Raw genomic sequence first — 57,355 nt, forward strand, 5'->3', positions numbered from 1 at the left:
CCACGGGCAGGTAGGACACGAGCACGTCGACCTGCTTGTCCTTGAGGACCTGGACGACGTCCACGGGCTCGGCGTCGGACTCCTCGATGGTCAGGCGGTAGTACTTGCCCAGGCCGTCGTTGGTGACCCCGCGCTGGACGGTGACCCCGGTCGGGGGGACGTCGGCGATCTTGATGGTGTTGTTCTCCGAGGCGTTGATGGCCTCGGACAGGTCGAAGCCGACCTTCTTGGCGTCCACGTCGAACGCGGCGACGAACTCGACGTCCTTGACGTGGTAGTCACCGAACTGCACGTGCATCAGGCCGGGGACGGTGCCCGAGGNAACTCCTCTCGTGGTCACCGCCGGTCAGGTCCAGCGGCGTTGAGGTCAAGGGTCCGGGCGCCTCGTGCGGCGCGGAAGACACCCATGGTGTGGCGGTTCCACCCTTGCCAGCGGGGCGACCGCGTGCCGCACCGGCTCGTGCGTTTGGGTGAGGTCCGGCCGGAAGCCGTGCGTCCTTTCGCCGAGCCTGCCCCGCTCCGCCCGGCGATATCATCGTCAGTCAGCCAGTGACGCGGCTGGCTGGAGGCGGCGCGCATGCGTTACGGCGAACCAGGTCCTGCTCGAGGGTCACCGCAGGTCGCGATCGAGGACCACGGGGTCATCGGGGACCTGCAGACGGCAGCCCTGGTGTCGACCGAGGGTGAGATCGACTGGCTGTGCCTGCCACGCTTCGACTCCCCGTCGGTGTTCGGCTCGATCCTCGACCACGACCGGGGCGGGTCCTTCCTCGTCCGGTGCGGCGGAGCCGGTCGCACGAAGCAGATGTACCTGCCCGACTCCAACGTCCTCGTCACGCGGTTCCTCGGTGAGAGCTCGGTCGGCGAGGTCGTCGACTTCATGGTGCCCCGCGAGGTCAGGCACACCGAAGGAGGGGCGCTGCGCCTCGTCCGGATCGTGCGCGCGGTGAAGGGTCAGGTCGAGGTCGACATCCGGTGCGCACCGGCATTCGACTACGGGCGGACCAGGACCGAGGTCGACATCGTCGAGGGTGCGGGGGCGTTCTTCTCCTCTGCCGCAGGGCAGCTCGTCCTGCGCTCGACCGTGCCACTGGTCGCGGAGGGACGGGCTGCCGTCGGGAGACCTGTCCTCACCGAGGGCCAGGCGCTGGCGCTCGAGCTGTCCCGGCACGGTTCGACCCACCCCTTGGAGGTGGTCCAGGCCGAGGCGCTGCTCTCCGCGACCCTGGGGTACTGGCAGAGCTGGGTGCGCAGGTCCCGGTACCGGGGGCGGTACCGGGAGATGGTCGAGCGATCGGCGCTCACCCTCAAGCTGCTGGTGCACCAGCCCACCGGCGCCCTGGTGGCCGCAGCCACCACGTCGCTGCCCGAGTCCATCGGGGGGACCCGCAACTGGGACTACCGCTACACGTGGGTCAGGGACGCCGCCTTCAGCATCTACGCGCTGATGCGGCTCGGCTACATGGAGGAGGCCGCCGCGTTCATGTCCTGGCTCGAGGACAGGTGCACCGAGGCTCCCTCGGGGCAGGGTCTGCAGATCCTCTACGGCATCGACGGGGCACCGGCGCCGGTCGAGGAGCCCCTGGAGCACCTGTGCGGCTACCGGGGTTCGCGACCGGTGCGGATCGGGAACGGCGCCGCCCACCAGCTCCAGCTCGACATCTACGGGGAGCTGATGGACTCGGTCTACCTCTACGACAGGTACGGCGACCCCATCAGCTACGAGCTCTGGCTGGCCCTGTGCCACCAGCTGGACTGGCTCGAGAAGCACTGGGAGGAGCCCGACCACGGGGTGTGGGAGGTCCGTGGTCCACGACAGCGGTTCACCTACTCCTCGGTCATGACGTGGGTCGCCTTCGAACGCGGGACCCGGATCGCCCGCCAACGCGGCCTCCCGGCGCCCCTGGAGCGGTGGCGCAGTGCCGCGGACGGCGCCTACCTGCACGTCCAGCAGAGCGCCTGGAGCCAGGACCGCCGCGCCTACGTCCAGTACCCGGGGAGCCACACCCTGGACGCCGGGGCGCTGGTCATGCCGCTGGTCAAGTTCACCGGGCCCCGGGACCCGAGGTTCCTCGCGACCCTCGAGCGGATCGAGGGCGAGCTGGTGACGGACAGCCTGGTCCACCGCTACCGCAACGACGGCACGGACGGCTTCACCGAGGCCGAGGGCACGTTCAACCTCTGCTCCTTCTGGTACGTGGAGGCCCTCAGCCGTGCGGGCAGGGTGGACCAGGCGCGGCACACGTTCGAGAAGATGCTCACGTACGCCAACCACCTCGGCCTGTACGCGGAGGAGATCGGTCCGTCCGGGGAGGCCCTCGGGAACTTCCCCCAGGCATTCACCCACCTGGCCCTCATCAGCGCGGCGGTCAACCTCGACCGCGCCCTGGACGGGCACGGGAGGAACCCGTGACGGCCGGCGCCCCGGGACCCGGCGCGGAGCTGTCCGGGGCACCACCGGACCCGCTCGGTCGCGTGGAGGTGCACCCGGGGCCGGGTCTCGTCCTGCGCCGGCACGACGTGGTGCTCGTCGTGCCGGCCGTCGAGGCATCCCGACGCGACCTCGCGGCCGAGGTCGCGCGCGCCTGCACCGGGCAGGGCGGGGAGGGCGGCCGTGACCGGCTCCGCCGCCTGACGGGTCTGCTCGCGCGGGACACCGCCCATCGTCTGCCGGCGTTCGCCTGCGTGACCGGGGACGGCGACGAGGTCCTGCTGCTGGTGCACGGGGCGGTCCCGGTGCGGGTCGACGGTCGGGAGCAGATGTTCACCATGGGAGCGGACTCCACCGGCTGGGTGGAACGATCGCTGCCTGCCACGTTCACCCACCTGCGGGTGGGTGCGGCCGACACCGGCCCGGACGACGACGCCGACCGCTTTCCCTTCGAGCTCCTGGACGGCAGCGTCCCGGGCAGCGCAGCGACGCTGCACCGGATCGGCCCCCCTGCCCGGGTGGGTGGCGTCGCCCCTGCCGCCGAGGAGGTGTACGCGGGCGGGGACCCTGTAGCTCGCGAGACCGCGATGACCGTCCTGCGGCAGGCGCCGCACCTGCGCGTCGTCGACCTGGCACCGCGTCCGCGGGACCCCTCGCGCACACCGTCGCCCCTGCCCATCGGCTCCCCCGCCCCGACAGGCTCTCGCACCCTCACACCGCCGGGTGGGGTCGCTGCTCCCGGCGTCACCGCGCCCGTCCTCGTCCACGGGATCGTGTGTGGGTGCGGGGAGCTCAACAACCCTGTCGCCGACGAGTGCCGGGTGTGTGGCGCTGATCTCGACCCGTCCCAGCCGCAGGTCACCGGGGTGCGTCCGCCCCTGGGCATCCTGATCACCGACGACGGCCGGGTCTTCACCCTGACCGACGACGTGGTGGTCGGGCGCGAGCCGGGCCAGGCACCGGAGGTCAGGGACGGTCGGGCCCGGCCCCTGGTGCTGCGGGACGGCGAGCAGAGCACCTCCCGGGTCCACGCCCTGATCCGGCTCTCGGGCTGGGAGGTCGAGGTGGTCGACCGCGGGTCGGCCAACGGCACGTTCATCAGCCGGTCGGGGTCGGCGGGCCCCTGGGCCCAGGTCCCACCGGGGCCCGGGACCGCCCTCGCCCCGGGCGACCGGCTACGGGTCGGCAAGCGGCAGCTGCTCTTCGACCGCTACCGCACCGCCTAGGCAGTGCGGCGAACAAGGTTGGGAGGGAAGGGATCTGGTGGATGGCATCGGTGGTTACGCCTTCGTCCGGGAGATCGGCCGCGGTGTCCACGGGCGCGTCTTCCTGGCGACGCCGCCACCGCGCGTGGAGGCCCCTGAGGGTCACGTGGCCGTCAAGGTCTTCTCGGCGGACGCGACGGACGAGGGCTTCGAGCTCATGGCCCGACGCCTCCACGCCTACGCCGACCTCGCCTCCTCCCGCCTGGTGCACCTCCACGAGACCGGGCTCGACGGCCACACCGCCTTCCTCTCGATGCGGTTCGAACCGTCAGGCTCCCTCGGCGGCCCCACCCTGGCGGTGGACCGCGCGGAGCGCGTACGCGCCGTGGCCCGCGCCGCCCGGGCCGCGCACGAGCTGCACGAGGCGGGGGTCGTGCACCGCGGCATACGCCCGGCGAACATCCTCCTGGCGCCGCGGGGGGCCCTGTTGTCCGAGCCGGCCGTCGCCCAGGTGCTCTCGCGTGCCGAGCACCTGACCGGGCTGGGCACCCGCGGAGACGCCCGCGACCTCGAGTTCGTCGACCCCTCACTGATGCGCGGGGCGGCGGCCGGGCGCACGAGCGACATCTGGGCCCTCGGGGTGACGCTGCACATCGCCCTCACCGGGTTCGGCCTGTATCCCGCGCTGTCCTCCGCGGACCCGATGGTCGCGGCGCGCATGTTCCTGCGCAGCAGGCCAGAGCCCGACGCGGAGCTCTCCCCGCGTGAGCGCGCCGTGGTGGTCCGGACCATCGACCCCGAAGTGGGCAAGCGCTACCGAACGGCCGCCGCGCTGGCCGACGACATCGAGGAGCTGGTCCGATGACGGCGGCGGGCACCGGGGGCGCGAGCACTAGGAGCGACTCGCGGCGCGCACTCGCCATCTTCCGCCGGTTCGCGCAGGGCGAGGGGCGCAGGTTCGTCGGTGCGCTCCTCCTCATGGTGCTCGAGGCCGTCACGGTCATCGCCGTCCCCAAGCTGATCGGGTCAGTGGTCACCCTGCTCAAGGACGACCACGCGCCGATCCTCTTCGGGCTCCGCGCGCCCCGCGGCGTGGGCATCCCCGTGCTCGCCGGGGCGATCGTGGTCGTGACCGCGGTCAGCAGCCTGGCCGAGTCCCTGTCCGAGGTGTCCCTCGCCAAGACCGGGCGGGCGCTGGGCTACAACGTCCGGGCCGCGCTGTACGCGCACCTGCAGCGGCTCTCCCTCGCCTACCACGTCCGGCGCAGCACCGGCGACGTCCTCACCCGCATCACCAACGACGTCCAGGTCCTCGAGGAGTTCGTCGTCGAGTCCGTCATGGACCTCATCGGGAGCGCGATGCTGCTCGTCGGCAGCATCGCGTTCCTGTTCTCCCAGTCCTGGCGCATCGCCCTGCTGTCGGTGGTCATCGTGCCGCTGCTGGCGCTCGTGTCGAGCTACTTCGCCCGTCGCATCAAGGCAGCCACCAGGGAGCTCCGGGCCAGGGAGGGCGACCTCGCCTCGACCGCGCAGGAGATGCTCACCACGATCAGCCTGGTCCAGATCTACGGCAGGGCGGGGCGCGAGCAGGAGAAGTTCGCCCGGGAGAGCCGGTCGGCGAGGGACGCCATCCTGCGGACCGCCCGGCTCGAGGCCGTGTTCGGCTTCACGGTCGCGTTCCTCGAGTCCGCGATCATCGCCCTCGTCATCGTGTTCGGAGCCCGGCTCGTGCGGGGCGGGTCGATCGGCGCCGGCGACCTCGTGACCTTCGTGCTGCTCATCCAGGGGATGTTCAAGCCCACCCGGCGGATCATCAAGGAGTGGAACACCGTCGCCAAGGTCTACGCCAGCGTCGACCGGGTCGGCGAGGTCCTCGACCGGGAGCCCGCGGTCCAGGACCTGCCGGGGGCGAAGGAAGCCCCCCTGCTGACGGGAGCGGTGGAGTTCCGGGACGTCAGCTTCGCCTACCAGCAGCAGGTCGAGGGCAGCGCCGACGACGACGAGGAGGGGGCCTCGCCGCGGCTGTCCCTGCACGCCGTCAGCTTCAGCCTGGCCCCCGGCGAGGCGGTCGCGCTCGTGGGGCACAGCGGAGCCGGCAAGAGCACCATCGCGCAGCTGCTGCCCAGGCTCTACGACCCCCAGGCCGGGGCGGTCCTCCTCGATGACCAGGACATCCGCACGTTCACCCTCGACTCGCTGAGGGCGCAGATCAGCATGGTCCTGCAGGAGACGATCCTGTTGCGTGGCACCGTGGCCGAGAACATCGCCTACGGCAGGGAGGGCGCCACCCGCCGGGACGTCGTCCGTGCCGCCGTCCGGGCGCAGGCCGACGAGTTCATCCGCGGTCTCCCCCAGGGCTACGACACCGTCCTCGGCGAACGGGCGGCGACGCTGTCCGGTGGTCAGCGCCAACGGCTGGCGATCGCCCGTGCCTTCATCAGGGACACACCGATCCTGGTCCTCGACGAACCGACGACCGGACTCGACGCGAAGGCCTCCGCCGGTGTCGCCGAGGCACTCAGCACCCTGCTCGAGGGTCGGTCGGCACTGATCGTCTCCCACGACCTCAACCTGATCCGCGGCGTGGACCGCATCATCGTGCTCTCCGGTGGTCGCGTGCTCGAGGAGGGCACGCCCGCGGACCTGCTGGCCAGCGGCGGCCTCTACGCGGAGCTCTACGCGAGCCAGTTCGGCGTCGCCATGGCCGAGGCCACATCCGAGCGGGAGGAACCCCCGGTCCGGGAGGAGCTGCCGTTCGAGGCCGTTCTGCTCGACGCCGTACCGCTCCCGGCGTCGGACCGCGAGTACCAGGAGCTCGCCGGCTGGGGCAGGCCCGTCCCGGCCCCGGTCCGCGCGGCGGACCCGGAGACCGACCCGCTGGGGACCCCCGCGCTCCTCGGGCACTTCCCCGGCCTCGAGGAGGCCGTCGACCCCACGGCCGTGGCCCACCACCTGCGGCCGATGCTGCGCGAGGGCCGTGTCCTCCACTCGTGCGTGGTCGACAAGGTCGTGGTGGACCCGCTGGGCAGCGTCACGGTGCGGTACCGGGCGCACGTGCGGGCAGCCGGCTCCACGACCGGGGAGGACGTCCTGGTCGGCGGACGCCTGCACCGGTCCGAGGAGGAGGCGCTGGAGTATGCCGCCCGCGCGTCGGCTCTGGCGGAGTCCGCGTCGCGGGCCGGGCACCTGGCACCGTTCGGGCAGCTGGTCCGCGTCGTGCCACGGGTCCACCTGGTCCTGCACGCCTTTCCCGTCGACCCGGCCCTGCGGGGCCTCGTGACCGCGGCGGACGACGCGCAGGTGGCTCCGGCCCTCGCGTCGGTGCTGCCGAGGTCGTTGTCCGGGCTCGAGCTCTCGGGTCTGCGCACCGAGGTGGTCAAGTACGTGGTCGGTGAGCGCGCCGTCCTCAGGTACGAGCTGTGGTGGCGTGTGCAGCCCAGTGGCCGAACCGTGCGGCAGGTGGTGTTCGGCAAGGTGTTCGCGGACGACCGGGGTGCGGAGGTCGCGGCGACGGTGACCGCCCTGCAGGGCGCCCTGCGTGACGGCCCCGGCGTGCGCAAGCAGCCGTTCCTGCTCCCCCGCGTGCTGGGGTACCTGCCCGAGAGCAGGCTCCTGCTGTCGGAGGCACTCCCAGGCAGCCCCCGGATCCCCGGGCTCGTCCGCGCCGACGTGGCCCACGGGAGAGGCCCGTACGCCGACGCCGCGACCACCGCCCTCCATGGCCTCGCCCGGGTGGTCGCCGCGCTCCACCGCCCTACCGACGGCCTCGTCGTGCCGGGCACCGCCGTCGACGGCCGGCAGCGGACGCCGGCACGGGAGATCGACCGGCTCCTGGCCGGCGCCGAAGGGCTGGCCACCCTGGCACCCGGCCTCGGCGGGGCGCTGGCATCGCACCTCCGGGCGCTGCGGCCGCTCGCGGAGTCGTCGGCCCTGCCGATGGCCCTGGCCCACGGCGACCTCACCTTGTCGGAGGTGCTCGTGGACGGTCCGATCCACAGCGTGTTCGACCTCGACTCGGCGTGCGTCGCCGAACCCGCCCTCGACCTGGGCCACCTCACCGCCCACCTCGGCCTCACGGGTCGACGAGCCGCGGAGGCAGCCGGGCTCGAGGGCCGTCGACGCGTGAGGGGGCTGGAGCGGGGACTGCTCGCCGACTACGCCGAGGCGCGACCGGACCTCGACGGCGAGGCCCTGGCGAGGCGGACCGAGCTCTACCGCATCGCCTCGCTGGCTGACCTCGCCGTGCGCAGCTGGCTGCAGCTCAAACCCGACCGCGTCGCGCTCTGCCTCACCCTGCTGGACGAGGCGGTGCGGGGGTCGGCGCGCGGGAACGCCCAGACCGGACAAAAGGATTCGCACCTCGCGGACCCGCGCTCACAGGCGATTGACAGGCATTGACCGGGAGGTCTTCCATGGTTGGAAACGGGGTTCTCGCGCACTACGACTGCCCGTCGTCTCGGTCGTGCGGAGCACACATGTCTGCAAACCAGCGTCACCACCTGCTGCCAGTGGCCCTTGCCGCGTCGCTGGGCCTGATGACCCTCGGCGTCCCTGCGGCCCAGGCACACACCCACCCGACCCCGATCGAGCGCGCCGCGCCGGCAGTGGTGTTCATCGAGGCCAGGGCGCACGTCGAGGTCACCCTCATCGAGCACGACCTCTTCCCGGACAAGCACGGGATCCATGTCCACGTCTTCTCGTACACGGCTGACCCGCTGCTCGACACGGCCAGTGGCTTCTTCGTCAACCCCACGGGGAACGTGGTGACGACAGGGGCGCTGCTGCGGCAGAACCTCGACAAGGGCGAGGTCTGGGCCGTCAACCAAGCCTTCGCCGCGCGGTACCGGCAGGCACGGCTCCGGGTCGACCCCTTCGTCCGCAAGCACATCGGGCCGAGGACCGACCGCATCGAGCAGCGGCTGCAGGCCTGCTACCCACCGCACCTGAGCCTGCAGGACGCCGGTGGGTGCGTGGTGAGGCGATCGGCCACCTACGTGGTGCACCCGGACGTGACCGACCAGCGGGTGTACGGGAACCTGCTCGCAGAGGCCGACATGCAGCACTCGACCACCGACGTCGGGCTCCTACGGGTCCGCTCCAACGGGGTGCCCTCGGTGATCATCGCGCCACCGCTCCCCACCGACCGCCCCATGGACGCCCTGGGCTTCGTGGGCATACCCGGTCCGGTCTCCTCGGTCCCCGACCCCAACAACACCAACCCGCACGGCCTGCACGACATCGCCCAGCACTTCATCAAGGGCCACGTGCCGCTCCTGCAGTACACGGGCCTGACGGCGGATGAGGCGGCAGGCTCGGCGATGCTCAAGCAGCAGCTCGGGAAGGGCATCGAGGGCGGGCCCGTGGTCGACGGTGGCAAGGACGCCAACTCCGGTGGCCAGGTCATCGGCATCTTCCCGGCACCGGCTCCCCCAGGCCAACCAGTCCCGAAGCTGGTCGGCGCCACCGCGATCCTCGACGTCCTCAAGAGCGCCGGCGTACCGAACCAGACCAGCCTGACCGACACGCAGTTCGAGGAGGCCATGCACCACTTCAAGAACAAGGAGTATGCGGCCTCCATCCCGTTCCTGGAGGCAACGCTCAAGCAGTTCCGCGGGCACGCCCTGGCGGCTGCGGACCTGGCCACCGCCAAGGCGCAGGTCGCCAAGGGCCTCGGCAGCCCCGCGATGACGGCCGCCCCGGTCAGCACCCAGACCACGTCGAAGGGCTCGTCCGGCAAGGGACTCCTCATCGGCGGACTCGTCGTCGTGGTGCTGGCTGCGCTCGCGGCGCTCGGCCTCGCGCTTCGCCGGCGAGGACGCCATGACGCGGGCAGGGTCGCGCCCACACCGGCAGGCGCCGCCACCGCCGCGTCGGGCCGGCAGGCGACGGGGCCCGCCGCGGGCGACCGAGCGGCACCATCCCACGCCCACGGCTCGGCGCCAGCGGCCGGCGCGCCCCGGGCGTCCTCGTCCCCGGGAGGCGCACACGGAGCGGCCCCCTCCCGGGTCCGGGAGCGCCCGGACCTGGTGCGCAAGGCCCCCTCCTCGGCGTCCGCGCCGGGCCCGCAGCCGTCGACGGTCCAGCGCACGGCCAACAACACCCCCTCTGCCGGCCACCAGCTCGCCTCCGGGGCCCGGTCGGCCGCGCCGGCACCGGCGCCCACCGCGACGAGGTTCTGCACGTCCTGTGGAGGAAGGCTCGCCGCCGGGCACCGCTTCTGCGGCCGGTGCGGCGCACCCGTGGGCGACTAGGGGGGACCGATGATGGAGTTCAGTCCAGGAGCCGAGATCGCCGGCTACCGGATCGAGTCGGTGATCGGTCGCGGTGGGATGGCCGTCGTCTACCGCGCCGAGGACAGCCGGCTGGGTCGGAAGGTGGCGCTCAAGCTGCTCGCCCCGGTGCTGGCGCAGAACTCCCACTTCCAGCAGCGGTTCATCCGTGAGTCGAGGCTGGCGGCCTCCCTCGACCACCCCAACATCGTCCCCATCTACGAGGCCGGCGAGTCGGACGGTCACCTCTTCATCGCGATGCGCTACGTACCGGGCAGTGACCTCAAGGCGGTGCTGGCCCAGGAGCAGCGCCTCTCCCCTGCCCGCCTGTTGCGGCTGTTCGTGCAGATCGGGGACGCCCTCGACGCAGCCCACCTCCTCGGGCTGGTGCACCGCGACGTGAAGCCCGGCAACATCCTGGTGAGCTCCGTGGGCGAGCACTCCGGGCACGCGCACCCCGACCACGTCTACCTGACCGACTTCGGCCTGACGAAGCGGACCTCGTCGCTGTCGGGGTCGCTCACGGACACCGGCCACTTCCTGGGCACCGTCGACTACGTCTCACCCGAGCAGATCCAGGGCGGACCACTCAGTCCCGCCACCGACACCTACGCCTTCGGCTGCGTCCTGTACGAGAGCCTCACCGGGCAGCTCCCCTTCAACCGCGACGACGACGCAGCAGTGCTGTGGGCCCACCTCGTGGAGATGCCACCTCCCGTCACCGCGGCCCGCCCGGACCTCTCCCCGGCTGTCGACGACGTGGTCAGCAGGGCCATGGCGAAGGCGCCGGAGGACCGGTACGACACCTGCAGCGACCTGATGCGGGACCTCGAGCAGGCCCTGGACGTCCCTGCTGAGGTGTCGAGCCTGCACAGCGCCTCCTCGCGCCCCGCAGCCCGCCACCGACGGACGTCCGGCGCCGACTCGGCAGCGCTGCCCGAGGAGGCTGCCGGCTCCCTCAGCCCGCTCGAGGCCGCACCGCCGCCGCCCGAGGACCCCGAGGCCACACGCGCCTGGGTGTCCCACCCCTCCCTGCCACCGGGGGCGATGGACCCGCCGCGGTGGTCCGGCCCCGTTCTCGACCCCACCTCAGCAGGGTCGGAGGACGAGCTCGCCGAGGACGAGCTCGCCTACGACGAGGCCGGACCGGAGGACGACCCGGACTACGGAGCCCCGGCTCCCGAGGAGTACGACGAGGAGCAGCCCCGCCCCGGGGACGACCAACCGGCAGCGCCTCGCCGCGGCCGGCGTGCCTGGCTCCTGCCGGCGGCCGCCGTGGCCCTGCTGGTCGTGGCGGCGGCGGTGGCGTGGTTTCTCGTGCAGTCCAAGAGGTCCAGCGAGCCCTTGGCCACCTACTCGTCCTCCAGCCAGCAGTCGGTCGTCGCGGTGTCGGTCGGCTACCCCCAGAGCTGGCGGGCGGCGTCGGGCAGCAACGCGTTCGTCCTGGCTCGACGACCCGACCTCGCTGCGGTGTTCACGGGGCAGGGCGGCTGGGGACCGGCCCGGACCATCGTGAGGTCGACACCCGATGACGCCGTCGGGATGTACTTCACCTCGTTGGCGGCCCAGGTGAACCCCACCCAGGAGCAGCTCCAGGGCTGGGTCTCGATGAACCTGACCAACTCCACGGTGACCGGTCTCGGCGCGCCGACGCCTCTGACGATCGGGGCTCATCGCGGCTACGAGCTGGAAGGCACGCTGGTGGACCCGGGATCCCCCGGCAGCAGCCTCCGGGCGCTGTTCGACGTCGTGGTCCTCCCCCAGGGGACGGCGCTCATGACGTTCTTCGGGCCGCCCAGCCGCTTCGACGCCCAGCGACCCCTCTTCGACCGGATGCGTTCGAGCGTCAGGTTCACGCCGTGAGGCAGGCGGCGACCTCGTCCAGCAGGACGCGCACCTCGCCCGGGCGGGCGCTGTGCATCCGGTTGGGTCGCCGAGCCGCGATCTTGAGCAGGAGCGCCGCCTCGTAGACGTGGCACCGGCGGGTGACCTCGGTCAGCTCGTCGGCGGACATCCCCCGTGCCTGCGCCGCCTCCCCGTACGCCGCGAGGAAGCTCGCGGCCGCCTGCTCGAACCACGCGCGGGTGCCGGCACGGTGGTACCAGAGACCGGGCGGGCGCAGGTAGGCCAGGAAGTACCCGAGGTCGAGCGCGGGGTCGGCCAGGCAGAACTGGTCGAAGTCGACGAGGAGGACCGATCCCTCGCGGTAGAGCAGCTGGCTGGCCTTGTACGACCCGTGGGCCGGGCGGAACACGGCGGGCGTCGACGCCTCGAGGGCCTCGCCCACGGCGACGGCCAACGGAGCCACATCCCCTGCGAGCTCGGGCACGTACCTGGCGATGGTGGCAGCCCGGTTGGCGCTCTTGAGCGCCTCCTGGGCCCCGGTCCGCCTCGACGTGCCGGGGGCCGCCACCATCCGCAGGTGCAGGTCGGCGAGGGCCGTCGCTGCCGCTCGGAGTGCCTCGGACGGCGGCTGGCTCCCCATCCGGAGGACGTCCGTGCCCATCACCGTCGCCGGGGTGTCGGAGGGACTTCCCAGGTCCTCGGTCAGGGCCAGCGACAGGGACTCGACGACCCCGAGCGGCCGGGGAGCCCAGGGCTGGGCGCCCTGCAGATCCCAGAGCCGCTCGGCGAGCGCCGTGGCGTCCTGGGCCTGTTCCGCGTCGCGGTAGAGCTTGCCGATCACCGAGCTCGACACGTCCGCTCCCGAAGGCGTCCGCGCCACGAGCCGGTAGCGGACGACGCAGCGGTCGCCGGGCTTGTAGCGCAGCGGCACGGCCGACACCGAGACGAGGCTGTCGCCGTCGTGACCCGGCTGCGCGGCGGCCACGGCGGCGAGGGCCGTCCACAGGGCGCTGCCCTCGGTCGGGTGGATGGCTGCCGCGAGGCCGGGCAGGCGCTCGTCGTCGGGGAAGCGCTCGATGGTCACCCCGAGGGGGTCGATGTGCACCGTCCCGTGGAGGGTGTCGGGGGCAGCAGCGGCGGGGGACGCAGGGACGCCCTCGCCGGACACCGCGGTCTCGTCCACCTTGACCGTGTACATCTCGTCGCCGGCGCTGCCGTAGACGGCCACGAGCCCTCGGCCGGGCTTGCGCCGCAGGTAGCGCAGCGGCGGCCGGGGGTGGCTCCGGTCGACGTGGAGCACGTCGTCCAGGAGGGCGGCCACGCCGTCAGGGGTGGGCCAGGGCTTGGTGGTGGTGGTGGTGGAGCTGCTCATGACCGGACCGTCCTTGTGGTGGCGAGGGATGTGGTGGCGAAGGACTCGAGGTAGGTGACGAGGCTCTCCACGGGGTTGCGCGCCCCCTGGAAGCCCGGGAAGGCGTTGACGTCGATGACCCACGGCCGCCCGTCCCTCACCACGAGGTCGGCGCCGAAGAGCTCGAGCCCCAGCGCGGCCCCCGCCGCCCGAGCGGCGTCCCGCCACGCGTCCGGGAGGTCAGCGTCGTCGATGGCGACGTCCTGGGACTTGTCGCAGATCTCCAACGCAGCGGCACGCCGGGCCGCCGAGAGGTGGCGGCCGATGACCCACACCTTGATGTCGAAGCCGTCGTTCTCGATGAACTCCTGGACGATCACGGGCTCCTGCCCCCATTCGGGCAGGAGGGCCTGCAGCTCCTCTTGGTCGCGGACGAGGCGCACGAGGTCCCCACGGCGGCTGGTGCGGCTCTTGACGACGAGCGGCCACGGCAGGCCGTCGAGCTCGGCCTCGTCGGACATCGCCTCCAGCGTGGCACAGGACCACGTCCTCGGGGAGGGGACACCGTGTCGCTCGAGGCGCTGGGCCATCGCCCAGCGGTCGAGGGCAGTGGCCGTCGCGTCGGGGCTGTTGACGACGGTGGCACCGTGGGCCTGCGCCCGCCGCGCGATGGCCTGCGCCTGCGCCGACCGGGACTTGAGCAGGTACAGGTCGGCGACCTCGTCGTGCCCGGCGTCTACGGATGCAGGGGCACCACCGACGGTGACGGTGTGGCGCTGGGCGAGTGCGTCCACCACCGACGCGAGGACCGGGTTGGGGCTGGGCTCCGCCAGCAGGCAGATCTTCATGCTGTCGCCTCCATCAGGCTGGTCAGGGATGCGGATGCGGGGCGGTTGACCCTCGCGGCGGACTGGCGAGCCAGCCGCAGGACGGTACGAGCGAGCTTCCTGGCGACGTCCGGGACGCCTCCGAAGCTCGGGAAGTCGTTGACGTCGAGGACCATCCAGCCCCTCGGCGTCTCGACGACGTCGATGCCGAAGATGTCCAGCCCGAAGGCGCGGCCGACGGCCAGGGTCAGGGCGCGCAGCTCGGGCGTGACCTCGATGAGCTCCTCCACGACGCTGTTCGACCGGTGCAGGGGCGACTGGCGCACGGCTGCGAAGACCTCGTCGCCGGTGTTGTAGAGCTTGACGTCGTACCCCGGGTTGGGCAGGTAGGGCTGGGCGAGGAGGTACCCGCTGTCGTCGAGGTCCACCTCGCCGAGCTGCTCCGGGCTGTCGACGCGGACGATCCGCTCGCACGAGCTCCCGTTGTTTGGCTTCACCACCAGCGGGTACAGCTCTCGTGGAGCCTGCTCGAGCAGGGTCGCCCGCGAGGCGAAGTACGTTGCGGGGAAAGGAATCCCCGCAGCCCGGGCGACGCTCGCGGCGACCACCTTGTCACGGGCGAGGCGGATGGCCCGGTAGTCGTTGACCGTGGGGAGCCCCGCTGCCCCGACGGCCTCCAGGATGCTGAGCCCAGGTCCCGACGAGACCGTCTTGAGCACGTAGGCGTCATAGGCGCCGTCAGCCTCGGTCAACGCCGAGAGGTCGGCCAGCACCGCGTGGGGACGCAGGACGTCGACGTCGTGGCCCCAACGGGTGAGGACGTCGGCGACGACGGACGGCATCACGTCGTTCTCGTACTTCTCCTCGACGATGAAGCAGAGCCTGGCCGGGGACGTGAGCACCGGCCCCTCCAGGGTCTGCATCACCGAGGACACGCTGCTTCGTCGTGTGCCGCTGTCTCTGCCTGAACCAGACATTCCGAGCCTCTTCCGTTTCCTGTCCGTGGGGGTGGCGCCGGGTCCTCGCGCCTCCTGCATCGACTCTGTCCCGGCCGGCACTCCCGGCCCAGACACCCCAGGTCTGGCCCTCCAGCACCGCAGGTGTGGTCCGCCCACCCCTGGGGTGGGTTACCCGGCCTCCCCTGCGGCGCCAAGGTTTGTGGTGCGGCCAGGTGCCGCCAGTCGAGAGAAGAGGTGAGCGTCGTGGACACAGTCCCGCGAAGGCCCGGTCTGAGCGTCGTCATGACGAGGCGCTCCACCACCACGCGGTTCCCCGGCTCCCGCGAGCAGCGGACGGCGGTCTCCACGTGGTCGCTGCGGCGGCGGTCGACGGCACCGCACCGCCATCAGGCCACCTCGGCGCAGCTCCCGATCCGGTACCGCGGTGGACCCCTCGTCCTGGGGCATCGCGGGAGCACCTCGCACGGCTGTCGAGAGAACTCGGTCGAGGGAGTCGTGGCGGCACTGGCGACCGGCGCCGACGGCGTCGAGGTCGATGTGCGCCTCAGCCTGGACGGGGTGCTGGTGTGCAGCCACGACGCGGTCGTGACGACGCACCTCGGCCGCGAGCTCGAGGTGTCGGCGACCACCGCGTCGGAACTCGCCGCCCGCAGAGCCGGTGGTCGGCTCGCCACCCTTCGCGAGGTCGTGTCCGCCCTGCGGGCCGGTCCTGCGGGCCACCTGGTGGTCGAGGCGAAGCCCGTCGCGGACCAGGTCGGCGCCTTCCGCACCGCCCGCGCCCTCGCCGAGCTCCTGGTGCCGCTCAGCACCACGACCTCCGTCACGGTGTCCTCCTTCGACCCCGTGCTGCTCGGGGCGGTGCGCCGACTGGTGTTCGGGTCACCGCTGCGCACCGCGTTGCTCGGGCACCCGGCCGAGTCCGCGGTGGCCGTCCTCCGTCAGGCCGCCGAGGCCGGGTACGACGAGGTCCACCTCAGCCTGAAGGCACTCAGGGCCGCTCCCCACGCGGTGCGCATGGCACACCAGCGCGGCATCTCGGTGGCTGCCTGGACCGTGAACGGTGCGGACCTGGCCGAGGTGGCCGCGCTCGAGGTCGACTCGGTCATCACCGACGACGTGGCAACGGCCCGCGCCACCGTGGAGCGGGCGCCTGCCCTCCACCGGGCCGCTGCCGTCCTCCCTGTCGCACTGGCCGGCGGGACCGCGTGCTGACCCCCGCCCCCTCGGTCTACCGTGGGGGCGGGAGGTGCCACATGACGGGTGGGTCAGGCGAAGGGGACGACGCCGCTGCCGTCCCGGCCCCGAGAGCCGCCGACGCGGGGTGGGCCAACGGCTGTGCGGTGTTCTACCGCGACGCCGAGGGCTCCCTGCAGGTCCTCTCGCTGGAGCCACTGGCCTCCGTCACCATCGGCCGGGACTCCGGGTGCGACCTGCGGATCCGCTGGGACGAGAGCGTGTCCCGGGTGCACGCCGAGCTGGTGCGCGTGGGTCTCCACTGGGCGGTGGTGGACGACGGCCTCTCGCGCAACGGCACCTTCCTCAACGGCGAACGCGTGAGCGGCAGGCGACGTCTGCACGACGGGGACACCCTGGTGCTGGGCGACACGTCGTTCAGTTTCCGGGACGTGCGTGCAGGGACCTCGCAGCTCACCTCCGTGCAGGCCGAGGTGCTCACGACGGCATCCCTGTCCCCCACCCAGCGCAGCATCCTGACGGCGCTGTGCCGGCCCTACCGCAACCAGAGCGCCTATGCCACGCCGGCGTCGAACCTGGAGATCGCCGGCGAGCTGTTCCTCAGTGTCGATGCCGTCAAGACCCAGCTGCGCACGCTCTTCCAGAAGTTCCACATCGAGGACCTCCCCCAGAACCAGAAGCGGGCCAAGCTCGTCGAGCGCGCCTTCGCCCTGGGCCTGGTCACCCAGCGCGACCTCTAGACGGCCCCGTCCGGCATGACCGTGTGAGCCGTGCGGCATGACCACGTGAGCCTGCGTCACCCGGTCACCCGGTCACCCGGTCAACCGGTCGGCCGGTTGACGCGTCCGCTCCCGAGGACCAGCAGCACCAGCCCGACGACGTAGAACGCGAGGATCACCGGTTCCAACGCGTCGGACGACACCGCCCCCGGGACGCCTGCGGCCACCTGCATCGGCATCCCGACGAGATAGCTCAGCTGCTCGGGGACGCCGGAGACCAGCGCCACGACCGCCAGCACGCACCCCCACCCGGTGTGCCGCCACACGAGCACGGAGGCCGCGGCGTACAACGGCACCTGCACCCCCAGGTCGAGCACCAGGGCGAGGTGGATGACCGACGGCTCCTCGACGAGGCGGCTGCCCACGGGCACCGTCCCGTCGACGGCGTTGGCGACCGCTCCGGCGACCCACATGCCACCGAGCGAGACCGCGAGGACGCCCAGCGCCACGGCGACCGCCCGCGCGTGTCGCCAAGGGCGCAACCGCTCGCGGAGCGCATCGACGTCGAGTCCCACGACAACGAGCAGGAGCGCCGCGAGGCTGGTCGAGAAGGTCGCCACGTGCAGCAGGAAGAGGTCGTTGAAGCCGGTGCCGAAGACGTAGAAGGCATAGGTGTAGACGAGGTCCGCGAGCAGTCCCGCCACCACCGCGTGCGCCGGTGTCGAGCCGCGCCGCGCACGCCCGGTGGCCACCACGAGAGCGGGGACGACGACCAGCGCCGTGACGAGGTCGTCGCCACGCAGGATCTCGGCCGTGGAGCGCGGACCGGTGTAGACACCCTCGAGCACCAGCCCCAGCGCCGCACCGACCAGCGCCAGGCCGGCAGCCGCATGGACGAGCGTCGCAGGCCACCCTCCCAGCCCGGCCCGGCGCGCCCCGGGCACCACGGTCGGTCGCGGGCTGCTCACGGTCGCCATCGCCCTCACCCCTCCAGTGGTCCGTGCGCCCGTGCGGCGGCGCGGTCCTGTGGGGGCCAACCTAGGTACGGCACAGGGGTGCGGTGCAGGGTCGGAGGTCCTCGGTCCGCGGGCTCCGGACCGTCCCGGGCAGCAGCTCAGGCGAGGGTGAGGAAGAGCTTCTCCATCGCCGCCAGGTCCTCGGCGTCCATGCCTTCCGGCGACGCGAGGCACTGCCGCATGCCGGAGGAGACGACGGCGAACCCGGCGCGGTCCAGCGCGCGGTTGACCGCGGCGAGCTGGGTGACGACCTCCTTGCAGTCACGGCCCTCCTCGATCAGGCGGATGACCCCGCCGATCTGGCCCTGCGCCCGGCGCAGGCGGTTGATGACGGGTGTCATGTCGTCGGGGTCGAGCGTGACCATGGAGGGCTCCTTGTCCGGGGGTGGGGTCAGGCCGTGAGCGAGGCAAGCGCGGCGGACAACCGTCGGCCGGCGTCCTGCGCGACCTCGACCAGGCCGTCGTTTCGGGTGAGGGCGACCATGACCTCGGGGTCCATGGCCTCGACCAGCGTGGTGGTGTCGTCCACGGCTCGAACCACGACGTTGCACGGCAACAGCAGGCCGATCGACGGCTCTGCCAAGAGCGCCGCGTGCGCGAGTGGGGGACGACAGGCACCCAGGATGACCTGCGGCGGGATGTCGGCACCGATCTTCGCCTTGAGGGTCGCGGCGAGATCGATCTCCGTCAGGACGCCGAACCCCTGCTCCCCCAGTGCCGCCCGAACGGCCTCGAGGGTCGGGACGAAGGGCCGTTCGACGGTGACGGTCAGTGCGTAGCCCATGTCGTGCTCCTCGGTCGATGCGGCCTGCATACCCCCCAGGGTACTACGGACCGCTCAGCCGAGGGTGGCGGCGTGGTCGGGGACGTACGTCGTCTGCTCCCGCGGCGGCCGCTCGTACCCCTTCGGCTCGGGGCGGTCGGGCATCCGCAGGACCGTGGACGGCACCTCGGTGTACGGGATCGTCGACAGCAGGTGGGCCATCATGTTGAGCCGGGCCCGCTTCTTGGAGTCCGACTCCACCACGTACCACGGCGCCTCCGGGATGTCGGTGTGCACCATCATCTCGTCCTTGGCGCGCGAGTAGTCCTCCCAGCGGGTGATCGACTCGAGGTCCATGGTCGAGAGCTTCCACTGGCGCATCGGGTCGCGCAGCCTCGAGGTGAACCGGCGCTGCTGCTCGGAGTCGCTGACCGAGAACCAGTACTTGCGCAGCAGGATGCCGTCCTCCACGAGCAGCCGCTCGAAGATCGGGCACTGGTGCAGGAACCGGCGGTACTCGTACGGCGTGCAGAAACCCATGACCCGCTCCACCCCGGCGCGGTTGTACCAGGAGCGGTCGAACAGGGTGATCTCCCCCGCCGCCGGCAGGTGCTCGACGTAGCGCTGGAAGTACCACTGGGTCCGCTCGCGCTCGGTGGGAGTCGGCAGCGCGGCGATGCGCACGTTGCGCGGGCTGAGGTACTCGGTGATCCGCTTGATCGTGCCGCCCTTGCCTGCGGCGTCACGGCCCTCGAAGACCACGACCACCCGCTGGCCCTCCGCCTTGACCCACTCCTGCACCTTGACCAGCTCGGCCTGCAGCCGGAACAGCTCGGCGTCGTAGATCTTCGCGCCCAGCGAGCTGACCGAACCCGGGTCCTTGGCCATGCCGGTCAGGCCTTCCCTGCGGCGGCGGCCGGTTCGGCTCCAAAGCCGGCCAGCGCGGTCCGCAGGGCCGACTCCAGCCCGCCGGGCACCTGTTCGCGCAGCTCGTATCGCGCGCGCACCAACGGGACCGGCACCGAGAGCACCCGGGTCAGGTCGATGGGCGTGCCGCTCACCACGGCCTCGCAGGCGCCCGCCTCGACGGCAGCCGCGATCGTGGCCTCGAGGTCGCGCACCTGCGCCGCGCCGTACCCCATGGCGGGGAGGATCCCGCGTGAGTTCGGGTACCTCGCGTAGGTCTCGGCGATGGAGCCCACGGCGTACGGCGCCGGGTCGACGATGTCGGCTGCTCCTGCCGCCCGGGCACCGACCACGCCCGCGCCGTACGACATCGAGCCGTGGGTGAGCGTGGGTCCGTCCTCCACGACCAGCACCCTCCGCCCGTGGACGGCATCGGTGTCGTCCACCGTCACCGGGCTGTCCGCGCGCAGCACGCTGGCGCGGGGGTTGAGGGAGCGCACCGACGACTCGACGGCGGCGATGTCCTCGGCCCGGGCCGAGTCGCACTTCGCGACGACGACGACGTCGGCCATCCGGACATTCGCCTCACCGGGGTGGTACGCCGTTTCGTCCCCGGGGCGCAGCGGGTCCGCGAGGACGAGGTGCAGGTCCGGCACGTAGAACGGCAGGTCGTTGTTGCCGCCGTCCCACAGGACGACGTCCGCCTCCTGCTCGGCCTCCCGCAGGATGCGCTCGTAGTCGACGCCGGCGTACACGACGCCGCCGGCGTCGATGTGCGGCTCGTACTCCTCACGCTCCTCGATGGTGCAGTCGTACCGGTCGAGGTCTGCGTACGAGGCGAACCGCTGGCACGCCTGGGCGGCGAGGTCGCCGTACGGCATGGGGTGTCGCACCGCCACGACCCGCAGGCCCTGGTCACGCAGCACCCGCGCGAGGTAGCGGGTCGTCTGGCTCTTGCCCACGCCGGTGCGGACCGCCGTGACGGCGACCACCGGCTTCGTGCAGCGCACCATGGTGTGGCGGGCGCCGTGCAGCCGGAAGTCCGCCCCCGCCGCGATGCACCGGGAGGCCAGGTGCATGACGCGCTCGTGCCGCACGTCGGAGTAGGCGAAGACCACCACGTCGATGTCGCCGTGCCCCAGCAGCTCGTCCAGCTCGGACTCGGCCACGATCGGGATCCCTTGCGGGTAGAGGGAACCCGCGAGCTCGGGCGGGTAGCGCCGACCGTCGATGTCGGGGATCTGCGTCGCGGTGAAGGCCACGACCTCGTGGGCCGGGTCGTCCCGGAAGACGGTGTTGAAGTCGTGGAAGTCCCGTCCTGCGGCTCCCAGGATGACGACCCGGGTGCGGGGGTTCGTGCTGCGCGTCATGGCGTCTCCCTGGCGGGGTCACGGACGTGGCCGGCGCACCCGTTGCAGGTGGCCTGGGGCACGCGCCCGCCACCCCGAGTGTCCCATCGGCAGCAGGCGCGCGGCAGGCCAATGACGGTTCCCGTGAGGGGGTGCCCTGTCCGCCGGTGCGGTGGGACGATCCAAGGGTGAGCGAAACCGCTGCACGCCCCGGGCCCGAACGCCCCTCCGTCGCGCCCGACCTCTCCCCCACGCTTCACCACATCTCGATGGCCCGGGACTGGCTGGCCGGCAACTACAGCCCCCTCCCGGTGGTGATCGCGCACGCCGAGGGCGCCTGGGTCACCGACGTCGAGGGACGTCGCTACCTCGACGCGCTCGCCGGCTACTCGGCCCTCAACTTCGGGCACCTGCACCCCACGCTCATCGCCGCGGCGCGGGCCCAGCTCGAGCGGCTCACCCTGACCAGCCGCGCCTTCCACAGCGACCGGCTCGGCCCCTTCTCCCACGAGCTCGCCACCCTCACGGGCAAGGACCTCGTGCTGCCGATGAACACCGGTGCCGAGGCCGTGGAGACGGCGATCAAGACCGCGCGCCGCTGGGGTTACGAGGTCAAGGGCGTCCCGGACGGACGAGCGCGCATCATCGCCATGGCCGGCAACTTCCACGGGCGCACCACCACGATCATCAGCTTCTCCGACGACCCGCTGGCGCGGGAGCACTACGGCCCCTACACGCCCGGGTTCGACCTCGTGCCGTTCGGTGACATCGCCGCGCTCGAGGCGGCGATCACCGACGAGACCGTGGCCGTCCTGCTCGAGCCCGTCCAGGGTGAGGGCGGCGTCATCATCCCCCCGGAGGGCTGGCTGCGTGACGTGCGCGAGCTGACGCGGCGCCGCAACGTCCTCATGGTCGCCGACGAGATCCAGTCGGGGCTGGGGCGGACGGGGTCGACCTTCGCCTGCGACCTCGAGGGTGTCGTGCCGGACGTCTACGTGCTCGGCAAGGCCCTCGGTGGCGGGATCGTCCCGCTGTCCGCGGTGGTCGCGGACCGTGACGTGCTGGGGGTGTTCACGCCCGGGAGCCACGGCTCGACGTTCGGCGGCAACCCACTCGCTGCTGCCGTCGGGCAGGCCGTGGTCGAGCTCCTCGCCACGGGCGAGTACCAGGAACGGGCACGCACCCTGGGCGCCGTGCTGGACTCCGGCCTGCGCGAGCTCCTCGGCCACGGCGTGGACGCCGTACGCTGCCGCGGCCTCTGGGCCGGCATCGACATCGACCCCCGGCTCATGACCGGACGCGAGGCCTCGCACCGGCTCCTGGTGGAGGGCGTCCTGGTCAAGGACACCCACGGCTCGACCGTGCGGCTCGCACCACCGCTCGTCGTCGGTGAGGCCGAGGTCCAGATCCTGCTCGGGGCCCTCGGCAAGGTCCTCCGGCGCTAGGGGCCGGGCGAAGGGCCTCCACCCCGCGTCCGCCCTGTCCGTCCAGCACGTCCGGAGTGTCCGCCGGGCCCCGCGGGACCTTGTGCTCTGCCGAGCGCCCAGCCGCCTGGTCGACGGTGGCCTGAGGGGTTTCCTTCCACACCTGGCCGAGGAGATGGGCAGCCGTGACCACGACGATCCACGACGACACGGGGGCTGTGCGCGGTCGGTCCCGGGCGGACTCCTCGCGAACGAACGCGGTGGTCGCCAAGTCGGCCGAGGCGTGTCGGCGAGCGGACACGGCTCGGGTTCCGGCTCCACGTGGGGCGGGGGCATGAGCCTCGCCGCCTCGGGTGTCGCGGCGTCGCCGAGGACCGCGACTCCCGTGCTCGCGTGCCACCACCTGACACGTCGGTTCGGGGACCGCGTCGCCGTCGACGACGTCAGCCTGGAGGTCCGGCCCTCGGAGACCTACGGCCTGCTCGGCCCGAACGGGGCCGGCAAGACCACGACGATCAGGATGGTCTGTGGGCTGCTCACCAGCGACGCCGGCGACGTCACCGTCGCAGGGCGGCCCATCGGCGGGCGGACGCGAGACGGTCGCGCGCTGATCGGCTACGTGCCGCAGGACATCGCGCTCTACCCGGACCTGTCCGCGCGGGAGAACCTCCGGTTCTTCGGGCGTCTCTACGGGCTCGGCGGTCGCGCCCTCGACGCCAGGGTCGACGCGGTGCTCGAGGTGGTCGACCTCCGCGACCGTGCCGAGGACCGGGTGGACTCCTTCTCCGGAGGGATGCAGCGCCGCCTCAACATCGGGGCCGGTCTCGTCCACGAGCCACTCCTGCTCGTCCTCGACGAGCCCACCGTCGGGGTCGACCCCCAGAGCCGGCACGCGATCCTCGAGTCGGTCCGGAACCTCGGGCGGACAGGGACGGCGGTGCTGTACACGACGCACTACATGGAGGAGGCCGAACGTCTCTGCGACCGGGTCGGCATCATCGACCACGGCCGGATGGTCGCCGAGGGCACCCACCGCGAGCTCGTGGACCTCGTCAGCGAGCGCGACCGGGTCGAGCTGGAGACGACCGGCGACGTCGAGCGGTTCGCCCGGGCGTGCACCACCCTCCCGGACGTCGAGAGCGCCTCTGCCAGCGGCGGTCTCGTCCACGTGCTGACCGGCCAGGGCCGGCGGGTGCTGCCGAGGCTGTTCGAGCTCGCCGAGGCCAACCAGGCGGTGGTGAGGAGCGCACGGGTCGTCGAACCCGACCTCGAGGCCGTCTTCCTGCACCTGACCGGCTCGGCCCTGAGGGAGTGACGTGCGCACCGCGCTGCTCATCGCGCGCAAGGACCTGCGCCAGCGGCTGCGGGACCGGTCGGCGCTGGTGCTCGGTTTCGTCGCCCCGCTGGTGATCGCGGCGCTCATGAGCTTCGCCTTCCAGGGGACCGACTCCTTCCACACCACCCTCGACCTCGTGGACCAGGACCACGGTGAGGTGTCGACAGCCTTCGTCCAGATGCTGCACGACCCGCAGGTCAGCGAGGTCCTCACGGTGCGGACCGTGTCGAGCGTGGCGCGCGCCCGGAGCGAAGTGGACGCCGGCACGGCGGGCGCGGCGATCATCGTGCCCTCCACCTTCACGGCCGCGGCCCACGGAGGTCGTCCCACACCGGTGACGGTCCTCGCGAGCGTCGACCACTCCATCGACGCACAGCTGGCGGAGGCCCTGACGCACTCGTTCACCGCCCAGCTCGACGCCGACAGGCTGAGTGTCGCGACGGCCCTGGCCGCTGGGGCGCCGTCGAGCTCGGCGCCCGCGCTGGCCGCCGCGTCCGGCCGCCTGCGGCTGCCCGTGTCGACCGTGCACGCGCTGTCGGGCCGCAGGGCGGTCACGGCGATCGGCTACTACGGGCCGGCCATGGGCATCTTCTTCATGTTCTTCGCGATCGGGTTCGGGGCCCGGGGCTTCTTCCTGGAACGACGCGGCGGGACGCTCGACCGCATCCTCGCCGCACCGGTGCCGGCGTGGTCGGTGCTGGCCGGGAAGTCGCTGGCCACCTTCGCGTACGGCGTGGCCAGCCTGACGACCATGTACGTCGTCACGACCGTCGCCTTCCACGCGTACTGGGGTCCCCCGTGGGCGGTGGCGACCATCGTCACCTGCCTGGCCCTCACCCTCGTCGCCCTCACCGCGGCCGTGACGACGCTCGCGCGGACCGAGCGACAGGCCGACGGGCTGGCCTCGATCGTCACCTTCGGACTCGTGCTGCTCGGCGGCAACTTCGTCGTCCTCGCGAGCGCCCCCGAGGTCGTGCGCACGCTGGCCCTCGTCACACCCAACGGCTGGGCCCTGCGGGCCTTCACGGACCTGTCGACCGGTGCAGCAGCAGGGCCGGCGGTCGTCGAGCCGGTCGTCGCCATCCTGTCCTTCACAGCGGTCGTCGGCGTCCTCGCGGCACTCGGCTCGCGACGTGCGGTACGACGATGAACGCGCTGGCCATCGCGAGCGTGTCCCTTCGCCGTATGGTGCGCGACCGCACCTCGATGTTCTTCGTCGTGCTGCTCCCCGTCCTGGTCATCCTGGTCATCGGCGTGACCGTCGGGGGCCGCAGCAGCGTCCGCGTCGCGGTGGTGGACCTCGACCACGGCCCGGTGGCTGCCGAGCTGGTGCACGAGCTCGACACGGCGAAGGGGGTCACGCTGGTCCACCTCCCCGACGTCGACGCCGCCCGGACCGAGGTGCGCCGCGGCGAGCAGGACGTGGCCGTCGTCGTCCCTGCCCACTACGGGGACCTGCTCCTCGCAGGCCGCACGGCCGGCCTCACGACCATCGACACCTCTGCCGCCGGGAACCGGCAGGCCGCGGACACCGCCGTGGGCGCCGTCATCGGCCACCACGCCACGCAGTATCAGGCTGCTGCGTTCGCGGCCGCCCACTCGGGGCGCGACGTGTCCTCCACCCTCGCTCTCGCTCGCCGGATCCAGACCGGTATGCCGACGATCACGGTCAGCACGGACGTGGTCAACGGGGCCAGCGACATCCTGCCCACGGGCTTCGGCTACAGCGCGCCCACCATGCTGGTGCTGTTCGTGTTCGTCAACGCGCTGGCCGGTGGTGCGGCGATGATCCAGACCCGGGGGCTGAGGCTCTACGACCGGATCATGGCGGCCCCCGTGCGGGCGGTCGACGTCGTCCTTGGCGAGGGGTGCGCCTACCTGCTGCTCGCACTCCTGCAGTCGGCGCTGATCGTCGGGGTGGGGATCGGCCTGTTCGGCGTGAGCTGGGGCAGCCCGGGGGGTGCGTTCGTGCTGGTGGGTCTCTGGGCGCTGGTCGGGATGGGCGCCGGCATGCTCAGCGGCACCCTCTTCCGCACCCCCGAGCAGGCCAGCGCCATCGGGCCCGCCCTGGGGATCGGCCTGGGCATGCTCGGCGGCTGCATGTGGCCGCTGGCCATCGTCTCCCCCACGATGCGCACCATCGGACACCTCGCGCCCCAGGCCTGGGCGGTCGATGCGTGGACCACCCTCATCTCCCGCGGCGGCGACCTGGCGAGCATCGCGCCGCAGCTGGGCGTCCTCGCCACCTTCGCCGTCGTGCTCGTGGGCCTTGCGAGCTTCCGCTTCCACCGCTCGCTCACGAGCTGAGGCCCGGTCATGGCCCAACCCCGGACCCGCCCCACTCGTCCTCGAGGTATGGAACGTCGGACACCGCCCCGGGTCGCCTCCCTCGTCGTCGCGCTGGCCACGACGCTGGGCACCGTCGTGACGACGGGCACCGGACCGGCCGGAGCCTCCACGACGCCCGCGAGCCTGGCCCAGGCGGCATACGCCCGCATGAGCCAGGCCCAGCGGGTCGGGCAGCTGTTCATGGTCGGGACGCCTGCCACCGGGCTGTCGACGGCCGCTGCCTATGCCGTCTCCACCTACCACGTGGGCAACCTCATCCTGACGGGGCGCAGCTACGGAGGGCCCGCTCCGGTCCGCTACCTGGCGGCAAGTGCCGACCGCCGCACCACGTCCACGGCCACCGCAGGCGTGCCCCTGCTCATCGCGACCGACCAGGAGGGAGGCGCCGTACAGGTGTTGCAGGGCAACGGGTTCACTCGCATCCCGACGGCGCTCATCCAGGGCACGTGGAGCGACGGCACGCTCACCGCGTCCGCGGCATCGTGGGCACAGCAGCTGACCCGTGCCGGCGTGAACCTCAACCTCGCGCCCGTCATGGACACCGTGCCCGCCACCCTGGGCACCGCCAACGCGCCCATCGGCCACTGGTACCGCGAGTACGGCCACACCCCCGCAGTGGTCGCCGTCAAGGGCAGCGACGTCGTGCGTGGCGAGCGCAGCGCCGGCCTGGCCGTGACGGCCAAGCACTTCCCGGGCCTGGGCCACGTGCTGGCCAACACGGACACGACTGCCGGCGTCACCGACACCGTCACGACCCGCACCGCCGCCGACCTCGCGCCCTTCCGTGCCGCCATCGCCGCGGGCGCGCCGGTGGTCATGGTCTCCCTCGCCACCTATGCCCGCATCGATGCCGCCCACCCGGCTGCCTTCTCCCCCACCGTGGTCACGGGGATGATCCGCGGCGACCTCGGCTTCCACGGCGTCGTCATGAGCGACGACCTCGGCAACGCCAGGCAGGTCGCGGCCTGGTCACCCGGCGCTCGAGCAGTCGACTTCATCTCCGCGGGGGGCGACGTCGTGCTCACCGTCAACCCCTCGGTGCTGCCGGCCATGGCCGTGGCCGTGAACGCCAGGGCGACGGCCGACCCGGTGTTCCGGGCCAAGGTGGACGCGGCCGCGTACCGGGTGCTGCTGGCCAAGGCCACGTACGGGCTGCTCGCGCCGCGACTGGCCACCGACGGCGCCCTCGGGACGCTGACCGTCGCGGCGCTGCAGCGGTGGCTTGGGCTGTCCGCGACGGGGTCCCTCGGCTCGACCACCATCCGGGCCCTGCAGGCCAGGGTCGGCACCACCGCCGACGGCCTGTGGGGCCCCGCGTCGATGGCCGCGCTCCAGTCCTACCTCGGGATCACGAGGGACGGTGCCACCACGTGGAACTCGCGGACGGTCAACGACCTCCAGGCCTACCTCAACACCCAGCTGTGACCCGTCTCCGGGGCAGTGTCCGCCCTCGGGTCGTGGAGCACAACGGCTCATCCGAGCCCTCCCCCGGTGTGCCGGATCGCGCCATGCTTGCGGCGACCACCGATGGCACGACCCGGGGAGCACCGCCATGAGGTTGGACGAGCAGACGGCACGGTCCCGCCTGGGCGAGCACGTCCACGGAGTGCTCTGCACCCTGCACCCCGAGCGTGGCCCCGACCCGGTGCCCGTGGTGTACGCCGTGAGTGGCGACGGGTACGTCGGCGTGCCGGTCGACCGGGTCAAGCCCAAGTCGTCCCAGCGGCTGCAGCGCGAGGACAACCTCGCCGCAGACCCCCGCGGGTCCCTGCTCGTCGAGCACTGGGAGACCGAGGACTGGTCGAGGCTGTGGTGGGTGCGGGCACAGCTGGAGCACGTGCCCGACCCGTCCTCCTCGGTGACCGACGACCTCGCCGACCGGCTCGCCGACACGGTCCCGCAGTACGCCGACAAGCCCTTCCACCGGGTCCTGGTCTGCCGCATCGTCGCGGTCACCGGATGGGCCGCGAGCGGGGGCTGATCCCCGAGGCCTGACGGCGCACGCACGCAGGTGCGTTGGGCGCTTGCAGCACCCACACGTGAGCTGCCCGCCCCGGTCGAGCCGGGACGGGCAGCGTGGTGAGCCAGTCAGCCCTGGGGTCTATGGCATGTGGACCGTCAGGTTGCCGTGGGTCACGGTGTACTGGTTCGTCGGCGTGAAGCCGTGGGCCACCATCCAGTGCGCGGCCGAGAGCGACGACGCGACCGAGAACCCGACCCTGTCGTACCCGTTGCGGACATCCACGACCCGCCAGACCACGACGGTGCCCTTGAGCGAGCCGGTCGGGATGACGTAGTCGAAGTAGGCCACGGACGGAGCGACCCTCACGCGGAGGACCGTCGCCACGTACGCGACGTTCGCGCTCAGGTTCCGGTACGCCACGGTGCCGCGGTCGGCGGTCCACGCGTAGTCGAAGACCTGGAAGGTCATCTGCTGGCTGGCGCCGACAGAGCCGAACCACACGCCACCAGTGGCGTGGCCGAGCAGCAGGTAGAGCTGCACGACGGTGAGGTCCCCTCCGGTGAGCCGGTAGCCGTACGTGGGGGTGAAGCCCACGTTCACCATCGAGGCGGCCGACGCGGCCGATGTCGCGACCGAGAAGCCGGCGGCGTCAGGGACGCCGTTGACGACCTTCCAGGCCAGGGGCAGTCCACTCAGCCCGGGGAAGCCTGCCGGGATGGTGTAGGCGAACCGAGCCTGCGAGTACGCGACGCGCACGACAGGAGTCGCCGCCTGGTAGACGAGCGAGCTGTCGAGGTTGGCGTAGAACGCGACCCCGGTGTCCATGGTCGGGCCGTAGTCGAGCACCGCGAACGCCAGGTGCTGACGAGGAGTCGTGCCGAACGCGGCGTTGCCGAAGGCGTAGCCACGCAGGCCGGTGCTGCTGGTCATGGCGGTGTCCAGCCCACCGCTGCTCACGGTGTAGCTGTTGGACGGCGTGAAGCCGCTGCCCACCATGGTCAGGGCTTGGCCGGCCGTCGCCGCGACCGAGAAGCCCGCGGTGTCGGGCGAGCTGTTCCGGACCTGCCAGACGATGATCAGGCCGCTCACCGAGGTGGGAGCCGTGGACGGGATCGTGTAGGCGAACCGCGCCTCGCTGTTGGTGGCCACGACGGCCATCACGCCGGCGTCGTAGGCGACCCCCGCCGAGGCGTTGGTGTACGACACCGTGCCACGGTCACCGCTGCTCCTGTCGACCATCGAGAAGGTCAGGTGCTGTGCCGACCCCCCGGTGCCGAGCATGGCGTCGCCCACGGCGTATCCGATCGTCGGCGCTGCGCTCGGGGCCGAGTCGGCCGTCGCCATGGCAGGTGCCATGAAGAGGCCACTCAGTCCGACCAGGGCGGCCGACAAGAGTGTCAGGACTTTACGCATGGGAGTTTCCTCCTTCGGGGACGACGACGCGTCCCCTGCGCGGGCCGGCGTCACGCAACACCGGCCGGCGTGCCCACCCCGGTGTCTCCGGAGCTGGTCCGTCCCCCGACACCTTCACGCTACGACCGGGGTCGCCGGCCCGACATTGCCGAAGGTCCTCCGTTCCACCACGAAGTCGACCCGTCTGTCGCCGCCGGCGGCTACCCTCTGGGCACGGTAGCGACGGTGACGCCACGGCACGCGGCCCACCAGGCGCAACACGCAGACCTGCGGGGGGACGCATGAGCACACTGACCATCCACGACGAGACCGCGTCCGGCCGGACCGTCGACGAGCTGACCATCAGTTACGGGCCGCCGACGATCACCGTCCGTGAGCTGGTCCGGTTGCGCGTGCGGGAAGAGGTCGCCCGGCACAACGCGAACCCCTCCACGACGTTCCGCGGCCTGGTCCGCCCCACCGACGCCGAGCAGGCAGCCAACGGCTACGAGCTCCGCAAGGTCCGCACCCTCGACTGGGAAGCGCAGGCGGACGTCGCCGTGGACGCGTTCAGCCGCAACGGGTTCTTCATCCTCGTCGGTGACCGGCAGGTCCTCGACCTGGACGAGGTCGTCGACCTGGCCGGCGACCCGCACATCGCGTTCGTCAGGCTGACCCCACTCGCGGGCGGCTGAGGCATGTCCCTGCTCGACAAGGCCAGGGCCGCCATGAGGGGCGTTGTGCCCACCCAGCCGGAGGTCGTGGCCGACCGTGAACGGGCCAGGATGGAACGGCTGGAGGCGCCCACGTCCATGGGCGCCCGCGCTGCGGAGCACGCAGCCTGGGTCGACCACGCGCTGGCACCTGCCCGGCACGACGACTACAGGACCCGCCAGACCCTCTTCAAGGCGCTCGCCGAGACGTTGCGGGCGGGCACTGCCGCCCAGCAGCAGGCCGCGGTGGGTCGATCCATCGCCCACGTCAGCGGCGCCCCGAGATCGAGCTCCGCCGACCCCGAGTTCGAGGTCCTCCGCGTCCTGCGGGCCCGGAAGCTGCCGTGGACCGCGGACGAGGTCGCCTGGATGCTGAACGCGACCGCCCGCCCCGACGGGCTGCTGACCTATTTCCGCCTCACGAGCGCTTCGGTGGCCCTCACGGCCGCGTCCAGGCTCCCCGAGAGCGACCTGCCGTTGCTCGCCCCCGCGCTGGAGAAGATGATCGCGTCCGCCCGTGCGGACGGGGACACCGCCGACGCCCCCAAGCTGGTCGCTCGCGCCCAGGCCCTCCTCGACCAGGCCGACCCTGTCGCCGCGGAGGAGCTGCCGGCCGGGGCGCTGGCCGACGACACGTTCGGGCCGGCCGCCCTGACCCACCTGGCCGAGCACCACGACCGCGCCACGGTCGCCGCGACGCTGCGGCACCTGACCGCGTACGGCAACGCCGTCACCCCCACGAAGAAGTGGCTGACCGTGGCGGCAGAGCTGCGTGGCGCCCACCCCGGGTCCGTCGACGTGTGCGTCTCCGTCCTCGACCTCGTCGCCGTGCACCGCGAGGCGCCGTACCAGCGCCGGCAAGGCACCCACACCTACACCGCGATCGGGTTCATCTCCGGCCAGAGCGCCGCCGTCGTCCGCGGAGCCGCGTGGGTCCTGGCCCGCGACGACGCCACCGACGCGGACGTGGCCACCCTGGGGCGCGCAGCGACCCGGTGCGGCACCGGGTTCGGCGGGTCCGGCGGCCAGGCCCGCTGCCCCCAGGTCACCTCCTCGGCCGTCGCAGTCCTCGAACGCATCGCCACCACGCAGCCGCACCTGGCCACACCGGTGGTCGCCGCCCTGTCAGGTGTGTTGGACAAGGTCGCGAACAAGTCCCTGCGCACGAGCATCGGCAAGGCCCTCGACGGGGTCGCAGCAGCGGCCGGACTCACCCAGGGCCAGCTCCTCGAACGCGCCGTCCCCACCTTCGAGCTGTCCGCGGACGGCACCGGCCAGGTCCCCGCTGGCGAGCACTCCGCCGTGCTGGCGCTCGAACACGGACCTGCCGGCGCCAAGCTCGTCACCACGTGGCGCACCCCGGACGGCAAGACGGTCAAGACGGTCCCTGCAGCCGTGAGGGCGCAGCACGGCGACGTGGTGGCCGGCCTCAAGGCCACCACGGCCCAGGTGAAGAAGGTGGCGGCGACCCAACGCCAACGCCTCGAGGAGCTCCTCGCGGTGCAGCGCACCTGGTCCGGCGACGAGTGGGCCGGCTACTACCCAGCGCACCCCGTCGTCGGCCTGTACGCCCGGACCCTCATCTGGCAGGTGGCCCCGACGGGCAACGCCGACCAGTGGTTCAGCGGGCTGCCCACCCCGGTCGACGACACCTGGGGACTGGTCAGCCACGACGGGACCGTGCACCCGGTCGGCGACACCGACAAGGTGCGCCTGTGGCACCCGATCCGCCAGCCGCTGGACGACATCAAGGGCTGGCGGGCGCACCTGACCGACACCGGGGTCCGGCAACCGTTCAAGCAGGCGTTCCGGGAGATCTACCTGCTCACGCCGGCCGAGGAGGTCACCGACACCTACTCCAACCGGTTCGCCGCCCACATCCTGCGCTACCCCCAGGCCGGTGCCCTCATCCGCGGACGCGGCTGGGCCGGCCAGCACCTGGGGTACTGGGACGGCGGCTACGAGGCCACGGCGACCAAGGAGCTCGGAGAGGAGGGCTGGCGGGCCGGGTTCGACTACTCCCTGGTCGAGCGCGACGAGGACGGGTACGAACGGGTGTCGCTGGCCGCCACCGACCAGGTCCGGTTCGAACGGCTCGCCAACGGCCGGTGGACACCGCAGCACCTGCGCGACGTGCCCCCACTGGTGTTCTCCGAGGCGATGCGCGACGTCGACCTGTTCGTGGGCGTCACCTCGATCTCGTCCGACCCCACGTGGAACGACCGTGGCACCGCCAACCACCGCGACTACTGGCACCAGGCCAGCTTCGGTGACCTGACCGAGTCGGCCCAGATGCGGCGCGAGGCCCTCGAGCGACTCCTGCCGCGCACCACCTTGGCCGGCAGGGTCGAGCTCGAGAAGAACTTCCTGCGGGTCCACGGCCACCTGCGCGACTACCGCATCCACCTGGGGTCGACGAACATCCTGATGTCGCCGGCGGACACCTACCTGTGCATCGTCCCGGCGCGGGGCGGCAAGGACCCGAAGGTGTTCCTGCCCTTCGAGGAGGGCGGCGGCAAGCTGTCGGTCATCCTGTCCAAGGCGTTCCTGCTCGCAGAGGACACGGCCATCACCGACCCGTCCATCACCCACCAGCTGCGCAACGGCCTCACCTGACCTCGCGTCGGTGTTCGCTCCACCAGCACGACGAAGCCCCTGACCCGCGTCTCCGCTGGTCAGGGGCTTCGTCGTGCTGGTGGGCGATACTGGGTTTGAACCAGTGACCTCTTCCGTGTCAAGGAAGCGCGCTACCACTGCGCCAATCGCCCGAGGGTGGTGCTTCGGGTTCGTACGTGTCGAGGTGGAGACGGGATTTGAACCCGTGTACGCGGCTTTGCAGGCCGCTGCCTCGCCTCTCGGCCACTCCACCGTGAAGGCGGTCAAACCCTCCGAGCGGATGACCGGGCTCGAACCGGCGACCTCAACCTTGGCAAGGTTGCGCTCTACCAACTGAGCTACATCCGCATTACACGCGCGTTGGTGACGAACGGGCTGGTGTTGCTACCCGCTGCGCGTGCGAAGGAAACTTATCCGATCACCCGCGTCCTCTCCAAATTGGGTGTCTTCGGAGCCCTCCGGGACCGGGGTCAGAGGCTTGCGAGCCTCCTCCTTGAGCCCCTCGAACGTGCCTGCCAAGGCGTCCGGCCCGGTGCCTGCCACGGCGTCGGGTCCCGTGCCTGCCAGCGCATTGGCCTCGGTGGCCGCGCGGCCGTCCTGGACCGCGCCGTCCCACGAGACCTCACGGGACGGCTTCGCGCCCGCACGGTGCTCCCGGCGGGCCGCCAGCCTCGCCTTGACCCACTCGACGGCCCGGGCGCGCAACGAGAGCCGCTCCTCGACCGGCCACAGGGCCCTGATCGCGGCGTTGAGGGCCGCGCCGATGAGCACGGCGATGGCCAGGGCGTAGAGGAAGATCAACAGCACGATCGGGGCGGAGAGCGGGCCGTAGATCGACGTCCCGCCCTTGAGCGACGCGGCGATGGTCCCGCGCAGCACGTAGGACGACAGCGACCACAGCACGAGCGTCAGCACCGCACCCGGCACGTCGCGCGCCCACGGCGTACGGCGCGGGGTCGAGATGTGGAACAGCGTCGCGATGCTCGCCACGGCCAGGATCGTCACCACCGGCCAGTACAGCCACGCCAGGAGCTCGATCTCCTTGGGGAGCAGGTCCTTCAGCCACGTCGGGCCGATGACGACGAGCGGGATGACGACCACCCCGACGACCAAAGAGAGGAAGTACAGGGTCAGCGAGAGCGCGCGGGTCCGCACGATCCCCCGGACGCCCGACTGCCCGTACATGATCGAGATCGTGTCGACGAACACGTTGAGGGCGCGTGAACCCGACCACACCGAGAGCAGGAAGCCGACGGAGATGAGGTCGAACCGGCCGTCCTTGAACACGTCCTGCACCGTCGGGAGCAGCGTGCCCTGGATCAGGCCGGGCGTGAGGAACCTGCCGGCCCAGGTCTGGATCCCCTCGATGATCGTGGTGACGGTGTCCTGCCCGAGCCACTTGCCGAGGTAGCCCACGCCGCCGAACAGCCCCAGCACCAGCGGTGGCAGCGACAGGAGCATGAAGAAGCCGGCCTCGGAGGCCAGGCCCGTGACGCGGTAGCGCAGGCAGACCCGGATCGTCTCGACGGTCATCCGGGCGACGGGCATGGCGCCGGGGATGCGCACCAGCTCGCGACGGACCCGCGACTTGAGACTCACCAGCCCACGGTATCCCGCATACTCTGCCCCCGTGCCCACCCACGCCGTCACCAACCAGGTGCCACCACTGCCGGACTACAACGCGCTGACCAGCAACCCCGCGCTCTGCGAGGCGCTGGACCGCTGGGGCGACGACGCCGGGTACGCGGAGGTCGAACGGCTCGGGGCGCTCTCCGGCTCCGCCCGGGCACGCGAGTGGGCGGAGCAGGCGAACACCCACGAGCCGGTCCTGCGCACCCACTCCCCCACCGGTGAGCGCCTCGACGAGGTCGACTACCACCCGGCGTGGCACTCGCTGATGGAGGTGGCGGTGGGCGGTGGCCTGACCGCCGAGCCGTGGACCCGCCCCGAGGGCTCAGGGGCCCACGTGCGACGCGCGGCCGGCTTCACCAGCTGGTCCGAGGTCGAGCAGGGCCACCTGTGCCCCGTCTCGATGACGTATGCCGCCGCGCCGGCCCTCGCGGCCAACCCTGCCCTCGCGGCGGCGTGGGTCCCCCGCCTGGCGTCCCGCACGTACGACTTCGGCCTGCGACCCGCCGCCGGCAAGGCGGGCGCGATCGCGGGCATGGGCATGACGGAGAAGCAGGGCGGCTCCGACGTGCGGGCCAACACCACCCGCGCCGTCGCGTCGCCCGGCGGCCCGCTCGAGGGCGGCGACACCTACCGCCTGACCGGCCACAAGTGGTTCTGCTCGGCGCCGATGAGCGATGCGTTCCTCGTGCTCGCCCAGACCGAGGCGGGGGTCGGGTGCTTCCTGGTACCCCGCGTGCTCGACGACGGCACGCGCAACCCCTTTGCGCTGCAACGCCTCAAGGACAAGCTCGGCAACCGCTCCAACGCCTCTTCGGAGGTCGAGCTCGACGGCACCTGGGGCGTCCGCGTCGGCGACGAGGGTCGCGGCATCCGCACCATCCTCGACATGGTCGCCGCCACCAGGCTCGACTGCGTCCTGGGCTCGACCTCGACGATGCGGGCCGCCCTGCTGCGGGCGGTCCACCACGCCAGGCACCGCTCCGCCTTCGGGGCGCTGCTCGTCGACCAGCCCCTGATGCAGAACGTCCTCGCCGACCTCGCGCTGGAGTCCGAGGCGGCCACCACGCTGGGCCTGCGGCTGGCCCATGCCGTCGACGAGGGCGACACCGCCTTCTCACGCCTCGGGGTGGCACTGGGCAAGTACTGGGTCTGCAAGCGGACCCCCGTCATGGTCGCGGAGGCGCTGGAGTGCCTGGGCGGCAACGGGTACGTCGAGGAGAACGGGCTGGCGCGGCTGTACCGAGAGGCGCCGCTCAACTCGATCTGGGAGGGGTCCGGCAACGTCAACGCCCTCGACGTCCTGCGTGCCGTGGGCCGCGAGCCGGCCTCGGTCGAGGCGTACCTCACCGAGGTGCGGCTCGCGCGCGGGCACGGCGCCACCCTCGACGCCGCCATCGACCGGCTGCCTGCCGTGATCGCGGGTGCGGCGGACCCGCTCGCCCAGGCCGGGGCCCGGCGACTGGTGGAGCGGCTGGCAGTGACCCTGCAGGCCTCCCTGCTCGCGCGGTACGCCCCGGCGGTGGTCTCCGACGCCTTCGTGGCGAGCCGGCTGGGAGGCGACCACGGTGCCACGTTCGGCACGCTCGACGCCGGTCTCAGCGCCACCAGCGCGGCCGCCCTCGTCGACCGGGCCTTCTCCGCCTGACGCCACCCGGCCGGCGACGGGGCCCGGACGATGCAGCCGCGACGGCCCGCCGCAATGCGACGAACGGACGATCGACACCCGGCTGCGGCGACCCGATACTCGCCGCATGAGAGGTCAACCAGGACGGGGAGCCGCGATCGGTCTCTTCATGGGCGCGGTGCTCGCCGCCCTGCTCATCCTCCTGCCCGCGGCGATGCGTGGCCTGACCTACCGGGACGTCACCGACCCCCTCCTCTACATGGGTCTGCCGATCATCGTGCTCGCCATGTGCGTCGGAGCCATCGTGGGCGCCCCGGCCCCGCGTCCGCAGGCCGAGGTGTGGCACGCGCCCGTCCAGCGTCCCTCGGGTGCGGCCATGGCGGCTGGTGGCATCGTGCTGCTGGCCGTCTGCGCGTTGGCCGCCTGGGTGCTGCTCTGGGGCGTCGGCTACCTCGCGGAGCCGCCGCCCGGGCTCAAGCCCTGACGCTGCGCCCGTCGGTGGGTCAGTCCTGGATGACCGAGAACACGTTCCCCGCGGGGTCGGTGAACCACGCGATGAGTGGTCCGCCGCCACGGAACACACCGTGCTCGTCGGTCTCCATCGGGGTCCCCTCGTAGCGCTCGAAGCTCACGCCTCGGGCGCTCAGCTCGGCGACGGCCGAGTCGATGTCGGCGACCGGGAAGTTGAGCACCGTGAAGCCCGCTGGCACGTGGCCGGGCTTGGGGTAGGCGATGGCCCGGTGGCCCCCGCCCAGGTGGAGGGTCAGGATGCCGTTCGCCTCGCTCACCTCGAGACCGAGCACCTGCTCGTAGAAGCGCCTCGCGGCCCCGGTGTCCGGGACGGAGAACCCGCTGAAGGCTTCCGAGCCCCGCAGCGGTGACGTGGTGGACGTGGACGCGTTCTGGTCTGGCATGACGGCTCCTCGATGGGGTTGTGCAAGGGCAGACCCGGCGTGAGCCCGGAACTCATCGCTCAGGTGGCGCGCAGGCGCTTCTGCTCTGCGGCCACGTCGTAGTCGACCGCCGGCCACTGCGGGTCCATGGCCTCGAGGTGCTCGAGGACGAGGCTCTGCACCGCGAGGCGCGCGTACCACTTGCGGTCGGCCGGGACGACGTACCACGGCGCTGCGTCCGTGGACGTCCGGTCCAGGACGGCCTGGTAGGCCTCCTGGTACTGCGGCCAGAACATCCGCTCGTCGACGTCGCCGGGGTTGTACTTCCACTGCTTGTCCGGGCGGGCCAGCCGCCGCCCGAGGCGCGCCTTCTGCTCGTCGGGCGAGATGTGCATCATCACCTTGACGATCACGGTGCCGTCGGCGACGACCTTCTCCTCGAACGCGTTGATCTGCGCGTAGCGGCGCGACCACGTCGCCCTGGGGACCAGGTCGTGCACCCGGACGACCAGGACGTCCTCGTACTGCGAGCGGTCGAACACCCCCACCTGGCCGGAGTGCGGGAGGGCGTTGCGGATGCGCCACAGGAACGGGTGGCTGCGCTCCTCCGCCGACGGTGCCTTGAACGAGGTGTAGCGGACCCCCTGAGGGTCCATCTCGCCGACGACGTGGCGCATGATGCCGCCCTTGCCGGAGGTGTCCATCCCCTGCACGACGAGCAGGAGCGACCGCTGGCCGTCCATCTTGGACTCGGCGTAGAGGCGCTCCTGGAACTCACCGATCTCACCGGCCCGCGCCGCCAGGGCCTTCTGGCCGGCGGCCTTGTCGCCGTCGAACGCCGGGGTCGACCGGGGGTCGCACTCCGCGAGGATGAAGCCTTCCCGCACGCGGAGCGCCTCGCTGAAGGACACGGGCGCGAGGGCAGTGGCCTTCGCGGCCTTGCTGTCAGGGTGCTTGCTGGCCTTCTTGGAGCGGTCGGCCCTGGCCGCTGCCGGCACCCCTGCCGCCTTGCCGGAACCGCTGGACTTCTTGTCCTTCTTCGCCATTGGCGCATCCTGTCACCGGTCGTCACCCCGCGCGAGGGCTGTGAGGCGGGAGACCGCGCGGAAGTACTTCTTGCGGTACCCCCCTGCCAGCATCTCCGGGGAGAAGATCTCTCCCAGCGGCAGTCCGCTGGCGAAGACCGGGATGTCCTCGTCGTAGAGCCGGTCGGCGAGGACGACCAGGCGCAGCGCGACCGCCTGGTCCGTGACGGCGCGCACGTGCGTCCAGCCCACTGCCGTCACGCCGTCGAGCATGGCGCGGTACCTACTGGGGTGGACCGTCGACAGGTGGCGCGTGACGTCGACGAAGTGGTCGAGGACCGCGCCCTCGCGCTCGGTCGCCGAGTGCACCTCCGCCTCGTCGAGCGGCGGGGGGCTCTCGAGCGAGTCACGGTGCCGGTAGTCGGGTCCGTCGACCGTGACGACGTCGAACCTCGAGGCCAGCGCCTGGATCTCGCGCAGGAAGTCCTCTGCCGCGAAGCGTCCCTCCCCCAGCGCGTCGGGCAACGTGTTGCTCGTCGCGGCCAGCGAGACGCCGGCCTCGGTGAGACGAGCCAGCAGTGTGGCCATGAGCACGGTGTCGCCGGGGTCGTCGAGCTCGAACTCGTCGATGCACACCAGCTGGTGACCGCTCAGCGCCTCCACGGTCTGCGCGAACCCCAGCGCGCCGACGAGGTTGGTGTACTCGACGAACGTCCCGAACGACTTCGGGCCCGACGCCGCGTGCCACAGGCTGGCCAGCAGGTGGGTCTTCCCGACACCGAACCCCCCGTCGAGGTAGATGCCCCGGCCCGCCTGCGCCCGCTTGCGTCGTCGGCCGAAGAGGCCCTTGCCGTTGCCGTTGCCGTTGCCAACGCCGGCCAGCCCGGCGGCGTACTCCTCGAGTCGCTGCACCGCGGCGGCCTGGCTCGGCTCCGCCGGGTCCGGCCGGTAGGTCGAGAAGCGTTCCCCGTCGAAGCGCGGCGGGGGCACGAGGTCGCGCACGAGGCGGTCGCGGTCGAGCTTCGGCGAGCGGTCGGTGAGGGAGGCCACGCAGGCAGCGTAGGTGAGGCAGACTCCACGCCATGCGCCTGCTGCTCAGCGAGTCCGGCACCCCCGCACCCGGCACCCAGGTGGACGAGGCGACCCTGCGGTCCCTCTACGCCACGCCCGACGACCGGTCGTGGCTCCGGGCGAACTTCGTGTCCTCCCTGGACGGCGCCGTGACCGGTGGCGACGGCCGTTCGGGCAGCATCAACACGCCGGCGGACTTCACCGTCTTCTCGCTGCTGCGCAGCCTCTCGGACGTGGTGGTCGTCGGTGCGGGGACGGTGCGTGCAGAGGGGTACCCGGCGCTGCGGGACGAGGACCCCGATGCTCCTGTCCTCGCTGTGGTCAGCAACCGCGGCCGCCTGCCGTCCACGGTCGCGGCCATGACTTCTCCCAGGGGCAGCGCCCTGCTCGTCACCTGCGAGGCTGCGGCGTCGGCGGACGTCGAGCGGGCGCGCGCGGTCCTCGGCGACGAGAACGTCATCGTCGTCGGCTCCGACCGTGTTGACCTGGTCGCGGCGAGGAAATCGTTGGAGGACAAGGGTTTTCGACGCATCCTGTCCGAGGGCGGCCCCTCACTCTTCGGGGCCATGCTCGACGCCGGGGTGGTCGACGAAGTCGACCTGACCTGGGCGCCGACACTCGTCGGTGGCGGGCCGGGCCGGATCACCGCCGGGCCGTCGGTGGACCTGGCGCTGACGCCGATGGTGATGCTCGAGGAGGACGGCACGGTGCTCGGTCGCTGGCGCGTCGACCGCTGAGCCGCTGACCGCCTCCGGCCCACTGCCCGGCCGACTGGTGCGCGCGCGTCGCCGCCCTGCCCAAAAGCCGTCGTGTCTGCGAGCTGCCTCTGGGTAGCCTGCGGGGCCATGAGTCCTGAGAGTCGCGAGTCGGTGGTGGAGGTGCCCGATCGCGGCCCGGTGCCGCGAAGGCTGTCCCTCGACGTGGACACCGTCCGCGATCTCGTCGCAGACCAGTTCCCCCACTGGGCGGACCTGCCCGTCTCACCGGTGCCCACCCCGGGATGGGACAACTTCACCTTTCGCCTCGCGGACGACATGCTCGTGCGGCTGCCCAGCGCCGCGGAGTACGCGCTGGCAGTCGAGAAGGAGCATCGTTGGCTGCCCGAGCTGGCCGAACAGCTCCCGGTCCCGACCCCCGAGCCGTTGGCCCAGGGGATGCCGGGAGCCGGGTACCCGTTCCGCTGGTCGGTCTACCGGTGGCTCCCGGGCGAGCCGGCCGCCCCGTCCACCCTCACCGACCCGATGGGGTTCGCCGAGGACGTGACCGACTTCCTGCTGGCGATGCGGGGCATCGACCCCACGGGTGGTCCGCAGCCGGGCGTCCACAACTGGTTCCGAGGCGGGACCCTGCGCACCTTCGACGCGACGGCTCGGGACGCCCTCGCACGGCTCGACGGCCAGGTCGAGGTCAGGCTGGCTGCTGCCGCGTGGGACGACTCCCTGGAGGCTCGATGGGACGGCGTGGACACGTGGTTCCACGGCGACCTCGCAGCGGGGAACCTCCTGCTCGACCGGGGCAGGCTCGCCGCGGTCATCGACTTCGGGACCTGCGGGGTCGGCGACCCGTCCTGCGACCTGGCCGTCGCCTGGACCGTGCTCGACCTCCCCGGGCGCCGCCTCCTTCGCGAACGGCTCGGCATCGACGCCTCGACGTGGGCGCGTGGGCGCGGGTGGGCCCTGTGGAAGACGCTGAGCAACCTGGCCAACGACCTCGAGGACGAGGACGAGCACTCAGCAGGGCAGTCGCGTCGGATCGTCGACGCGATCCTCGACGACTTCAGCACCTCCACCTGACCTGCTCCGGACTGGTCGATGGACCTGTCTCGGGACGCAAATGTCGTTGCACGGCAAGACAATTCGCTGTGGACAGCCTTCCGCTGTCGTTCGAACACCTGTACGATTGGGGTATGTCGACCAGCCCGCTCGCGCAGTCCCGGCACCGCCGGCAGCAGCAGCTGTGGGCGCGCACCGCGACAGTGGCGGGGCGGTTGAACCGGGCGCAGGCGGAACTGGTCGACATCGCTGCCGAGCTGATCGAGGACCGGCACTGGGGTGATGGTGGGTTCAAGACCCCGGAGCACCACCTGGTCGTGCGGGCCGGGCTGTCCCCGGCGCACGCCGGCGACGTGGTGCGGGTCGCCCGGCGTAGGTCCGAGCTGGTCGAGGCGTCCGCTGCGCTGGAGGCGGGTGAGCTGTCGCTGGACCAGGTCGCGGTCATCGCCCGCGCCGTCCCGGCCAGCCACCAGGCCTCGGTCACCGCCCCGGCCCGCGAGGCCACGGTGCCGCAGCTGCGCCGCGCGGTGGCCCGACACGCCTTCCCCGCCCCACCGGCCACCCGCTGACGGGGCCGAGAACGAAACGACCGTCGGCGTTGAGCCGCTCCCGGCTGAAACTCGGTCGGTGTCAGAGCAAAGGGCGTGTGCAAAGCCGGAGCTGTCGATGAGCTACGACGCCGATGGCCGGTTCCAGCTGCGGTACTCCGCGCCGGCGACCATCGGCGCGCTGGTGGAGCAGGCGGTGAGGGAGGCCAAGGACGCGTTGTTCACCCGCCGCCGCGACACCGCAGCTGCCGACAGCTTTGTCGACCACGACGCGGGGGACGACCGGCACGCAGGCCTGCCCACGTACGCGGATGCGTTGGAGGAGATGGCCACCCGGTCCCTCGCCTCGGTGACGTCGACGTCCCGGGCGTCGCACTACCGGGTGTACCTGCACCTGGACACCGACGTCGCCTGGGTGTCCGGTGGGCACGCGATCCCACTGCGACTGCTCGGCCGGTTCATCAGCGACGGCACGGTGCAGCCCGTCTGGGAGACCGAGGGCACCCCGGTGTCGGTGGGGCGGGCGATGCGGATCCTGCCCGAGCGCACCCGACGCCTCATCCACGACCGCGACCCCGGGTGCCGGTTCCCCGGCTGCACCACCACCGCCTTCACCGAGGTCCACCACCTCACCCCCTGGGCCGACGGCGGCCGCACCGACCTCGCCAACCAGGTCCTGCTCTGCACGGTCCACCATGACGGCATCGACCGCGGCGACCACACCATCACCGGCGACCCCACCCGCCCCGACGGGCTGATGGTGACCAACCGGTACGGACTACCCGTCCGCCCACCCCGACCCCACGAAACCGCACTATCACCGGACGCCGACCCCGAACCTCCCCCGGGCACCTACCGCCCACCCACCGGCGGACCCCTCCGATGGACCGACCTCGAGCTCCCACCTGACACCGACCTCGGCCGACGACGCCTCACCGTCCTGCCACCACCCGTACCACCACGCTCGGCAGCCCCCGAACCTGAACCAGCACTCGAGCCTGAACCCGAGTTCGTGTCCTGGCTCGACGACCCCGCCAATCCCGACCGCGGGCTCATCCGCGTCCTCTGACGCGGCAGGGGACTGCTAGCTGCTGACGAAGTCGGCGACCGAGCGCTCCCACCGCTCCGGGTCGACGTTCCACTCCTTGGTGTGCCGTGCAGTCTCCCAGCGCTCCATGGTCACCAGGTCCGGGCGGCCCGCGGCCAGCGCCTGCGAAGGCCCCACCGGGACGAACTCGTCGTCGACGGAGTGAATGACCAGCATGCGGTGGCGCAGCTCCCCTGCCCGGCTCACCCAGTCGGTCTCGGCCACGTCGACCGGGTCGTGCACGCCGACGAGCCGCCGTGCCCAGCGCTTGCCCATGAGGACGCGGCTGAGCCCGCCGATCGGGTCGGGGATGCCGTGGATGCGGGCATGGTGGCGCAGGACGTCGGTCCAGTCGACGACCGGGGCGTCGAGGACGACGTGGCTGACGTGGTCGGCGAGCCACGAACGGCTCAACGTCTGCAGCACGATCGCCCCACCCATCGACCACCCGACCAGCACCAGCTCACGGGCGCCCTGCTGCACGGCCCACAGGCCGGCGTCCTCGATGTCGCGCCACTCCGACAGCCCCAGGTTGTACCGCCCGTCGGCGCCGCGCCGGGCTCCGAGGTCGTTGCGGTAGGACGGCACGATCACGTTGACGCCGTTCTCCACCAGCGGCCGCACGGCACGCAGCCCCTCGTCGCGCCGGGCGCCACGGCCGTGCACGAGGACGGCCCACCGCGTGGAGGGGGTGGTGGAACGGACCACCCAGGCCGGCATCGTCCCCAGCTCGGTCAGCACGTCGACGTACTCCGTCCGCACCCCGAGCGCCCGGTCCGGCGGTCCGGCGTAGAAGTACTGGTTCCACCGCCCGAAGCCGGGCGCGAGGTGGCCACGGTCGACCCCGAGCACCTCGCGCCGTACGCGTCCGCGCTCCTCGTCGACGTCGAGCAGGTCGCCCAGCCGCGCGTGCCCGGTCGACTGGTCGAGCCACAGTCCGTAGCGACCCGGCATCACCGTCTCCGGCGTCAGGCCGAGGGTCACGACGTCCTCGTCGACGGCAAGGATCGAGGTGTCGTCGGGCCGCTGCCGGTCGGGGGTGAGCGCCCGTCGTGCGAAGTAGGCGGCCGCGCCGACCGAGGACACCGCCGCGGTCGCCGCCAAGGCGCCCCCGGTCACCCCGGCCACCGTCGCGGTCGTCCTCAGCGGGCCCCTGCCGGCTCCCCCAGCGGTCGTGGTCGACGTGCTCATCGGCCGGGCTCGCCCAGGACGTCGGCCAGGTCGAAGCTCACCGGTTCCTCCAGCTGCTCGTAGGTGCAGGACTCCGGGTCGCGGTCGTCGCGCCAGCGCACGAACTGCGCCGTGTGGCGGAAGCGGACGCCCTCCATGTGGTCGTACTTCACCTCGACGACCCGCTCGGGTCGCAGCGGGGTGAAGGAGAGGTCCTTGCCGGCGTTCCAGCGGCTCGTGGCCCCGCTGGTGGGGGTCCGGGTGCCGGCCTCCTCCTTCGCCCACGCCCACGGGTGGTCGTCGAAGGTCGTGACCAGTGGCTGCAGCTCCTCGAAGAGCTCCTTGCGGCGAGCCATCGGGAACGCACCGATCACCCCGACGCTCATGAGGGATCCCGCGTCGTCGTAGAGGCCCAGCATCAGCGACCCGACGAGGTCGTCACCCGTCTTGTGGGTGCGGTACCCCGCCACCACGCAGTCTGCGGTGCGGACGTGCTTGATCTTGAGCATGGTCCGCTTGTCCTGCTCGTAGGTGCCCGACAGCGGTTTCGCGATCACACCGTCGAGCCCGGCGCCCTCGAACTGCTCGAACCACTCCCGCGCCACCGCCGGGTCGCGGGTGGCCCGGGTCAGGTGGATGGGCGCCTCTACCTCCCCGAAAGCCTTCTCCAGCAAGGCTCTGCGCTCCTCGAACGGCCGTCCGGTGAGGTCGTCCCCGCCCAGCGACAGCAGGTCGAACGCCACGAACTGCGCCGGCGTCTCGGCAGCGAGCCTCTTCACCCGGCTGGCCGCGGGGTGGATGCGCTGCTGCAGCGCCTCGAAGTCGAGCCGGTCGCCAGAACCCCCCACCACGACGATCTCCCCGTCGACCACGGCCTGGTCCGGGAAGTTCTCGAGCACCGCCTCGACGACCTCGGGGAAGTAGCGCGTCATCGGCTTCTCGTTGCGGCTGCCGATCTCCACCGAGTCACCCGACCGGAAGATGATCGATCGGAACCCGTCCCACTTGGGCTCGAACAGGTAGTCGCCCTCGGGAATGTCCTTGACCGGCTTGGCCAGCATCGGCGCGACCGGTGGCACGACCGGCCCCCACCGCGCCCGCAGCTCGGCGTCGCGGTCGGCCTTCGGCGTCATGTAGTCCTCGTCGGTCTTGTCCTTGCGCCGCTTGCTCGGTTGCACGCGCGGCGGCTCCCCCGGCATCTTCGGGTAGTCCGGCGGGAAGTTGAGCTCGCCGAGCCCTCGCTCGTGGATGTCCTTGTCCCACAGCGCGATCGCGCCGGTGACGTCACCCACGGCCTCGTCCATCCCGGCCCACGCGTCGCCCGAGTCCGCGAGGATCGCCGGCACGGTCCGCACGGTGAACTCCCCCGGGTCGACGCCGACGAGCTGGTCCCAGCCCAGCGGCATGCTCACCGGTGCACCGGGCAGCGGACGCGGGCTGTACGCAGACGCGATGGTGCGGTCGCGGCACGCCTGGTTGAAGTCGACGAACACCCGTTCGCCCCGCTCCTCCTTCCACCAGGAGGAGGTGACGAGGTCGGGCAGGCGGCGCTCGAGCTCACGCGCGATACCGATGACCCCGTGGCGCACGTCGAGGAACTCGTGGGTCGGGGCGACCCGGACGAACACGTGCACGCCGCGGTTGCCGGAGGTCTTGGCCCACCCGGTGAGCCCGATCTCGGTGAGGAGCTCGCGCAGGGCGACCGCCGCCTCCACCGCGTCGGCGAAGGTGCGGCCCGGCTGGGGGTCGAGGTCGATCCGCAGCTCGTCGGGCCGGTCGACGTCCGCGGTGCGCACCGGCCAGGGGTGGAAGGTCACGGTGTTCATCTGCATGCCCCACACGACGGCCGCGGGCTCGTCGACCACGACCTGCAGGTGCCGGCGCCCCGAGGGGTAGGTGCACATCACCGGCGTGATGAAGTCGGGCATGCCCTTGGGCGGGTTCTTCGTCCAGAACTCCTCGCCCGTGATGCCGTCGGGGAAGCGCTGGAGCGTCACCGGGCGATGACCCAGCGCGTTCATGAACCCGTCCCGCACGTCCACGGCGTACTGCGCGAGGTCGAGCTTGGTGATGCCGTCGTCGGGCCAGATCAGCCGGTCCGGGCTGGAGATGCGCACCTCCCGCGTGTCGCCCCAGGGCCCCCCGGGGACCTCCACCGTCGTCGCCACTGCCGCCATGGCCCGACCCTATCCGGCGGGCCCGTCAGGGACCCGGGACAATGGCGGGGAGACCCCGGCGACCGCCCCGGGACCAATTTCGCCCCCGGCCGCGTTGCACAGGGCGTGAGACTGAACCGAAGGAGTCGTGACGTGAGCATGGAGAAGACCGACCGCACGTACGCCGTGACCAAGTCCGAGGACGAGTGGCGCGCCGAGCTCAGCCCGGCGGAGTACCAGGTGCTGCGCCAGGCGGGCACCGAGCGGCCGTACGTCGGGGAGTACACCGACACCAAAACGGAGGGCGTGTACGCCTGTCGCGCCTGCGGTGCGGAGCTGTTCACCTCGGGCACGAAGTTCGACAGCCACTGCGGCTGGCCGTCCTTCTACTCCCCGCTCGCCGGTGACAGCGTCGAGTACATCGAGGACCACTCGATGGGGATGAAGCGGGTCGAGGTCCGTTGCGCGAGCTGCGGCAGCCACCTGGGCCACGTCTTCGAGGGCGAGGGCTACGACACCCCGACCGACCAGCGCTTCTGCATCAACTCCATCTCGATGACGCTGCGCCCCGCCGCCGGGGCCTGACCGACACCGGGGCCTGACCGACACCGGCCCTGACCGACACCGGAGCCGTCGAGGTCGTCACCCGACGACCTCGACGGCTCGCCGTCGTGCCAAACGCGTAGCCGGGGACACCCGCCGTCGTCACCCTGGGGTAGTCCGGCAACTCGTTGACAGCGACCTGCCCCCGGCGGACCGTTTCCGGTGCCGTGCACCCCACCGATCGTGGGGTGCACTCGAGCGCCAGTCGTGCGGAGACCTTGGCGCCGGCACGTCGGAAGGGGTTCCCAGTGAATCCACGAATGCGTAACAAGGGCAGAGCAATTGCGGTTCTCGCAGCCTCGGCTACGGCGCTGTTGACCGGCGCCGCCGTCAGTGCGGCAGGCGCTGCGACGACCGACTCCACCTCGACCAGCCATGCCACGGTGGCGTGCTCGGCACAGGCCAGCGCGCCGGGCAACGCCCGGCTCCGCGGCGTCACCCGAGCGGTCTCGTCCTCCACCGGGTGCGCCACGTCGGCGACCTCGACCTCGACGTCCGGGCCACCGACCAGCACCACCAGTGACGCGGCCGTCGGCACCCCGCCGCTGATCTTCCACGGCGGCCCGGTGATGGGTACGAAGCAGACGGGACCGTTGTTCGTGACGCCCATCTTCTGGACGCCGGCCGGGCACACCATGGATCCCGCCTACACGTCCATCATCCGCAAGTACCTCGCCGACGTGGCCGCCGACAGCGGGAGCCACACCAACGTCTACTCGACGCTGAACGAGTACTTCGGCAGCAACGGCGTCATGCGCTACAAGATGAAGCTCACGAAGGCGGTCACCGACACCGCTCCCCTGCCGGCCGACGGGTGCGAGGTCGCAGCCAACGACACGAGCAACATCTACGCCGACCTCAGCGGCTACGACGCCTGCCTCGACGACAGCCAGGTCATCGCCGAGACCAACCGCATCGTGGCGGCCAAGGACATGCCGGTGGACTACGGCCACATCTACGTCATGTTCCTGCCCAAGCACGTCGAGTCGTGCTTCTTCGCCGGTTCGACGCTCACCGCGGACAACGCCTGCACCATCAACCACCAGCCGAGCGCCGCGTACTGCGCGTACCACAACCAGGACACCGGACAGGGAACCGTGTACGCGAACATGCCGTTCCCGGTCTACCTGTCACCTGTCGGGTACACCTGCGGGAGCAACGCCCGTGGACACGGGATCATCGAGTCGCCCAACGGCAACCCCGACGCCGACACCGAGATCAGCCCGACCAGCCACGAGATCATGGAGGCTGCGACGGACCCCGACACGGTGACGGGCTGGTACGACCGGACCGGCTACGAGAACGGCGACGAGTGCGCCTACGTCTACGGGACCATGAGCGGCACCGCGGGCAGCCGGTACAACCAGGTCATCAACGGGCACCGCTACCTCACCCAGGAGGAGTTCAGCAACAGGGACTTCGCCCTCACCGGGCGGGGATGCCTCCAGTACGAGGGCTGACCCGCACACCACCGGCGTGACGCCGGCTCTCGACGTCACGCCCACGCGGGGGTCCCGCGACCCGTCCGGGACCCCCGCCCAGTGGGCAGCCTCGCCCCGTGGGAGCCGCACCTCCCACGTCAGGACGACGGGTGCCGGAACCGCGGGTCGGTCTCCCACCAGGGACGGTCCGACGCTGGTTCGAGGTCCAGCCGGGCGTCCACGGCGGCCGCCTCCGCGCGGTCGGCCCGCACCCACGCCGCCACCGTCGCGGCGAGCAGCGGCAGCCCGACCAGCTCGGCCAAGCCGAACATCACCCCGCCACCCACGTGCTGCTCCCACAGCGGGTCGGCCGCCCGGAGGTAGGCGGCCACCGGCGCACCGAGCAGGGCCGGCGAGGCCATCACCACCACGCCGGGTACGGCGTCGAGGAGGCCGTCCCCGAACCCGACGAGGACCCGCACCCCGGGCGTGCACCACGCGGGGGCGAGGTCGTCGGCCAGCAGCGGCAGCACGAACACGAGCCCGCTGCCCACCAGCGCGGCGTACGTCGCCTCGCGCAGCCACGCGTGGTCGAGCGAGCGGGCGAGCCACGGCGTCACGAACATCGCGAGGTGCAGCACGGTGGCGAGCACCGAGCCGAAGAGGGGGAACATGGCCAGGCGCACCCACCGTCCGGCGAGCAGGCGCCGCGCGGCCGCAGCCCGTGCCGCCGGGAGCACCAGCAGGCCGAGGCCAACCGGGTCACCGAGGGCAACACCGACCGGGGTGATGGCGGCCAGCACGGCGGACTGCGCGGCCGCGGCGACGAACGACGTGCTGCGGTGGGCGGCCATCCCGCCGCAGGTCGCCAGCACGAGCGAGCCGATGCCGACGACGGCGAAGGTGGCCACCCGCAGGACGGGAAGTCGCCCACCGCGTCGGCGCACCGCGAGGAGGATGCACGCGTAGCCGGCGGACAGCACTACGGCGAGCGCCACCCCTACGGGCGACACCACCCATGCGTTGAGGAGGTCACCGGGCCCGAAGCTTCCCACCCCCGGAGCCTCACCGCCCGGGCTGAGAGGGCGCTGAGGAGGCCGGGCGCGCGCGCCGCGGGGGTGGCATCAGCGCAGCGACGCCACCAGGTCAGCCACCTCGACGCGGCGACCGGTGTGGAAGGGCAGCTCCTCGCGGACGTGCATCCGGGCGCGGGAGGCCCGCAGCTCGCGCATGAGGTCGACGATGCGGTGCAGCTCGTCGGCCTCGAACGCCAGCACCCACTCGTAGTCGTTGAGGGCGAACGAGGCGATGGTGTTGGCCCGCACGTCGGGGTAGTCGCGCGCCATCTGCCCGTGCTCGCGGAGCATGTCGCGGCGCTCCTTGTCGTCGAGCAGGTACCACTCGTAGGAGCGCACGAACGGGTAGACGCAGATGAAGTCCTTCGGCGCCTCGTCGGCGAGGAACGCCGGGATGTGGCTCTTGTTGAACTCAGCCGGCCGGTGCAGCGCCGCAGCCGACCACGTCGGTTCGAGGAGGTGCCCGAGGTCGGTCCGCAGGAACGCGCGGTACGCAGCCTGCACGTCCTCGATCCTCTCGGCGTGCCACCACACCATGAAGTCGGCCTCGGCCCGCATCCCGCCGAGGTCGTAGACGCCGCGGGTCACGACTCCCTTCTCCTCGAGCTCGCCGAAGAGCGCGTCGACCTCCTTGGCCATCTGCTCGCGGTCGTCGCCGAGCGGTGCCGTCACGCTGAAGACGGACCACATCGCGTACCTGATGGAGCTGTTGATCTCGCGGATCCGGGACGGGGTGGGCTTGCTGCTCATGCCCTCATTCTCCGCCTTCTCCGCCAGAGGTGTTCAGGTGGGTCAGCACCGCGTGGGCGGCGGCCCGGCCGGTGCCGATGCAGGCCGGGATCCCGACCCCGTCGTACGCCGCGCCGGCGAGCGCCAGCCCGGGCACGGCGGCCGCGGCGGCCCGGACCCGTGCCACCCGGTCGACGTGCCCGACGGTGTACTGCGGCAGCGCCCCGCCCCAGCGCTGGACGTGCGTGTCGACGATGCGCGGCAGCTGGTGGCCCAGGGCCTCGCTGACCTCGGCGACGGCCACGGCCACCAGCTCCTCGTCAGGACGCTGCAGGTCCGACGTCTCGCCGAAGCGCCCCACGGATGCCCGCAGGAACGACAGGTCGCCGGCCACTTCGGACGTCCAGGCCCACTTGGTCGACGAGAAGGTGCTGGCCTTGATGGTGCGGCCGTCGACGGCCGGCACGAGGAAGCCCGACCCGGGTAGCGGTGCGCGCCCGGGGCCCCCGTCGACGGCGAGGGTCACGATGGCCATCGACGCGTACTCCACCTCCCGCAGGGCGGCGCTCGCCGCCGGGGCGTGCGGCTCGAGGAGCCGTGCCGTGGCTGGTGCGGGAGTGGCCACGACGACCGCGTCCGCAGCGAAGCGCTGGGGGTCCGGCCTCGGGCCGGCGACCACCGACCAGCCGGCACCGTCGCGCACGAGCTCCCGGGCGATGGTGCCGCTGCGGACCACCACCCCGTGGGAGCGCAGCGACTCGGTGAGGACCTCGGCGAGACGTCCCACTCCCCCGTGCAGCCCCGCGAACACCGGGGCCGACGACCCTGCCGACGACAGCGCGGAGGCCTGGGCCGCCACTCGCGCGGCCTCGGTGAGGCTCGTGCCCCGGGCCACCGACGCGTAGACCTGCGGCAGGCAGGCGCGCAGCGACAGGCGTCGTGCCTGACCCGCGTACACCCCCGCGAGCAGGGGCTCGACCAGGCGGTCGACGACCGCGTCGCCGAGCCGTCCCGCGACGTAGTCACCGACGGACACGTCCTCGTCGTCGCCGGGTGTCCACGCCTGCTCGTCCTCGGCGCGCGCCACCTCCTCCGGGGTGAGCACACCGAGCGCCGACGACGCCGGCGACGGGATGCCCATCAGGGTGCCGCGCGGCATGGGGTGCAGCCGGCCGCGCGACCAGATGGCGGCCGAGGTGGTCGCCGGGTGGACGACGGACTCCCCGAGCCCGAGCTCGGCCATGAGGTCGACCGCCTCGGGTCGCCGGGCGAGGACGGACTCGGCCCCGACGTCGATGGCCACACCGGCGACGGGCTCTCGGCGCAGCTTTCCCCCGGGCCGGTCGGCCGCGTCGAGGACGGTGACCTCGACGCCGGGAGCCGCACGCACCATCTCCCAGGCGGCGGCGAGCCCACTGATCCCGCCGCCGACGATGACGACCCGTGATCCGACCATGACCACACCCTTTCAAGATCGTGACGGTTTCGACACCGCGGGGTGGGAACGTCGGGCCCCCGGGCGCAGTCGCAGTGTCATCACCACTCGCCCACCGACGTTGACCTCGGGAGTCGCCATGTTCCGTGACCGTCCGCACCACACCATCGCCGGCCTCGCGGCCGTCCTCCTCGCCGCGGCGACCCTCTCCGGCTGCAGCGGCAGCTCCGGCGGCAACGCCTCGTCCGGCGCCGCCAGGGGGGCGGTCGCACCGGCCCCCGCCGAAGGGGCTCCCGCAGGCGGGTCGGCCGGCTCCTCCGGCGACAGCGCCTCGTCCTCCGACAGCGGCTCGGACAAGGCGACCGACAAGGCCGCGACGGGCAAGCCTGCGGGCACGACGGTGAGCCAGGCGTCGCTCGAGGCGGCTCAGGAGTCCCTCGCGCGACGGGCGTCGGTGGCGTTGCAGGTCAAGGACATCGGCCAGGCCGTCGCCAGGGTCAGGTCCGTCTCCGCCGCCGCCGACGGGCTGGTCCTGTCGGAGAACATCGGCACCGTGGCCGGCGACACCCCGGTGCAGCCCTCGGCACGGGTCAGTGCCACCACCTACGGCGAGATCACCATCTCGGTGCCCTCGACGAAGCTGGACTCGGTGGTCGCCGACCTCGGGCAGGTCGGCACCGTGATCCGGTCGACGAGCTCCAGCGAGGACGTCGGTTCGCAGATCGTCGACACCCAGTCCCGGCTGGAGACGATGCGGATCAGCGTCGACCGGGTGCGCGGCTACCTCGCCGACGCCAAGGACCTCACGCAGACGGTGGCCATGGAGGCCGAGCTCACCCGCCGGGAGGCGGACCTCGAGGCGCTCGAAGCACAGCTGGCCTCGCTCAAGGGCAGCGTGGCCCGCTCCCCCATCCAGGTCAGCCTGACCACGCAGCCGGACGTCATCGTCCCGAAGAAGGCCGACGAGACCGGGTTCCTGGCCGGTCTGCGCAGTGGCTGGGACGCCTTCTCGGGCTCGGTCACGGTCGTCCTCACCGTGGTGGGCGCCGTGGTCCCCTTCGCGGTCCTCATCGCCCTGGTCGGGCTCCCGGTGTGGTGGGTCGTACGGCGTCGCCGCCCGGCCACCGCCGCACCGGCGACGCTGTCGCAGTGAGCGGCAACCCCTCGGCCGGGGCGGCTGCGCTCAGCGGGCGCCGACCTCGTGGACGAGCTCGACGACGCGGGTGAGCACGTCGGGGTCGGTCGAGGGCAGGACGCCGTGCCCGAGGTTGAAGATGTGGCCCGGTGCGGCGCGGCCCTCCTCCACGATCGCGCGCACCTTGGTCTCGAGGGCCGGCCACGGGGCGAACAGCAGGGCCGGGTCGAGGTTGCCCTGGACCGCGTACCGGCCCCCCAGCCGGGCCAGGGCATCGGTCAGCGAGACCCGGTAGTCGACACCGACGACGTCGGCGCCGGCCGAACCCATCGACGGGAGCAGCTCACCGGTGCCCACCCCGAAGTGGATCGTCGGCACGTCCCGTCCGGCGACCGCGGCGAGGGCGGTCCGGGAGTGCGGGAGGACGTACTCCTCGTAGTCGGCCCGGGGCAGGGCACCGACCCACGAGTCGAACAGCTGCACCGCGGACGCCCCCGCCGCGGCCTGCACGTCGAGGAACGCCCCCGAGACCTGGGCGAGCCGGGCGCACAGGTCGTGCCACAGCCGGGGGTCGCCGTACATCAGGGCCTTGGTGTGCTCGTGGTTCTTGCTCGGGCCGCCCTCGACGAGGTAGCTCGCGAGCGTGAACGGCGCACCCGCGAAGCCGATCAACGGCGTCGCCCCGAGCTCGGCCACGAGCAGGCGCACCGACTCGGTGATGTAGGGCACGTGCTCGGGGGTGAGCTCGGGCAGCCGGTCGAGGTCTGCGCGCGTCCGGAACGGCTCGGCCACGACGGGCCCGACCCCCGCCACGATGTCGAGGTCCACCCCGACGGCGGCGAGCGGTACCACGATGTCGGAGAAGAAGATCGCGGCGTCGACCCCGTGCCGGCGCACCGGCTGGAGGGTGATCTCGGTGACGAGCTCGGGGCGGCGGCACGACTCGAGCATCCCGACGCCCTCGCGCACCGCGCGGTACTCGGGCAGCGAGCGCCCGGCCTGGCGCATGAACCAGACCGGGGTGTGCGTCACGGGCTGCTTGCGGGCAGCCCGGACGAGGGCGGAGTCACGGGGGGAGGTCACGCGGGCAATCCTAGGTGGCGGTCGCCGTACCCCTCACAACGCGATGACGGCGGCCCCGGCGAGGGACAGCACGGCCCCGACCTGCTGGATGGGGCGCAGCCGCTCCCGGAGGACCACGCGCGCGAGCAGGATGGTCATCACGGGGTAGAGCGAGCCCAGGACGCTGGCGACGCTGACCTCGCCGCTCGAGGAGGCGACCGCGAAGAGGCTGTTGGCGGCGAGGTCGCCACAGCCGATCAGGAGCAGCGGGGGCACCTCCCGGGCCACGACCCCGCCGAGGGAGCGCGCGACGACGGCCACCACCACGAAGACGACGACGGAGGTGCACCGCATTCCCCACAAGGTCATCAGCGTGGAGGTGCGCGCACCGCGGTCGAGGCAGAACAGCGCCAGCCCGAACCCCACCGCCGCGACGGCAGCCAGCACGACGGGCCGGGTGGACACGTCACCGGTCAGCTCCGGCCCCGAGGCCAGGGTCACGCCGACGACGGCCACGAGGATGCCGACCCAGGTCCAGGCCGACGGCTCGTCACCGGTGGCGACCCCGAGCAGGACCGGCACCGCCACCCCGAGGGCGGCGATCGGGGCGACGACGCCCATCGTCCCCGTGGACAGCGCGGTGTAGAAGCAGAGCAGGCCGGTCAGCCCCGAGAGCCCGGCGGCGACCGACCACAGCGGCCACCCGGTCCACACCACGTGGTCGTGCTGGGCCAGGACGACCACGCAGAGCACCACGAAGGCCAGCGCCTGCGTCCAGCCGACGACCGCCACGGCAGGACGGCGGCGGGAGAACAGGCCGGCGAAGAAGTCCGACGTGCCCCAGCAGACGCTGCTGGCGAGCGCGAGGAGGGAGAGCACCGCCGCACGCTACCCCGCGCCCGCGACACGGCGCGGACTCAGCCTCCCTGTGATATCGCACCCTGCGACATACGCTCTGACGGTGGGCAGCAGAACGGTCCCTGGCGACCAGTCACCGGAGTTCACGCAGGCGCTGAGCGACCTGCGGGGCGCGCGGTTGCGTCCCGAGATCAGGCTCACCGAGGTGCCTGCACCGCAGCGCATCGCCCCGTACGCCGTGGCGCTGACCGCCGAGGTCGTCGGGGCCGCGGCCGACGAGGACGAGCTGGCCTCCGGCCGCTTCGTGCTCCTGCACGACCCGTCGGTCCCCGACCCGTGGGACGGCGCGTGGCGTGCGGTGACGTTCGCCCGGGCAGAGCTCGAGCCGGAGCTCGCCAACGACCCGATGCTGGGTGCGGTGGGCTGGTCCTGGCTCACCGACGCGCTCGAGAGCCACCACCTGGGCTACACCGCCGAGGCGGGCACGGTCACCCGTGTCGTCTCCGAGAGCTTCGCGGGCCTGTCCGACCGGCCCGCGAGCGTGGAGATGGAGGTGCGGGCGTCGTGGACCCCGACCACGGGCAACGTGGGCGCCCACCTCGTCGCCTGGTCCGACCTCCTGTGCACCATCGCCGGTCTGCCGCCCCTGCCCGAGGGAGTCGTCGCGCTGCCTGGGCCGCGGCGCTGAGCACCGCGCCCGGTAGGTTGGTGCGGTGACCGACACCGACGCCGAGGCCTCTGCCGTGGACCCGGCAGGCCGCGAGGCCTCGCTGTTCCTCCCGCAGGACGCCACCGACGGCTCGCTCCCCGAGCCCTCCGAGGACGGCGCACCCGTCGTCGAGCCCGTGGCCCTCGACATGCCCGCCGACGGCGTACCGCCCGTCGTGGAGACCGAGCGGGGGCTGCTCGAGGCGGCCGCCGCGATCGCCGCCGGCGAGGGCCCGGTGGCTCTGGACGCCGAGCGCGCCAGCGGTTACCGCTACGGCCAGCGGGCCTACCTCGTGCAGCTCCGCCGCGAGGGCTCGGGCACCTGGCTCATCGACCCGATCGCCTGCCCCGACCTCACCCCGGTCAACGAGGCCATCGGCAACGCCGAGTGGATCCTGCACGCCGCCACCCAGGACCTCGCCTGCCTCGCCGAGGTGGGGCTGCGGCCGCGCCAGCTCTTCGACACCGAGCTCGCCGGACGCCTGCTGGGGCTGCCCCGCGTGGGCCTGGCCGCGGTGGTCGAGCACTACCTGGGCCTGTCGCTGGCCAAGGAGCACTCCGCCGTCGACTGGTCCACGCGGCCACTGCCCGAGCCGTGGCTGCGCTACGCGGCGCTCGACGTCGAGGTCCTCGTCGACGTGCGCAACCTGATGGGTGTCGACCTCGCCCGCCAGGCCAAGGACGGCTGGGCGCGTGAGGAGTTCGAGGCCCTGCTCGACTTCACGGGCCCGTCGCCGCGCGTCGACCCGTGGCGACGCACCTCCGGCATGCACAAGGTCCGCCAGCGCCGTACCGCCGCGGTGGTGCGCGAGCTGTGGGAGGCGAGGGACGCCATCGCCCAGGACCGCGACGTGTCCCCCGGGCGCGTCCTCCCCGACGCCGTGCTCGTCGAGATCGCCATGGCGTCGCCGACCTCCGTCGACACGTTGCCGTCCGGGCACCGGTCCGTGCGCCGCTACCAGCGGCAGTGGCTCGAGGCCGTCAACCGGGCCAACGCCATCCCCGAGGCTGACCTGCCCCCCATGACCCTGCGGTCGGACGGGCCCCCACCGCAGCGGTCGTGGCCCGAGCGCGACCCCGTGGCCGCCGCCCGGCTGGCCGACACCCGCGAGGCCCTCACCGCGTTCGCCGCCGAGCGCGCCATACCCGTCGAGAACGTGCTGTCCCCCGAGCCGCTGCGCCGGGTGATCTGGTCGCCGCCGGAGGACCTCAGCGCGGCCGGTTTCGCGGCCGCGCTGCAGGCACTGGGCGCGCGGCGCTGGCAGACCGACATCGTGGCCCCCATGGTCGCCGCCGCGTTCGCGGCCCACCCCGACGAGTGAGCGCCCGCGCCCCCGTGGGGTGACGGCTCTCACGCGAGGGGTCGGGTGAACCTCTTGTTACCGGGAAGTAGCATCGGAGCAGGGCGCCGCTGACCGCGCCCCCGCGCCGGCCACCACGGCCAGCCACTCCACCCGCGCAACCCAACCAGGAGGCCACCCGTGCCCCGCACCCTTCGTGAGGTCGTCTTCGTCGACGGCGTCCGGACGCCCTTCGGCAAGGCCGGGGAGAAGGGCATCTACGCCCAGACCCGCGCCGACGACCTCGTCATCCGCTGCATCCGTGAGCTCATGCGCCGCCATCCGGAGCTGCCGCCGGAGCGCGTCGAGGAGGTCGCCATCGCCGCGACCACCCAGATCGGCGACCAGGGCCTGACCCTGGGCCGGATGGCCGCCCTGCTGTCCGGGCTGCCCAAGACCACCCCCGGCTACTCCATCGACCGCATGTGCGCCGGTGCGATGACCGCGGTCACCACCACCGCGTCGTCCATCGCGTTCGGCTCGATCGACGTCGCCATCGCCGGCGGTGTCGAGCACATGGGCCACCACCCCATGGGCGAGGGCGTCGACCCCAACCCGCGCATCGTTGCGGAGAAGCTCGTCGACCCCAGTGCGCTCGTCATGGGCTCCACCGCGGAGAACCTCCACGACCGCTTCCCGACGCTGACCAAGGAGCGCAGCGACGCGTACGCCGTCGGCTCCCAGGAGAAGCTCGCGAAGGCCTACGCCAACAACCAGGTCCAGCCCGACCTCGTGCCCGTCGCGACGCGCCACCAGGAGCTCGGCTACGGCCTGGCCACCCAGGACGAGCCGCCGCGCCCCGGCACCACGGTCGAGGACCTCGCCGCGCTCAAGACGCCGTTCCGCCCCCACGGCAACGTCACCGCCGGCAACTCCGCCGGCCTCAACGACGGCGCTACCGCCTGCATCCTCGCCTCCGAGGAGGCCGCCGCGGAGCTCGGCCTGTCGGTGCGCATGCGGCTCGTGGACTTCGCGTTCGTCGGCGTCGAGCCGGAGGTCATGGGTATCGGGCCGGTGCCGGCCGCCGAGAAGGCGCTCGGCAAGGCGGGCCTGACCATCGAGGACATCGGGCTGTTCGAGCTCAACGAGGCGTTCGCGGTGCAGGTGCTCGCATTCCTCGAGCACTTCGGCATCGCCGACGACGACCCGCGCGTCAACCAGTACGGCGGCGCCATCGCCACCGGCCACCCGCTCGCCTCCTCCGGCGTGCGGCTGATGACCCAGCTCGCTCGCCAGTTCGAGGAGCACCCGGAGGTCCGCTACGGCATGACCGCCATGTGCATCGGCATCGGCATGGGCGGTGCCGTCATCTGGGAGAACCCGCACCACGCTGACTACGGCAAGGAGGTCGCGGCATGAGCGACACCACCACTGCTCCCGGCT

The 57,355-nt window shown here is 72.2% G+C and carries 49 protein-coding genes, 3 tRNA genes and 1 pseudogene (1 of these 53 cut by a window edge); 29 read left to right on the forward strand and 24 right to left on the reverse strand.

All coding sequences use genetic code 11. The features are described from left to right. Positions 1-310, reverse strand: a pseudogene (locus ABEA42_RS04830) (inositol-3-phosphate synthase); the annotation flags it as partial. Positions 311-577: 267 nt separating this feature from the next. On the opposite strand from ABEA42_RS04830, the gene ABEA42_RS04835 reads away from it, so the two are divergent. The 6 genes from ABEA42_RS04835 (at position 578) to ABEA42_RS04860 (ending at position 11,768) form a co-directional block, all read left to right on the forward strand. Further along, the gene (locus tag ABEA42_RS04835; RefSeq protein WP_345501540.1) at positions 578-2,413 is read left to right on the forward strand and encodes a glycoside hydrolase family 15 protein; all 1,836 of its coding nucleotides are present in this window, start codon (positions 578-580) and stop codon (positions 2,411-2,413) included. Continuing rightward, complete coding sequence (locus ABEA42_RS04840; RefSeq protein WP_345501541.1) at positions 2,410-3,657, forward strand: FHA domain-containing protein; 1,248 nt, start codon at positions 2,410-2,412, stop codon at positions 3,655-3,657. Before ABEA42_RS04835 ends, ABEA42_RS04840 begins: the two co-directional genes overlap by 4 nt. Positions 3,658-3,694: 37 nt before the next feature. Beyond that, positions 3,695-4,501, forward strand: coding sequence for a protein kinase domain-containing protein (locus ABEA42_RS04845; protein ID WP_345501542.1), 807 nt, complete (start codon positions 3,695-3,697; stop codon positions 4,499-4,501). Then, a complete protein-coding gene (locus ABEA42_RS04850; protein ID WP_345501543.1) occupies positions 4,498-8,034 on the forward strand; it encodes an ABC transporter transmembrane domain-containing protein in 3,537 nt (1,178 codons plus the stop codon). The genes ABEA42_RS04845 and ABEA42_RS04850 overlap by 4 nt, the downstream gene beginning before the upstream one ends. Before the next feature lie 77 nt (positions 8,035-8,111). Beyond that, on the forward strand, positions 8,112-9,887 hold the full coding sequence (locus ABEA42_RS04855; protein ID WP_345501544.1) for a zinc ribbon domain-containing protein: 1,776 nt from the start codon (positions 8,112-8,114) through the stop codon (positions 9,885-9,887). 9 nt (positions 9,888-9,896) lie between these two features. Next, positions 9,897-11,768, forward strand: coding sequence for a serine/threonine-protein kinase (locus ABEA42_RS04860; protein ID WP_345501545.1), 1,872 nt, complete (start codon positions 9,897-9,899; stop codon positions 11,766-11,768). Here ABEA42_RS04860 and ABEA42_RS04865 read toward each other — a convergent pair. From ABEA42_RS04865 to ABEA42_RS04875, 3 genes are read right to left on the reverse strand one after another with little or no spacing between them, the layout of a single operon-like run. Beyond that, positions 11,758-13,122, reverse strand: coding sequence for a phosphotransferase family protein (locus ABEA42_RS04865; RefSeq protein WP_345501546.1), 1,365 nt, complete (start codon positions 13,120-13,122; stop codon positions 11,758-11,760). The two genes, ABEA42_RS04860 and ABEA42_RS04865, sit on opposite strands and share 11 nt — an antisense overlap. Next, the gene (locus ABEA42_RS04870; protein WP_345501547.1) at positions 13,119-13,949 is read right to left on the reverse strand and encodes an ATP-grasp domain-containing protein; all 831 of its coding nucleotides are present in this window, start codon (positions 13,947-13,949) and stop codon (positions 13,119-13,121) included. The genes ABEA42_RS04865 and ABEA42_RS04870 overlap by 4 nt, the downstream gene beginning before the upstream one ends. Beyond that, a complete protein-coding gene (locus ABEA42_RS04875) occupies positions 13,946-14,851 on the reverse strand; it encodes an ATP-grasp domain-containing protein (RefSeq protein WP_345502587.1) in 906 nt (301 codons plus the stop codon). The genes ABEA42_RS04870 and ABEA42_RS04875 overlap by 4 nt, the downstream gene beginning before the upstream one ends. 318 nt (positions 14,852-15,169) lie before the next feature. Here ABEA42_RS04875 and ABEA42_RS04880 point away from each other — a divergent pair, with 318 nt between their 5' ends. Together ABEA42_RS04880 and ABEA42_RS04885 are read left to right on the forward strand one after the other, a co-directional pair. Then, positions 15,170-16,099 (forward strand): glycerophosphodiester phosphodiesterase, encoded by a 930-nt coding sequence (locus tag ABEA42_RS04880; RefSeq protein ID WP_345501549.1) that lies wholly within the window; start codon positions 15,170-15,172, stop codon positions 16,097-16,099. A gap of 41 nt (positions 16,100-16,140) precedes the next feature. Then, complete coding sequence (locus ABEA42_RS04885; RefSeq protein WP_345501551.1) at positions 16,141-16,821, forward strand: FHA domain-containing protein; 681 nt, start codon at positions 16,141-16,143, stop codon at positions 16,819-16,821. 80 nt (positions 16,822-16,901) lie between these two features. On the opposite strand, the gene ABEA42_RS04890 is transcribed toward ABEA42_RS04885, so the two are convergent. The 5 genes from ABEA42_RS04890 to ABEA42_RS04910 form a co-directional block, all read right to left on the reverse strand. Next, on the reverse strand, positions 16,902-17,777 hold the full coding sequence (locus tag ABEA42_RS04890; RefSeq protein WP_345501552.1) for a hypothetical protein: 876 nt from the start codon (positions 17,775-17,777) through the stop codon (positions 16,902-16,904). 137 nt (positions 17,778-17,914) lie between these two features. Next, positions 17,915-18,181 (reverse strand): metal-sensitive transcriptional regulator, encoded by a 267-nt coding sequence (locus tag ABEA42_RS04895; protein ID WP_345501554.1) that lies wholly within the window; start codon positions 18,179-18,181, stop codon positions 17,915-17,917. 26 nt (positions 18,182-18,207) lie between these two features. Then, positions 18,208-18,630: a DUF302 domain-containing protein gene (locus tag ABEA42_RS04900; RefSeq protein WP_345501555.1), complete on the reverse strand. Its 423-nt coding sequence runs from the start codon at positions 18,628-18,630 to the stop codon at positions 18,208-18,210. Between the two features lie 24 nt (positions 18,631-18,654). Beyond that, on the reverse strand, positions 18,655-19,467 hold the full coding sequence (ppk2, locus tag ABEA42_RS04905; protein WP_345501557.1) for a polyphosphate kinase 2: 813 nt from the start codon (positions 19,465-19,467) through the stop codon (positions 18,655-18,657). A gap of 5 nt (positions 19,468-19,472) precedes the next feature. Next, the gene (locus ABEA42_RS04910; protein ID WP_345501559.1) at positions 19,473-20,855 is read right to left on the reverse strand and encodes a cyclic 2,3-diphosphoglycerate synthase; all 1,383 of its coding nucleotides are present in this window, start codon (positions 20,853-20,855) and stop codon (positions 19,473-19,475) included. A gap of 167 nt (positions 20,856-21,022) precedes the next feature. Between ABEA42_RS04910 and rocD the strand changes: the two genes are divergently transcribed. From rocD to ABEA42_RS04940, 6 genes are all read left to right on the forward strand, one after another. Beyond that, on the forward strand, positions 21,023-22,279 hold the full coding sequence (rocD, locus tag ABEA42_RS04915; protein WP_425571983.1) for an ornithine--oxo-acid transaminase: 1,257 nt from the start codon (positions 21,023-21,025) through the stop codon (positions 22,277-22,279). 313 nt (positions 22,280-22,592) lie between these two features. Then, entirely contained in the window at positions 22,593-23,573 is a 981-nt protein-coding gene (locus tag ABEA42_RS04920) for an ABC transporter ATP-binding protein (protein ID WP_345501560.1), read from the forward strand. Position 23,574: 1 nt separating this feature from the next. Then, complete coding sequence (locus tag ABEA42_RS04925) at positions 23,575-24,744, forward strand: ABC transporter permease (RefSeq protein WP_345501561.1); 1,170 nt, start codon at positions 23,575-23,577, stop codon at positions 24,742-24,744. Beyond that, positions 24,741-25,901, forward strand: coding sequence for an ABC transporter permease (locus ABEA42_RS04930; protein ID WP_345501563.1), 1,161 nt, complete (start codon positions 24,741-24,743; stop codon positions 25,899-25,901). The genes ABEA42_RS04925 and ABEA42_RS04930 overlap by 4 nt, the downstream gene beginning before the upstream one ends. 48 nt (positions 25,902-25,949) lie before the next feature. Further along, positions 25,950-27,368 carry a glycoside hydrolase family 3 N-terminal domain-containing protein gene (locus tag ABEA42_RS04935; protein ID WP_345501564.1) on the forward strand — a complete coding sequence of 473 codons (1,419 nt, stop codon included), beginning with the start codon at positions 25,950-25,952 and terminating at the stop codon, positions 27,366-27,368. 127 nt (positions 27,369-27,495) lie between these two features. Continuing rightward, complete coding sequence (locus ABEA42_RS04940; RefSeq protein WP_345501565.1) at positions 27,496-27,924, forward strand: PNPOx family protein; 429 nt, start codon at positions 27,496-27,498, stop codon at positions 27,922-27,924. 120 nt (positions 27,925-28,044) lie between these two features. Here ABEA42_RS04940 and ABEA42_RS04945 read toward each other — a convergent pair whose 3' ends face one another. Then, the gene (locus tag ABEA42_RS04945; RefSeq protein WP_345501566.1) at positions 28,045-29,319 is read right to left on the reverse strand and encodes a hypothetical protein; all 1,275 of its coding nucleotides are present in this window, start codon (positions 29,317-29,319) and stop codon (positions 28,045-28,047) included. 281 nt (positions 29,320-29,600) lie between these two features. Between ABEA42_RS04945 and ABEA42_RS04950 the strand changes: the two genes are divergently transcribed. Next, positions 29,601-29,993 (forward strand): hypothetical protein, encoded by a 393-nt coding sequence (locus ABEA42_RS04950; RefSeq protein ID WP_345501567.1) that lies wholly within the window; start codon positions 29,601-29,603, stop codon positions 29,991-29,993. 45 nt (positions 29,994-30,038) lie between these two features. Further along, entirely contained in the window at positions 30,039-32,627 is a 2,589-nt protein-coding gene (locus ABEA42_RS04955) for a DUF4132 domain-containing protein (RefSeq protein ID WP_345501569.1), read from the forward strand. A 77-nt stretch (positions 32,628-32,704) separates the two neighbouring features. Here ABEA42_RS04955 and ABEA42_RS04960 read toward each other — a convergent pair. The 4 genes from ABEA42_RS04960 to ABEA42_RS04975 all read right to left on the reverse strand — a co-directional run bounded on the left by ABEA42_RS04960 (position 32,705) and on the right by ABEA42_RS04975 (position 34,226). After that, positions 32,705-32,779, reverse strand: a tRNA-Val gene (locus ABEA42_RS04960). A 30-nt stretch (positions 32,780-32,809) separates the two neighbouring features. Continuing rightward, positions 32,810-32,880 (reverse strand) — tRNA-Cys (locus ABEA42_RS04965). 22 nt (positions 32,881-32,902) lie between these two features. Next, positions 32,903-32,975, reverse strand: a tRNA-Gly gene (locus ABEA42_RS04970). Between the two features lie 36 nt (positions 32,976-33,011). Then, the gene (locus tag ABEA42_RS04975; protein ID WP_345501570.1) at positions 33,012-34,226 is read right to left on the reverse strand and encodes a YihY/virulence factor BrkB family protein; all 1,215 of its coding nucleotides are present in this window, start codon (positions 34,224-34,226) and stop codon (positions 33,012-33,014) included. A 31-nt stretch (positions 34,227-34,257) separates the two neighbouring features. Here ABEA42_RS04975 and ABEA42_RS04980 point away from each other — a divergent pair, with 31 nt between their 5' ends. Both ABEA42_RS04980 and ABEA42_RS04985 read left to right on the forward strand, forming a co-directional pair. Beyond that, positions 34,258-35,904 (forward strand): acyl-CoA dehydrogenase family protein, encoded by a 1,647-nt coding sequence (locus ABEA42_RS04980; protein ID WP_345501571.1) that lies wholly within the window; start codon positions 34,258-34,260, stop codon positions 35,902-35,904. A 106-nt stretch (positions 35,905-36,010) separates the two neighbouring features. Continuing rightward, the gene (locus ABEA42_RS04985) at positions 36,011-36,367 is read left to right on the forward strand and encodes a hypothetical protein (protein WP_345501572.1); all 357 of its coding nucleotides are present in this window, start codon (positions 36,011-36,013) and stop codon (positions 36,365-36,367) included. 19 nt (positions 36,368-36,386) lie between these two features. Here ABEA42_RS04985 and ABEA42_RS04990 read toward each other — a convergent pair whose 3' ends face one another. From ABEA42_RS04990 to zapE, 3 genes are read right to left on the reverse strand one after another with little or no spacing between them, the layout of a single operon-like run. Further along, positions 36,387-36,797 carry a VOC family protein gene (locus ABEA42_RS04990; protein WP_345501574.1) on the reverse strand — a complete coding sequence of 137 codons (411 nt, stop codon included), beginning with the start codon at positions 36,795-36,797 and terminating at the stop codon, positions 36,387-36,389. A gap of 59 nt (positions 36,798-36,856) precedes the next feature. Then, positions 36,857-37,822 carry a polyphosphate kinase 2 family protein gene (locus ABEA42_RS04995; protein WP_345501575.1) on the reverse strand — a complete coding sequence of 322 codons (966 nt, stop codon included), beginning with the start codon at positions 37,820-37,822 and terminating at the stop codon, positions 36,857-36,859. Positions 37,823-37,834: 12 nt separating this feature from the next. Further along, positions 37,835-38,851, reverse strand: a complete 1,017-nt coding sequence (zapE, locus tag ABEA42_RS05000; RefSeq protein ID WP_425571984.1) for a cell division protein ZapE — start codon at positions 38,849-38,851, stop codon at positions 37,835-37,837. 32 nt (positions 38,852-38,883) lie between these two features. Between zapE and ABEA42_RS05005 the strand changes: the two genes are divergently transcribed. The 4 genes from ABEA42_RS05005 (at position 38,884) to ABEA42_RS05020 (ending at position 42,261) form a co-directional block, all read left to right on the forward strand. Next, on the forward strand, positions 38,884-39,609 hold the full coding sequence (locus ABEA42_RS05005) for a dihydrofolate reductase family protein (protein WP_345501576.1): 726 nt from the start codon (positions 38,884-38,886) through the stop codon (positions 39,607-39,609). A 108-nt stretch (positions 39,610-39,717) separates the two neighbouring features. Continuing rightward, positions 39,718-40,665, forward strand: a complete 948-nt coding sequence (locus ABEA42_RS05010; protein ID WP_345501577.1) for an aminoglycoside phosphotransferase family protein — start codon at positions 39,718-39,720, stop codon at positions 40,663-40,665. 113 nt (positions 40,666-40,778) lie between these two features. Continuing rightward, entirely contained in the window at positions 40,779-41,213 is a 435-nt protein-coding gene (locus tag ABEA42_RS05015; RefSeq protein WP_345501578.1) for a DUF222 domain-containing protein, read from the forward strand. Between the two features lie 97 nt (positions 41,214-41,310). Next, positions 41,311-42,261, forward strand: coding sequence for an HNH endonuclease signature motif containing protein (locus ABEA42_RS05020; RefSeq protein WP_345501579.1), 951 nt, complete (start codon positions 41,311-41,313; stop codon positions 42,259-42,261). Between the two features lie 15 nt (positions 42,262-42,276). Here ABEA42_RS05020 and ABEA42_RS05025 read toward each other — a convergent pair whose 3' ends face one another. After that, complete coding sequence (locus tag ABEA42_RS05025; protein WP_345501580.1) at positions 42,277-43,470, reverse strand: alpha/beta hydrolase family protein; 1,194 nt, start codon at positions 43,468-43,470, stop codon at positions 42,277-42,279. Then, the gene (locus tag ABEA42_RS05030; protein ID WP_345501581.1) at positions 43,467-45,626 is read right to left on the reverse strand and encodes an ATP-dependent DNA ligase; all 2,160 of its coding nucleotides are present in this window, start codon (positions 45,624-45,626) and stop codon (positions 43,467-43,469) included. Before ABEA42_RS05030 ends, ABEA42_RS05025 begins: the two co-directional genes overlap by 4 nt. A 138-nt stretch (positions 45,627-45,764) precedes the next feature. On the opposite strand from ABEA42_RS05030, the gene msrB reads away from it, so the two are divergent. Then, the gene (msrB, locus tag ABEA42_RS05035) at positions 45,765-46,190 is read left to right on the forward strand and encodes a peptide-methionine (R)-S-oxide reductase MsrB (RefSeq protein ID WP_345502591.1); all 426 of its coding nucleotides are present in this window, start codon (positions 45,765-45,767) and stop codon (positions 46,188-46,190) included. Between the two features lie 332 nt (positions 46,191-46,522). Then, positions 46,523-47,668 (forward strand): hypothetical protein, encoded by a 1,146-nt coding sequence (locus ABEA42_RS05040; protein WP_345501583.1) that lies wholly within the window; start codon positions 46,523-46,525, stop codon positions 47,666-47,668. A 119-nt stretch (positions 47,669-47,787) separates the two neighbouring features. On the opposite strand, the gene ABEA42_RS05045 is transcribed toward ABEA42_RS05040, so the two are convergent. The 3 genes from ABEA42_RS05045 to hemG all read right to left on the reverse strand — a co-directional run bounded on the left by ABEA42_RS05045 (position 47,788) and on the right by hemG (position 50,890). After that, a complete protein-coding gene (locus ABEA42_RS05045) occupies positions 47,788-48,684 on the reverse strand; it encodes a cytochrome c oxidase assembly protein (RefSeq protein WP_345501584.1) in 897 nt (298 codons plus the stop codon). Between the two features lie 69 nt (positions 48,685-48,753). Further along, the gene (gene hemQ, locus ABEA42_RS05050) at positions 48,754-49,455 is read right to left on the reverse strand and encodes a hydrogen peroxide-dependent heme synthase (RefSeq protein ID WP_345501585.1); all 702 of its coding nucleotides are present in this window, start codon (positions 49,453-49,455) and stop codon (positions 48,754-48,756) included. A gap of 4 nt (positions 49,456-49,459) precedes the next feature. Then, entirely contained in the window at positions 49,460-50,890 is a 1,431-nt protein-coding gene (gene hemG / locus ABEA42_RS05055; RefSeq protein ID WP_345501586.1) for a protoporphyrinogen oxidase, read from the reverse strand. A 118-nt stretch (positions 50,891-51,008) separates the two neighbouring features. Between hemG and ABEA42_RS05060 the strand changes: the two genes are divergently transcribed. Continuing rightward, complete coding sequence (locus ABEA42_RS05060; protein WP_345501587.1) at positions 51,009-52,022, forward strand: DUF4349 domain-containing protein; 1,014 nt, start codon at positions 51,009-51,011, stop codon at positions 52,020-52,022. A 30-nt stretch (positions 52,023-52,052) separates the two neighbouring features. Here ABEA42_RS05060 and hemE read toward each other — a convergent pair whose 3' ends face one another. Both hemE and ABEA42_RS05070 read right to left on the reverse strand, forming a co-directional pair. Next, the gene (hemE, locus tag ABEA42_RS05065; RefSeq protein ID WP_345501588.1) at positions 52,053-53,087 is read right to left on the reverse strand and encodes a uroporphyrinogen decarboxylase; all 1,035 of its coding nucleotides are present in this window, start codon (positions 53,085-53,087) and stop codon (positions 52,053-52,055) included. A gap of 33 nt (positions 53,088-53,120) precedes the next feature. Continuing rightward, complete coding sequence (locus ABEA42_RS05070; RefSeq protein WP_345501589.1) at positions 53,121-53,945, reverse strand: DMT family transporter; 825 nt, start codon at positions 53,943-53,945, stop codon at positions 53,121-53,123. A gap of 82 nt (positions 53,946-54,027) precedes the next feature. Between ABEA42_RS05070 and ABEA42_RS05075 the strand changes: the two genes are divergently transcribed. The 4 genes from ABEA42_RS05075 to ABEA42_RS05090 form a co-directional block, all read left to right on the forward strand. Beyond that, positions 54,028-54,612, forward strand: a complete 585-nt coding sequence (locus ABEA42_RS05075) for a DUF3000 domain-containing protein (RefSeq protein WP_056884010.1) — start codon at positions 54,028-54,030, stop codon at positions 54,610-54,612. 169 nt (positions 54,613-54,781) lie between these two features. Next, positions 54,782-55,954: an HRDC domain-containing protein gene (locus ABEA42_RS05080; RefSeq protein WP_345502593.1), complete on the forward strand. Its 1,173-nt coding sequence runs from the start codon at positions 54,782-54,784 to the stop codon at positions 55,952-55,954. A 159-nt stretch (positions 55,955-56,113) separates the two neighbouring features. Beyond that, positions 56,114-57,331, forward strand: coding sequence for a thiolase family protein (locus tag ABEA42_RS05085; protein ID WP_345501590.1), 1,218 nt, complete (start codon positions 56,114-56,116; stop codon positions 57,329-57,331). Further along, positions 57,328-57,355, forward strand: the 5' end (the start) of a protein-coding gene (locus tag ABEA42_RS05090; RefSeq protein WP_345501591.1) for a 3-hydroxyacyl-CoA dehydrogenase NAD-binding domain-containing protein. 2,111 nt of this gene lie beyond the right edge of the window; the window shows 28 of its 2,139 coding nt (coding positions 1-28); its start codon is at positions 57,328-57,330; its stop codon lies beyond the right edge, outside the window. The genes ABEA42_RS05085 and ABEA42_RS05090 overlap by 4 nt, the downstream gene beginning before the upstream one ends.

It is taken from the genome of Pedococcus ginsenosidimutans, from assembly GCF_039544395.1.
Taxonomy (GTDB): Bacteria; Actinomycetota; Actinomycetes; order Actinomycetales; family Dermatophilaceae; genus Pedococcus; species Pedococcus ginsenosidimutans.

Coding starts and splice junctions, on each gene's coding strand:
- ABEA42_RS04985 (WP_345501572.1), top strand. CDS start 36,011: ATGAGAGGTCAACCAGGACGGGGAGCCGCGATCGGTCTCTTCATGGGC.
- ABEA42_RS04995 (WP_345501575.1), bottom strand. CDS start 37,822: ATGGCGAAGAAGGACAAGAAGTCCAGCGGTTCCGGCAAGGCGGCAGGG.
- ABEA42_RS04900 (WP_345501555.1), bottom strand. CDS start 18,630: ATGCAGGCCGCATCGACCGAGGAGCACGACATGGGCTACGCACTGACC.
- ABEA42_RS05030 (WP_345501581.1), bottom strand. CDS start 45,626: ATGGCGGCAGTGGCGACGACGGTGGAGGTCCCCGGGGGGCCCTGGGGC.
- ppk2 (WP_345501557.1), bottom strand. CDS start 19,467: ATGGCCAAGGACCCGGGTTCGGTCAGCTCGCTGGGCGCGAAGATCTAC.
- msrB (WP_345502591.1), top strand. CDS start 45,765: ATGGAGAAGACCGACCGCACGTACGCCGTGACCAAGTCCGAGGACGAG.
- ABEA42_RS04940 (WP_345501565.1), top strand. CDS start 27,496: ATGAGGTTGGACGAGCAGACGGCACGGTCCCGCCTGGGCGAGCACGTC.
- ABEA42_RS04920 (WP_345501560.1), top strand. CDS start 22,593: ATGAGCCTCGCCGCCTCGGGTGTCGCGGCGTCGCCGAGGACCGCGACT.
- ABEA42_RS04865 (WP_345501546.1), bottom strand. CDS start 13,122: ATGAGCAGCTCCACCACCACCACCACCAAGCCCTGGCCCACCCCTGAC.
- ABEA42_RS04990 (WP_345501574.1), bottom strand. CDS start 36,797: ATGCCAGACCAGAACGCGTCCACGTCCACCACGTCACCGCTGCGGGGC.
- ABEA42_RS05025 (WP_345501580.1), bottom strand. CDS start 43,470: ATGAGCACGTCGACCACGACCGCTGGGGGAGCCGGCAGGGGCCCGCTG.
- hemQ (WP_345501585.1), bottom strand. CDS start 49,455: ATGAGCAGCAAGCCCACCCCGTCCCGGATCCGCGAGATCAACAGCTCC.
- ABEA42_RS04850 (WP_345501543.1), top strand. CDS start 4,498: ATGACGGCGGCGGGCACCGGGGGCGCGAGCACTAGGAGCGACTCGCGG.
- ABEA42_RS04950 (WP_345501567.1), top strand. CDS start 29,601: ATGAGCACACTGACCATCCACGACGAGACCGCGTCCGGCCGGACCGTC.
- ABEA42_RS04945 (WP_345501566.1), bottom strand. CDS start 29,319: ATGCGTAAAGTCCTGACACTCTTGTCGGCCGCCCTGGTCGGACTGAGT.
- hemG (WP_345501586.1), bottom strand. CDS start 50,890: ATGGTCGGATCACGGGTCGTCATCGTCGGCGGCGGGATCAGTGGGCTC.
- ABEA42_RS05020 (WP_345501579.1), top strand. CDS start 41,311: ATGAGCTACGACGCCGATGGCCGGTTCCAGCTGCGGTACTCCGCGCCG.
- ABEA42_RS04875 (WP_345502587.1), bottom strand. CDS start 14,851: ATGCAGACCCTGGAGGGGCCGGTGCTCACGTCCCCGGCCAGGCTCTGC.
- ABEA42_RS04895 (WP_345501554.1), bottom strand. CDS start 18,181: ATGGTCACGCTCGACCCCGACGACATGACACCCGTCATCAACCGCCTG.
- ABEA42_RS04885 (WP_345501551.1), top strand. CDS start 16,141: ATGACGGGTGGGTCAGGCGAAGGGGACGACGCCGCTGCCGTCCCGGCC.
- ABEA42_RS04890 (WP_345501552.1), bottom strand. CDS start 17,777: ATGGCGACCGTGAGCAGCCCGCGACCGACCGTGGTGCCCGGGGCGCGC.
- ABEA42_RS05015 (WP_345501578.1), top strand. CDS start 40,779: ATGTCGACCAGCCCGCTCGCGCAGTCCCGGCACCGCCGGCAGCAGCAG.
- ABEA42_RS04870 (WP_345501547.1), bottom strand. CDS start 13,949: ATGAAGATCTGCCTGCTGGCGGAGCCCAGCCCCAACCCGGTCCTCGCG.
- ABEA42_RS04860 (WP_345501545.1), top strand. CDS start 9,897: ATGATGGAGTTCAGTCCAGGAGCCGAGATCGCCGGCTACCGGATCGAG.
- ABEA42_RS04910 (WP_345501559.1), bottom strand. CDS start 20,855: ATGACGCGCAGCACGAACCCCCGCACCCGGGTCGTCATCCTGGGAGCC.
- ABEA42_RS04855 (WP_345501544.1), top strand. CDS start 8,112: ATGTCTGCAAACCAGCGTCACCACCTGCTGCCAGTGGCCCTTGCCGCG.
- ABEA42_RS05010 (WP_345501577.1), top strand. CDS start 39,718: ATGAGTCCTGAGAGTCGCGAGTCGGTGGTGGAGGTGCCCGATCGCGGC.
- ABEA42_RS04835 (WP_345501540.1), top strand. CDS start 578: ATGCGTTACGGCGAACCAGGTCCTGCTCGAGGGTCACCGCAGGTCGCG.
- ABEA42_RS04880 (WP_345501549.1), top strand. CDS start 15,170: ATGACGAGGCGCTCCACCACCACGCGGTTCCCCGGCTCCCGCGAGCAG.
- ABEA42_RS05060 (WP_345501587.1), top strand. CDS start 51,009: ATGTTCCGTGACCGTCCGCACCACACCATCGCCGGCCTCGCGGCCGTC.
- ABEA42_RS04930 (WP_345501563.1), top strand. CDS start 24,741: ATGAACGCGCTGGCCATCGCGAGCGTGTCCCTTCGCCGTATGGTGCGC.
- ABEA42_RS05005 (WP_345501576.1), top strand. CDS start 38,884: ATGCGCCTGCTGCTCAGCGAGTCCGGCACCCCCGCACCCGGCACCCAG.
- ABEA42_RS05080 (WP_345502593.1), top strand. CDS start 54,782: ATGCCCGCCGACGGCGTACCGCCCGTCGTGGAGACCGAGCGGGGGCTG.
- ABEA42_RS04935 (WP_345501564.1), top strand. CDS start 25,950: ATGGAACGTCGGACACCGCCCCGGGTCGCCTCCCTCGTCGTCGCGCTG.